Source organism: Kitasatospora sp. NPDC048298 (assembly GCF_043201465.1).
GTDB lineage: Bacteria > Actinomycetota > Actinomycetes > Streptomycetales > Streptomycetaceae > Kitasatospora.
In genome coordinates, this window is sequence record NZ_JBICYZ010000003.1 from 171,236 (window position 1) to 226,846 (window position 55,611).

Here is a 55,611-nt window from a genome sequence, read left to right on the forward strand (position 1 = left end):
GGGCGCGGTGAACGGGAAGAAGGAGGCGGTCCGATGATGCCGCTGTACGCGATCCTGCTGCTGGCGGCCGGAACGTACGCCTACCGGCTGGCCGGGCCGTTGCTCGCCGGCCGACTCGCCCTCTCGGAGCGACTGCGGCACCTGCTGGCGGTCGCGGCGGCGGTGCTGCTGGTGGCCCTGGTCGCGACCGGTGCGCTGACCCAGGGGCACGGCTTCGCGGGATGGGCCCGCCCGGCGGGCGTGCTGGTCGCGGGGGTGCTCGCGCTGCGCCGGGCGCCGTTCCCGGCGGTGGTCGTCGCGGGTGCGGCGACGACAGCGGTGCTGCGGCTGTGCGGGGTGGGGTGACGGCGGACGGATGACAGATGTCAGCTGACAGAGTTTGAAATCTGTCAGCTGACATCTGTCGGCTGTCATCTGTTCGCCGTCACCTGCCCGCCGCCGTCCGTCCGCCCTCATCCGTCCGCCCGTCACCGGCCACCGGTCACTGCTCCTCCCCGGCGCCCTCGGTCAGGCGCTCCGCCTGGACCTCCGGCCGCTTGCTGTCCCAGAGCAGCTCCCACACCTTGAACACGCAGTGGTAGTCGCGCATGCTCCCCTGTGAGATCAGCAGGTAGGTGTCCCCGTCGCGGAGCAGCGTCCGCCGCCGGCTGTTGAACGGGTGCTGCGGCGTGTAGGAGGGGACGAGCCGCTTCAGCTCCTCGACGGCCTCCTCCCGGCTGCCCTCGACCTCGGCCAGCACCTTGCTGCCCCAGGTCCGGTCGTGCCCGCTGCCGACCGTCTCCTCCACGACCAGCGCCCAACGTGCCATGTCCTGCCCCCGCTCCGTCCCGATAGGTCGTGCCCCGCCGGCCGTCACCCCGGCCGCCCGGCCCGTCAGCGCGTCAGCCCGTCACCGCGGCCCGGTCCGTCGGTGCCGCCCGGTCCGTCGGCGACTTGAAGAAGATGGTGGTCGGCCGGAGCGTACCCGTCGGGTCGGCCGCGAAGTCCGGCACCGAACCGACCCGGCTCCAACCGGCCGCCTCGTACAGCCGCTCGGCCGGGCTGCCGGTCTCGGTGTCCAGCACCAGCAGCCGGATGCCCAGCGCCACCGCCCGCGCCTCCAGGGCCGCCAGCAGCCGCCCGGCCAGCCGCTGCCCCCGGTCGGCCGGGTGCACCATCAGCTTGGCCACCTCGCCCCGGTGCCGGCCGTTCGCGGTGGTGGCCGGCCGCAGCTGCACCGTGCCGGCGAGCCGCCCGCCGACCCGGGTCCGCGCGGTCCACAGCACCAGGCGCCCGGCCGCGACGTCCGGGCCGAGCGCCCGCCACCACGCCGCGGCCTCCTCGGGCGCGAGCGGGGCGAGGAACCCGACCGAGGCGCCCGCGCGCACCGTCTCCACCAGCAGTGCGGCGAGTTCCTCGGCCGAGTCGTCCAGCTCCCCGGCCGTCAGCTCGCCGACCACGTACGCGTCGTCGGACATGTCGCCATCCTCACTCGTTCACGCCCGCCCACAGCCCGGCCGGGTGCGCGATACTCGCCGGTATTCCGCCGAGAGTACAAGGAGCTTCAATGACGAAGCCGACCCGGATCGACCCGTCCGACCTGCTCGCCGTCGGAGACCTGCTCTCCGACGAGGAGCGGCTGATCCGCGACACCGTCCGCCGGTTCACCGAGGAGCGCATCCGCCCGCACATCGGCGACTGGTTCGAGCGCGGGGTCTTCCCGGCCCGCGAACTCGCCCCCGAACTCGGCGCCCTGGGCGTGCTCGGCATGCACCTCGACGGTTACGGCTGCGCGGGCGCCGACGCGGTGGCGTACGGGGTGGCCTGCATGGAACTGGAGGCGGCCGACTCCGGGCTGCGCAGCTTCGTCTCCGTCCAGGGCTCGCTGGCCATGCGCTCCATCCACGCCTTCGGTTCCGAGGAGCAGAAGCAGCGCTGGCTGCCCGGCATGGCCGCCGGCGAACTCATCGGCTGCTTCGGCCTGACCGAACCGGACTTCGGCTCGGATCCGGCCAACATGCGCACCCGGGCGGTGCGCAAGGGCGGCGGGGGCGGCGACTGGGTGCTGTCCGGCAGCAAGATGTGGATCACCAACGGCGGCATCGCCGACGTCGCCGTGGTGTGGGCGCAGACCGAGGAGGGCGTGCGCGGCTTCCTGGTCGAGCGCGGCACCCGCGGCCTGACCGCCACCGACGTGCACGGCAAGCTCTCGCTGCGCGCCTCCGTCACCAGCGAGCTGGCCTTCGACGAGGTGGTGCTGCCCACCGACGCCGTGCTGCCCGGGGTGGTCGGCCTGCGCGGACCGCTCTCCTCCCTCAACGAGGCCCGCTACGGCATCCTCTGGGGCACCGTCGGCGCCGCCCGCGACTGCTACACCGCCGCCCTGGACTACGCCAAGACCCGGATCCAGTTCGACCGCCCGATCGCGGGCTTCCAGCTGACCCAGCAGAAGCTCGTCGAGATGATGCTGGAGGTCGAGAAGGCGTACCTGGTCGCCCTGCGGATCGGCCGGCTCAAGGAGCAGGGCGCGGCCCGCCCGCCGCACGTCAGCTTTGGCAAGCTCAACAACGTCCGTACCGCGCTGGAGATCGCCCGCAGCGCCCGGACCGTCCTCGGGGCCAACGGCATCACCACCGAGTACCCGGTGCTGCGGCACGCCAACAACCTGGAGTCGGTGCTCACCTACGAGGGCACCAGCGAGATCCACACCCTGGTCCTCGGCGAGGCCATCACCGGCGAGTCCGCCTACCGCTGACGGGCCCTGCTCCACCCCCGCCCTTTTCTCCCTGAACCTTCCCCCCCGCGGCCCCGCGCCGGCCCGGGAAAACCGGTGGCCGGGCCCGTCGCGGCCCGGCTACCGTCCCTGCCATGACCAGCCCGTTCGCCCCGACGCCGCCCCCGACCACCACCCTCTGGCGCCCCACCGGCCCCGAGGAGCTGGCCCTGGTCGAGGCCGCCGACTGGCGCGCCTGGCCGCCCCGCCTGCCCGAGCAGCCGATCTTCTACCCCGTCCTCAACGAGGACTACGCGATCCGCATCGCCCGGGACTGGAACGTCCCCGCCTCCGGCGTCGGCTACGTCACCCGCTTCAAGGTCGACACCGCCTTCCTCGCCCGCTACCCCGTGCAGCGGGCGGGCGGCCGGACGATCCTCGAACTCTGGGTGCCCGCCGAGGAGTTGGAGGAGTTCAACCGCCACATCGTCGGCCGCGTCGAGGTCGTCCACGAGTTCCGCCCGCAGCCGTGACGTCGCCCGCCGACGCCCCGGGCACGGGGGAGCGCGTCCTGCTCACCTCGGCCCAGCGGACCAGCACCACCGTCCCGCACGCCGAGGCCGCCGACGCCCTGCCCAGCGCCGCCGTTCTGGACGTCGGCCCGATTGCCGATCCGTACGACCCGGCGGACCACTGGGCCGTGGTCGAGGCGAACCTGCCCTGGCTCGCGCACTGCTACGCCGCGGACCCGGAGCGGGTCCTCGACGTGGTGCTGCGCGCCGCCCGACCGGCCGCCGAACTCGACGCGGCCGACCGCCGCTTCGTCCGGCCGTCGGCGACCGGCCGACGGGCAGCCGACCGCGAACCGGCCGGCTGACGGTAACCGACGCGAACCGACCGGCCGCGAGTGGACCAGCCGCGCGCCGACCGGCCGCGAGTGGACCGGCCGCGCGCCGACCCGCCGAGAGTGGAATGGCCGAGAGCGGAATGGCGACTTCCCGACACCTGGTGGCCACCCCGTGTTCGGTGGTGCGACGCCGACCGGTACGGCGGCCGGTGAAGCATGGCGCGGTCGGCGGCGCCCTCGGCGGGCGCGGCCGGGTCGCACGACCGAAAGGAACCGCCCATGTCCGCTGCCCAGTGGCCCCGCCCCCGCGTGCTCGTCGTCGGGATCGACGGAGTCCGCCACGACTACCTGGAGCAGGTGCCGATGCTGCGCCTGCGGGAGGTCGCCGAGGCCGGGTTCCTGGTGCCGGTCACCGTCGCGGACACCACGCCCACCATGTCCGGGCCGTGCTGGGCCACCATCGTGACCGGGGTCGAGCCCACCAAGCACGGGGTCTGGGGCAACCACCTGGGCGGCAACCGCCTCGACGTGTTCCCCGACTTCGCCACCCGCCTCGCCCGGGGCGACCGCCGCCGCACCTTCGTCGCGGCCGGCTGGGACCCGCTGATGATCAACGAGTCCGGCGGCCCGCTCTTCCGCGCCCCCGGCCGGCTCTCGTACATAGCTCCCGCCGAGGACACCCCCGAGGCCTGGGAGACGGTGGACGAGGAGGTCACCCGGGAGGCCGTCCACGTCCTCGGCACCGCCGACCCGGAGGCCTCCTTCGTCTACCTCGGCGCCGTCGACGAGACCGCCCACTTCCTGGGTTGCGGCGACGAGTACCGCGCGGCCATGCGCACCGCCGACGAGCGCCTCGGCCGCCTCCTCGACGCCGTCCGCGGCCGTGAGACCTACGCCGAGGAGCAGTGGACGGTCATCGTCGTCACCGACCACGGGCACGTGGACGCCGGCGGCCACGGCGGCCGTACGGCCGAGGAACGGACGGCCTGGGTGGCCTGCGCCGGGCACGACATCCCGGCCGGCCCGCCCACCGGCGAGATCCGCCACCCGGACGTCGCCGCGCAGGTGTACGCCTCGCTGCTGCGCCCGATCGACCCGCACTGGACCCTCGACGGCCGCCCGTTCCCGGTCGCCCGCCCGGTGCCGGCGTCGGTCTGAGACCCGGACGGCCGCGTCGGGCAGCCGCCGGTGCCCCGGGTGCAGCAGGTCGGGCTGCGGCGGCCCCGGGCTTCGGCGAGGCTCGATCGGGGCCCGGAACCCGAAGACCTCAGGGTCCCCGCCGACGGGCGTACGTCTGAAGGTGGAGACGCTACCCCGTGGGTCGGAGACAGGATCGCGACCTGGTGGTGACGATCCGACGGGTGCGGACGGGCCAGGATGGTTGCACCGGACGGCGGAGCACGCCGACCGGGCCGGCGGTGCCGCCTGAGCGGCCGTCGGCGGCGGAGACGAGCGGCAACAGCCGCACCGGTCACGACACGGAGAGGACAGTCGGGCATGAAGAGCATCGTGAGCAAGGTCGCGATGGGAGTCGCGGGCACCGGCATGGCCGTCGCCGTGGCGGCCGTGGCAATCGGCCCGCGGGTGTTCGACTGGTACGACGAACACCACCAGCAGCAGGGCTCGTACGAGACCGGCGTCCAGGCCAAGGCCGACCGCGGGTCGATGCCGAGCTGGCTCCCCGACAACGCCTCCGGGGTGAAGTACATGATGTCCACCAGGGGTGACGACCGCCTGCTGTTCGCCACCCTCCCGGAGGGCCGGCTGCCCGCCGGCTGCCACACCGGGCTGCCGGGCAAGAGCGCGCACCCGGTGCCGGAGGCGCTCAAGGCCGGCTGGTTCCCCGAGAACGTCGCAACCAAGGCCACCGGCACCTGCGGGCACTACAACGTGGCGCTGACCGGCAACCAGCTCTACGCGTGGCAGGACGGCGCGGCGATGCAGGCGGCGCTGCGCGCCGAGCACGTCGCCAGGCGCTGAGGCCGCCGAGCACGTCGCCAGGCGCCGAGGCCGGTGGCCGGGGCGGCGCGTCGCACCCCGGGGCACGGAGAACGCAACGGCCCGCCCGCACCTTCCGGTGCGGGCGGGCCGCCGTCGTGTGCGGGCCGCGGCGGTGGCGGACGATCCGCCCGGGACGCACGCCGACGGCCGAACAGTGCGCACCCCCGCTGTCGGAACCCGACCGGGCTGCGATAGGACGGAGCGCGAACGAACCCCACGTCACCCGTCCGTAAGGAGCACCATGCCCGGCCCGACCGTCGGCCCCACCGACGACACGTCGACCGCTGCCGCCACCACACCCACCCCCGCATCCGCCACCACACCCGCCACCGGCCAGGCCCGTCCCGGCTGGGCCGTGATCGCGGTCCTCGGCGGACTCACCGCGCTCGGCCCGCTCACCACCGACCTCTACCTGCCGGGCCTGCCCGCGATCGCCGACGACCTGGTCGCCCAGCCGGCCGCCGTCCAGCTCACCCTGACCTTCTCGATGCTCGGGGTCGCCGCCGGGCAGCTGCTCTTCGGGCCGCTCAGCGACCGCTTCGGGCGCCGCACTCCGCTGCTCGCGGGGCTCGTCCTCTACACCCTGTCGAGCCTGGTGTGCGTGTTCGCGCCGAACCTGTCGGTGCTGATCGCCGGCCGGTTCGTCCAGGGCGCGGCCGGCTCCGCCGGACTGGTGATCGGGCGCGCCGTGTCCCGGGACCGCTTCCAGGGCGTTGCCCTGCTGCGCTTCCTCGCCTCGATCGCCCTGATATCGGGGCTGGCGCCGATCCTCGCCCCGATCATCGGGGCGCAGCTGATGCGGTTCACCTCGTGGCGCGGCACCTTCGGCGTGCTCACGGCGCTCGGGCTGCTGCTCGCCCTGGTCTCGTTCGGCGTGCTGCGCGAGACGCTGCCGCCGGAGACCCGGGACCGCGGCGGGGTGGGCGCGGCCCTGCGGACGATGGGGGGGTTGCTGCGCAACCTGCCGTTCCTCGGGCTGGCGCTGACCAGCTCCCTCGCCTTCGGGGCGCTGTTCGGCTACATCAGCGGGTCGTCGACCGTGCTCCAGAACGTGTACCAGGTCTCGCCGCAGACCTACAGCCTGCTGTTCGGGCTGAACTCGTTCGCGATCGTGGTGATGACCCAGCTGAATGGGCGGGTGCTGGCGCCGCGATTCACGCAGCGGACGCTGATGCTGGGCAGCCTCGCGTCGGCGGTCGCCGCCGGGGTGGCGCTGGTGCTGCTGACGACGGTGTGGGACTTCGGACTGGCCGGCTTCTGTCCGCCGCTGTTCGTGATGATGGGCAGCCTGGGGGTGTTGCTGCCGAACACCGCCGCCCAGGCGCTCGGCCTGGTCGAGCCGAAGGTGGCGGGCACGGCGTCGGCGCTGCTCGGGACGGGCAACTTCCTGTGCGGCGCGGTGGTCGCACCGCTGAGCAGCCTCGGCGGTCGGCCGTCGGCGGTGCTGCTGGCGCTGGTGGTCCTGGTGTGCGGGGTACTGGCGACGGTGGCGTACCTGGCGCTGTGCCGCCCGGAGCGGATGCGAACGGCGGGCAGCTGACGGCGAGCCGAATACGGCGAACAGCGAACAGCGAACAGCGAACGGAAAACGGATGACAGCTGACAGATGTTGAAATCTGTCAGCTGTCATCCGTCGTTCGTCATCCGTCAGTCGTCAGTGGTCTCTCGCCACCCGAAGCGGACTCAGGCGATGGAGAAGTCGTCCCCGTACACGTTGCCCTGGCCGTACCAGCCGTGCAGGTACACGGTGACGGTGCCGTTGGCCCCGGTGGTGAAGGGGACGGACAGCTTGGTCCAGCCGGAGGAGTTGGCCCAGGCGCTGGCGGTGGCACCGCCGCTGACGCCGACGTAGGCGTAGTTGCCCTGCACCCAACCGCTCAGGGTGTAGCTGGTGTTGGGCTTCAGCGTGACGGTCTGCGAGCACTCGCCGGTCTGGGCGGCGGTGGCCGCGGCCTGGAGCGCCTTGGTGCCGGAGTGGACCGGGGTGGAGACCACGGCGCCGCCGCTCTGGCAGGTCCACGGGGCGAGGCTGCCGCTCTCCAGGTCGCCGTTGACCAGCCCGGTCGTCGGGCCGGTCCCGGTGACGGTCAGCGTGTAGGTCGCGCTGTGGCTGCCGGAGGCCCCGGTGGCCGTGACGGTCAGCGGGTAGGAGCCCGGGTTCGCGGCCGCGGTGGTGGAGATGTTGAGCGTGGCGCTGTTGCCGGCGGTGACGCTGCCCGGGGTGACGGTGGCGTTGATGCCGGCGGCCGGGACGGTGGTGATCGTGAGGTTGAGGTTCTGCGCCGAGCCAGCGGTGACCGCCGTCGCGATGGTGGCGGAGGTGGACGAGCCGGCCGCGACCGTACCGGAGGTCGGGTTCACCGCGACCGAGAAGTCGTTGCCGGGCTGGGTGCCGGTGACGTTCAGGGTGAAGGTGCTGGTGTGGCTTCCGGAGGCCGCCGCGCCGGTGACGGTGATCGGGTAACTCCCGGGCGCCACCGAGGAGGTGGTGCTGATGTTGAGCGTGGCACTGCTGCCGGCGGTGACGCTGCCGGGGGTGACGGTGGCGGTGACGCCGGCCGGGGCGCCGCTGACCGTGAGGTTGACGCTCTGCGCCGAGCCAGCCGTCACGGCCGTCGCGACGGTCGCCGAGGTGGACGAACCGGCCGCGACCGTGGCGGAGTTCGGGCTGACCGACACCGAGAAGTCGTTGTTCACCGTCGAGCCGCTGGTGAACGGCGCGAAGATGTGGGTGAAGTCCCAGGTGTTCTGGGAGATCCCGGAGCAGGAGTCACTGCCGGCCGTGCCCGGGCAGCCGCCGTTGTCGCGCTGGAGCGCCCAGAACGACAGCGTGTTGATGCCCTTGGAGACCGCCCAGTTGTACACGGTGGTGGCGTTGGCCACGGTGAAGGTCTCGGCCGGGCCGAAGTCGTCGACACCGATCATCTCGGTGATCCCGATCGAACCCCACAGCTGGGCCGGGGTCTTGGACGGGTAGAGCTTGGCGAGCTGGTTGTAGAGGCCCTGCGCGGAGGTCTGGGTGTCGGCCGCCATGTCGTGGGCGGCGTTGTCGTAGTAGTCGAAGGTCATCATGTTGACGACATCGATCCGCGCGTTGTTGCTGACCGCGTTCTTCAGCACCGCGAGCCCGCTGCTGGCCAGCCCGGAGGTGGTGGTGGGCAGCGTGTAGGAGAACTGGATGGTCCGGCCGTTGGCGGCGGCCCAGTCCTCCACGATCTTGATCGCCTTGTTGCGGCGGTCGATCCCAGCGGTGTTGGTCAGCGAGTTGTCCTCGATGTCGAGGTCGATCCGGCTGACGTCGTAGGTGGTGATCACGTTCTCGAAGGCGGCCGCGATCTGGTTGACGTCGGTGCAGCTGTCGGCCAGCTCGGTGCCGGTGTTGTCGGCGGTGTAGCCGCCGAAGGACGGGATCACGTCCCCGCCGTTGGCGCGGATGGTCGCGATGTCGGCGCCGAAGGTGGCGGAGGACACCGGCATCGAGGAGTCGCCGTTCCAGTACGGCGTGCAGGAGCCCTTGGTGGCGGTCTGGAGGAACGCCATGGTCAGGTGCTTGGCGCCGGACTGCGCGGCCAGCTGGGCCGGGCTCTGGCCGGTCCAGGCCTCGAAGTAAGGGGCGAAGACCCGGCTGGGGAGCGGGGTGGCGGCCTGGGCGGAGCTCGTCCCGGCGGCGACCAGGCCGGCCGAGGCGGCCAGCGTGGCGCAGGCCGTGAACACGGCCTGGACTGTTCGGCGAAGGCGCATGAATTCTCCAACAGACGTGGTGGGGCAGGACGTTGGGGAGGTGCGGCCGGTCCTGGAGGGGTCGGCCGTGTGGGGTCGGCCGTGATCCCGGGACCGGGTCGGACATCGGGAGTGCGTGCGTGAGTGCGGGAGTTCGGGCGTGCGAAGGCCCACCGACTCGCGCGGACGCGGGCGGCGTGCGGACGTGTGCGCCGTACGGAGCGGGGGTGGAGCGGAGCATGGCAGGGCAGTGCCTCAGCCGCCGGTGGTCACACCCCCACAGTGCATCCCGGTCGGATCGACATGCTTATGTTTGGACTAGACCACTGGTCTGTCAAGAGACCTAACAGTTCGTCAGCAGACGGTCCGCTCGGCGGAAGGGGGCGCTCTGGCGCCCGGGGCGGTGGGGATGCCGATGGCGGTGGGAGGCGCCGGAAACGAGAAAGCCGTGGCCGCGCACCCGACGAGGGGGCGCGGCCACGGCGGCCCGGCGCTCAGGACGCCGGGCGGTTCATGGTGTCGGGGATTCGCGGGCATGCGGACCCCCGGGTCGACGGGCGGGCGGGGCCGCCGTCCGGATCAGCGGCCCGGCGGGCAGAGCGTGGCGAGCAGCGCTTCGTTGATCTTCGCGGCGGTGTCCGGTCCGAAGCCCTGCGGGTGTGCGGCCGAGGTGAAGCGCTGGTTGGCCAGCTCGGTCAACTTCTGCTTGTCCTTGGGGAACTGGTAGATCGACTGGCACTGGTTGCGCGCCCGGTCCACGGCCTGGTCCGGCTTGCCGTCGACGATCGTCGGGTCGATCGCGTCCAGGGCGGAGACCAGCTTGGCCGTCAGGTCGGTGCCCGGCTTGGCGGGCAGTCCGGCGTCGGCGGGCGGCGCGGGCTTGGCCGGTGCGGGGGCTCCCGAGGTGCCGCCGTCGGGGGCGGGCGCGCCGGTGGCGCCGTCGGCCGTGGGGGCGGCCGAGTCGGGCGCGGGGGCCGCAGGCGTGGTTGCGGCGCCGGAGGGCGCGGCGGCCGAGGCGGCGGCGGTGGGGGAGCCGGCCGCGGAGGTGGCCTTGTCCGAGCCCGATCCTGAGCCCGATCCGGAGCTGGAGCAGGCAGCGAGGCTCACCGCGGCGAGTGCCGTGAGGGTGGCGGCGAGGAGACGAGTGCGCATGGCGCCCAGACTGTCATGTTCGCGGCGTAGAAGGGAAGGTCCCCCGATGGTCGGAGGGCGATCTCCGGAGCGACAGCGCGGCTGCCCCGGAGGAAGCTCCTCCGGGGCAGCCGAGGGCCGCGCCCGCCTACCGGTCGACCTGCCGACCGCCTGTCGCAGGCCGGACCCGCCGGCCCTGCCCGTCAGCCGTCAGCCGTCGGCCGTCAGCCGAGGCCGTTGGACTTCAGCCAGTCCTTGGCGACGGCCGACGGGTCCTCCTTGTCCACCGACACGCGCTTCATCAGCGCCGTCAGCCCGGCCGTGTCGAGCTTGGCCGACACGGCGTTGAGCGCCGCCGTCGCGGTCGCGTCCACGCCCGCCTTGTAGACCAGCGGGGTGACGTTCTGTGCGCCGAAGATGTTCTTCGGGTCGGCCAGCGGGACGAGCTTGTACTGGGCGATCTTCGGGTCCGTGGTGAACACGTTGCCGACCTGGATGCTGCCGTCCTTCAGCGCGTTCGCGGTGGTGTCGGCGGTGGGCTTCCACTCCTTGAAGGTCAGCCCGTAGACGTCCTTGAGCTGCTGCTCGCGGCGGGTCTTGAACTCCGGCGGCCCGCCTATGGTGAACTCGCCGCCCTTGGCGGCGAGGTCGGCGATGCTCTTGAGGTTGTCCTTGTCGGCCGTCTCCTGGGTGACGCTGAGCGAGTCCTTGTCCTCGGCCGGGGAGGAGTCGAGGATGCCCAGCGGGGCCGGCAGCGTCTTGGTGAGCGCCGCGTTCACGTCCTGGGTGGTGACGGCGGTGGACTTGGCGTCCAGGTAGGCGAGCAGCGAGCCGTTGTACTCCGGCAGGACGGTCAGGTTGCCGCTCTGCAGCTGCCCGTAGAGCACCTCGCGGCTGCCGATGTTGAACTTCTCCTGGACCTTGACGCCCTTGGCCTTGAGTGCCTGCGAGTAGATCGATCCGAGCAGGACGTTCTCCGGGAAGTTCGCCGAGCCGACGACGACGGTCGACCCGGAGCCGCCCGAGCCGCCCGCCGAGGCCGAGGCCGAGGCGCCCGCGCCCCCGTCGAGCGGGTTGCCGCCGGAGGAACCGCAGGCGGTGGCGCCGAGGGCGAGCGCGGCGAGGGCGCCGATGGCGGCGACGCGGCGGCTTCGGTTGATTGTCGACATGGTGACAGATGTCCTTCCGGAGTTGGAGAGGAGGGCGGACGGGGTCAGTTGGGCTGCTGCTGGACACGCACCCCGGGCGGGAGCGCGAACCGGGCGAGCAGCGCGAAGAACAGCTGGGCGGCGACCGCGAGCAGCACCACCAGCAGCGCGCCGCCCACGGTCACCGCGTACTGGCGGGTCGCCAGCCCGTCGATGACGTAGCGGCCGAGGCCGCCCAGGCCGACGTAGGCGGCCACCGTGGCGGTCGCGATGACCTGCACGGTCGCGGTGCGGAAGCCCGCCAGCAGGGTCGGCGCTGCCGAGGGCAGGCAGACCTGCCGCAGCACCTGGGGGTGGGTCAGCCCGATGCCGCGCGCGGCGTCCCGGACGTCCGGATCGGTGCCGCGCACCCCCTCGACGGCGGCCACCAGCAGCGGCGGTGCGGCGAGCGCGACCAGCGGGACCAGCACGGCGGTGTCGCCGACCCCGGCGAGCAGCACCGCCAGCGTCACCAGGCCGAGGGTGGGCAGGGCGCGGGCGGCGCCCGCGAGCGCGGTCACCGCGGTGACGCCGCGCCCGGTGTAGCCGATCAGCAGTCCGAGCGGGACGGCGAGCAGCGCCGCGAACAGCAGGGCCTCGCCGGAGAGCACCAGGTGCTCGGCGACCCGGTGCACGATCGAGTCCGGCCCGCTGAGGTGGTCCGGAGCGGTGAAGAAGTCGCTCAGCCAGTTCAGCCAGTTCACGAGCCGGCTCCCTTCTCCCGGACGGCCCACGGCGCGAGCAGCCGCCGGGCGGCCACCAGCAGCAGGTCGACGGCCAGGGCCAGGACGGCGATCAGCACGATGCCGGCCACGATCGGGGTCGGGAAGGTGCGCTGGAAGCCGTCGACGAACAGGTACCCGAGCCCGCCGCGACCGACCAGTGCGCCGACGCTCGCCAGCGAGATGCTGGACACCGCCGCGACCCGCAGTCCGGCGATCAGGTACGGCACGGAGGCCGGGAGCTCGACCGAGGTCAGCCGGTGCCACGGCCCGTACCCCATCGCGGTGGCGGCCTGCCGGACGTGGTCCGGGACGGCGCGCAGCCCGTCCACGGTGGTCGGCAGCAGCACGGCGAGGGCGTAGAAGGTGAGCGGGATCATCACGGTCGCCTGGGTGGCGAGGCCGGTGTACGGGATCAGCACCACGAACACGGCCAGCGAGGGCAGCGCGTAGACGATGTTGAACACGGCGGACAGCGGCTGGTACAGCCGGGGGTAGCGGGCGCAGGCCAGGCCGAGCGGGACGGCCAGCAGCAGGCCGATGAGCACGGGGACGAGGGCGATCACGGCGTGGTCGGCGAGCAGGTCGCCGAGGTAGCCGAGGTGGTCGCCGATCCAGTACCAGCGGACGATCGGTTCATCGTCCACCGTCGACTCCGTCCGCGCCTGCCGCGTCGTGCTGTCCGCCCGTGTCGTTCGGCCGGCTTCCGGCGCCGGCCGGGGACTTGTCGACGCGGACGCCCGGGCCGGCCTCAGACGAGTCGGGGCCGGAGCCGGAGCCGGAGCCAGAGCCGGAGCCGTCGGGCCGCAGCGCGGCGAGGACGGCGTCGCGGCTCGCCGTACCGGTGACCCGGCCGTCGGCGTCCAGCGCGACCGCGACCCCGGCGGGGGAGAGGACGGCGGCGTCCAGCGCGGTGCGCAGGGTGTCGGTGTCCGGGCGGAAGCCCGCCGTCGGGTGCAGTTCGGCGGTGACGGCGTCGCGGTCGATCCAGCCGATCGGGCGGCGTTCGTCGTCCAGCGTCAACTCCCAGCCGCCGTACCGGAGTCCTCCGTCCACGGGGCGGAGCTCGACGCTGTTCGCGGGGCGCAGGCCGAGGCCGCGCAGGCCCCGGTCGCGCCCGAGGAAGGCGGCCACGCCGTCGTCGGCGGGGGTGGTGAGCAGGGTGTGCGGGTCGGCCAGCTGGGCGATCCGGCCGTGCTCGCGGAGCACCACCACCTGGTCGCCGAGCCGGACGGCCTCCTCGATGTCGTGGGTGACGAACAGCACCGTCTTGTGCAGCTCGGACTGGAGCCGCAGCAGCTCCTCCTGGAGCCCGGCCCGCACCACCGGGTCGACCGCGCTGAACGGTTCGTCCATCAGCAGCACCGGTGGGTCGGCGGCCAGCGCGCGCGCCACACCGACGCGCTGCTGCTGGCCGCCGGACAGCTGGAACGGGTACCGCTTGGCGGTCTCCGGTGCGAGCCCGACCAGTTCGAGCAGTTCGGCGGCGCGGGCGCGGGCCTTCTTGCGGTCCCAGCCGAGCAGGTAGGGGACGGTGGCGATGTTGTCGATCACCTTGCGGTGCGGGAAGAGCCCGGCCTGCTGGATCACGTAGCCGATGCCACGGCGCAGCTTGGCGGGTTCCAGCTTCGCGACGTCCGTGTCGTCCAGCAGGACCCGGCCGGAGGTGGGCTCGACCATCCGGTTGACCATGCGCAGCAGGGTGGTCTTCCCGCAGCCGGAAGGCCCGACCAGGACGGTTATCCGACCGGTCGGGACCTCCAGGTCCAGGCCCTCGACGGCGACGGTGCCGTCGGGGTGGCGCTTTCCCGCGCCCTCGAATCTGATCACGTGGAGTTTCCTCGTCAGGGCGCCCCGGGGAGGTGGCGCCTGGGTCGTTCGGTCGTTCGGTCGGGTCGTTCGGTGACGGCAGTTTCTAGCGCCCAGGCGTACTTCCGCCCGCGTAGTTGCCCAGCTTTGGACCGGCGGAAACTCTGATCAGACTATGACCTGCATCATCTCCTGTCCTTGATTTACCGCCCCGGCACGCGGTGCGCCCGCGTGCTCAGCCGCCCTGACGGGTCGGCAGGCCGCTGGCCGCCCAGCCCACGAAACCACCGTCCAGGTCGGTCGCCCGATGGAGCCCCAGCTCGCGCAGGGAGGCGGCGGCCAGGCTGGAGGCGTAGCCCTCGGAGCAGACCACGATCACCTCGACGTCGTAGCCCGAGGCCTCGGGAATCCGGTGACTGCCCGTCGGGTCGAGCCGCCACTCCAGCACGTTGCGCTCGATGATCAGCGAGCCGGGGATCTCCCCCTCGGCCGCCCGCTGTGCCGCCGGACGGATGTCCACCAGCAGCGCGCCGTCCAGCTGGGCCTGGTACGCCTCTCGGGCGCGCGGCCGGTAGATGCCCTCCCGGGCCCGCTCCACCAGGTCGTCGATCGTGGTCACCACTGTTCGGGTCCTTCCTCGGAGGTGCGGACGAGCCCGCCGACCCGCAGGTCGTAATGCGCCATCGAGCTCAGCGGCGGCGAGTAGGCGTGCAGGGTGACGGCCGGGCCGGCGGCGGTGTTGCGCACGTCGTGCACGTACTCGGGGCCGAAGGCGCGGGCGGTGCCGGCCGGGATCCTCCGGATCAGCAGGCCCTGGTCCGGGCCGCCGAGGGACAGCTCCTCCAACTCGCCGAGGGCGACGGTGAACGCGCCGCGCGAGCCGCCGTGGTCGTGGAAACCGGTGGACTGGCCGGGCAACCAGCTGATCAGCCACACCTCGTGGTCCCCGTCGGCGGCCAGCCGCCGGTACCAGCGCTCCTCGGTGGAGAGGCGGACGTGGTGGATCCACTCCTCGGGCCGCTCGGCCAGCTCGCGGACGATGGTCCGCAGGGTGCCGGGGGTGAGCGGCGCGGGGGTGGACTCGGCGGGCGGCGTCGGTGGCGGCTCGGGGTTGGCGGCGGTGCTCGCGTTGCCCGCCTTGCGAGCCGTGCCTGCGTTGTCGGCGGGGCGCGCGGTGCCGGTGCCGCTGCCGGTGGCGGCGCGATGGGCGGTGGCGGTGGCGGTGGCGGCGCGATGGACGGTGCCGCTGCCGGGGGCGGCGCGATGGACGGTGGCGGTGGCGGTGGCGGTGGCGGTGGCGGTGGCGGTGGCGGAGTCGGGACCGGGGTCGGCGGCCGGTCGGGCGTCGGGGCTGATGCTCGGGCTCAGGCTCATGGGGGGCGTCCTCGGTTGCGGCGGGGAACGTCGGTGGGATGCGCCCGCCGTCCGGCGGCCGTGGACGGGCGCGGGCCGACGGAGCGGCCGGCCACGCACGGGTGCGCCGGGGCGGAGGCGGAAGTCAGGACTGCGGGTGCGATCGCGCGGCACGGGCCCTGGCAGACGTCACAGGGCGGGACCGGCGGGGAAGAGCAAGGTCAACAGGCACAGATGGAACTCGCCTGGCGTCGCAGATCGACGTGCAGGCGGCAGACCAGAGTGGTGCCGGATTCCATGCGCCGGATCCTTCCCGAGCGAACCGGACGAAGTCAAGCCGAGCCGACGGCCCGCCGCCGGTCACCGCCGGTGCCGGGCGGCCCCCTCGGCCACCCGCGGACCGTCCCTCGACCACGTGTCGACAACCCGTCGGCCGCTACCCCTCGGCCCGGCCGCGCGGCGCCGGTGGGGCAGTGGCCGACGGTGCCGGCACGGCGTCACCCGCCGGCTGCGCGGGCAGCGACCCGGTGGTGCTGCCCGGTGCGGGGTCGGCCAGGGCCCGCTCGACCAGCGGTGCGGCCTGTTCGCCCAAGTGGCGGCCGAGCGTCTGGTAGGCGTCGAACTGCTGGTGGTCGAACCACTGGTCGCTGGTGCGGTCGTTCGGGAAGGCCCGGTTCGCCATCGCGTAGGCGTGCAGCTCGTACGGCATGTCGGGAGTCAGCACCGCCTGGAGGACGATCAGTCGGCCGTGTCGGACGGCCCCGGGGCCCTCGCCCAGGTCGGGGTAGTGGATGTCCCCGGTGACCACCGCCCGGGCCGAGAGCCTGGCGGACAGCTGCGCCGCCAGCCCGCGCAGCGGCGGTCGGCGGCCCGCGCGGCCGTTCGCACCGGCGCCCGGGCCGCTGTCCGTACCGCTGTCCGGGCCACCGTCGGGGCCGTCGTTCGCGTCGTCGTGCGCGACGCCGCCCTCGGCGGGCCGCTCGGCGGCGCTGCCCGGGATCAGCAGCTCGGGCTCGTGCAGGGTGATGGCGACACCCAGTTCCTCGCGGGCCAGGGTGATCGCGGCGGCCAGGTTGGTGGCGTAGCCGGCGTCCCCGCTGGCGTCGATGCAGACCGCCGTGCGCACCCGGTGCCGCAGCAGCTCGACCAGCCCGAGGTTCTCGTAGTGGCCGCCGTCGGTGGTGAGCAGGAAGCGGTCGTCGGCCGGGAACCGCCCGATCAGCTCCCGCAGTTGGTACGGGAGGCGGCGGACGGCGGGCTGCGCGGAGCGGCGCCAGTCCGGCGGCCCGGACCAGTCCGGGCCGAGCACCGCGGGGTTGGGCAGCCAGGTGCCGAGACGGGCGTTGGTGACCGCGAACAGCCTTTGGTAGACCCGGGATTCCCGTCCCATCGCGGAGGAGAAGGCCGCGCCGGAGACGGCCATCGCCGACTGCACGGTGAGGTCCCTGGCGATGTGCGGCCGGGTGCGTCGCTCGAGCAGGTCGGTACGCGCGTACCCGACGTCCGGACCGCCCACGTAGTCGTACGAGAGCGAGAAGGAGACCGCCGGACGGCCCGGTGGCGTACGGGAGTTGCCCGACAGGTTGGCCGCCGCCGAGAAGATCACCTGCGGGAAGTCGGGGCGCCGGGCGCCGTAGTGGCTCAGCCAGGTCTGCTCCCGGAAGAAGTGGTACGGGCGGGCCAGCGAACGGCCGCCCTCGGTGACCCGTCGGACCGCGAACGCCGAGGCCAGCCGCAGTCGGTAGAACGGGTGCAGGCTCATCCAGGTCTGGTCGAGGTTCAGCCCGACCGCGACGAGCAGCAGCGGCAGCAGCACCTGGACGGCGGCCGGCCAGGCGTACCCGGTGGCGACCGCCCAGCCGAGGGCCAGCAGCGCACCCGCCGTCAGCGCCAGGAGGGCGGACCACACCACGAGGGTCTGGGGGAGGCTGGCGGCGCGGACGCCGCGGGGCCGGACCGCGCCGCTGCCCGCCGCGCCGGCCTCGCCCGGTGCGCCGGCACCCCGGCCGGGCACCCGGCGGTCGCGCCAGAGTATGCCGAGCAGCAGTGCCAGGTAGCTGAGCGCCAAGGTCAGGCCGAGCCCCGCGCCGGTCAGCTGCGGCCCCGCGGCCAGGGCCTGCTGGAGCCGCACCGCGCCCCAGGCCAGCCCCGGCACCGCCAGCACCCCGACGGCCAGCAGGGCGGCCAGCCCGAGCAGGCCGAGGTTGACCCGGCGCAGCGCGCGTGGCAGCAGCGCCTGCCAGCCGAGCGACGGGAAGGCCAGCAGCCAGAGCAGCCAGCACCCGGCCGCCGACGCCAGTAGGGCGCCGAGGGCCGCGAGCGCCGGCGCCCGGAACTCCAACGGCCCTGCGACGGCCCCGGCGTGGCGCAGCCCGGCCGCCGCCAGCCGGCCCATGTCGGTGAGCGGCACGGCCCGGTAGAAGCGGCTGAGTCCGAGGCCGAGCGTCAGGACGGCGGCCAGCAGCAGGGTGAGGGCGGACAGCAGGCCGCGCAGCAGTGTCCCGAGGGCGACCAGCCATTCCCCGGCGCCGTCGGCGACGTACTTGCCGTGCCGGCGGAGGTGGTCCTCCTCGGGGGAGCCGGGCTCCAGCACGGTGTCGGCCGTCAGGCCCGAGACGGAGCGCACCGGGCTGCCGGGGGCCGAGTCGCTGAGTGCGAGCTGGAGCGCGCCGACGGTGTAGCCGCCGCCCGAGACGGAGACCAGGTAGCGGGCCCGTTTCAGCCAGGGCCGCAGCGACTGGAGCGCGCCGAGCGTGACGCAGGCGGAGCGGATGCCGCCGCCGGAGGCGCAGAAGCCGAGCTCGGCGGGCTCGCGGCCGGGCGGCACCCGGGCGGCGTCGCGCCAGTGGGCGTGCCGGACGGGTGCTTCCCGGGCGTCGGGTGTGGCGCAGGCGCCCGGCGCGGCGTGGGCGGGTGGCGGGGCGGCGTGCCGGGTGGCGATCGGCCAGGGCGGGATCAGTGCCGGCCGGTCGGGGGAGTCGGCGCCGAAGGCCTTCGCGTCCACGTGCGACGGCCGGAGCCCGCGCACCGCCCGGGTGGCCGTCACCAGCAACAGCCCCGCGGCGGCCGCCCCGGCGGGCAGGAGCAGCAGCCACTTGACGGTGGCGAGCGCGGTGGCGGCGGCGAAGGGGGCGTCGGAGCCGCCCGCGCCCGGGTGGAGGCCGTCGAGCCCCGCGCGCAGCAGCGCGTCCTCGCCGAGGTCGCAGCAGGCCGCGAGCAGCCCGGCGCCGCCGACCGCGAACGCCCGCGGCCGCCGGCGCGCCGGCCCGAGCACGTACCCGCCCAGCAGCGCCGCGGCGGCCAGCGTCAGCCCGTAGCCGCCGATCAGCCAGCCGTCGGCGCGCAGGGCGGCCAGGTGGTCCGCGACCCGCCCGCCGACCACCGCCTCGGCTGCCGCGCGGGAACCGGCCAACTGGAGGGCGACGTCCCGTACGGGCGGTGCCTGGCGGTGGAAGAGCAGCCCGCCGAGGACGAGCGGCAGCAGCGCGCCGAGGGCGAGCAGCAGGCCCGCCCAGGCGGGCAGGGCGGGCGGCCGTGCCGTGGGGGCGCCCGCTGCCGTGGGCGCCGTGCCCGTCGGTTCCGCCGATCTCGCGGTGTCCGCCGCGGAATTCCTCACCACCACACCCCCGCTTCGTCGGCCCGATCCCCCGTGACCGGGCCGTTAACTCGTAGGAGACCACGGCGAACTGACGGTTTGTAGTGATCCACGACGATGTCCACGCGGGTCTTACCCCACCATCGCCGATTGCGCACCAGGAGTGCCTGGTTTCACTCGAACGAGTAAGAGGGCAACTCCCGGGGTAGATCAGCTTTTCATCCCACCCGGGACCGTCCGCGTGTCCGCGCAACAAGATCGCCCCAGACGCGTTTCAGCCGACGTATTGTCAGGCCACCGAGGCCGGGCCTACCGTCTACAGATCGCTTTCTACGCACGTAGACCCAGTGGTTCCCCGAGCGGAACCGCGGGTCGGACCAGCCCCGTCAACCCTCAGACCGCAGGCCCGACCGCACGGCCGGGCCGCGGAGTTGCGGAGGTACCCATGTCGCAGATCGTCCGTGCCGCGCTCGTCCAGACCCGCTGGACCGGTGATCAGGAGAGCATGATCGCACTCCACGAGCGGTACGCCCGCGAGGCCGCCGCCCAGGGCGCGAAGATCATCGGCTTCCAGGAGGTCTTCAACTCCCCGTACTTCTGTCAGGTCCAGGAGGCCGAGCACTACCGCTGGGCCGAGGCCGTTCCCGACGGCCCGACCGTGCGCCGGATGCGGGACCTCGCGCGCGAACTCGGGCTGGTGATGGTCGTCCCGGTCTACGAGGAGGAGCAGACCGGCGTCTACTACAACACCGCCGCCGTCATCGACGCCGACGGCAGCTACCTCGGCAAGTACCGCAAGCACCACATCCCGCAGGTCAAGGGCTTCTGGGAGAAGTACTACTTCAAGCCCGGCAACCTCGGCTGGCCGGTGTTCGACACCGCCGTCGGCAAGGTCGGGGTGTACATCTGCTACGACCGCCACTTCCCCGAGGGCTGGCGCGCCCTGGGCCTGGCCGGCGCGCAGATCGTCTACAACCCCTCCGCCACCAGCCGCGGCCTGTCCGGCTACCTCTGGCAGCTCGAACAGCCCGCCGCCGCCGTCGCCAACGAGTACTTCGTCGCCGCGATCAACCGCGTCGGCACCGAGGAGTACGGCGACAACGACTTCTACGGCACCTCCTACTTCGTGGACCCGCGCGGTCAGTTCGTCGGCGACGTCGCCTCCGACAAGGAGGAGGAACTCGTCGTCCGCGACCTCGACCTCGGCCTGATCGAACAGGTCCGCCAGCAGTGGGCGTTCTACCGCGACCGCCGCCCGGACGCCTACGGGCCGCTCGCCGAGGCGTGAGGAGCAGCGCGATGACCACCAGCGACGCGCGGACCGCCCGCGGCCCGCACCAGCGCACCGTCGTCCGCGGCGGCCTCGTCATCACCGCCACCGAGGAACTCCACGCCGACGTCCTGATCGAGGGCGAGCGCATCGCCGCCCTCGCCGCCACCGGAAGCTCCGCCGCCGAGGCCTGGACCGCCGACACCGTCATCGACGCCACCGGCCACTACGTCATCCCGGGCGGCGTCGACGCCCACACCCACATGGAACTGCCGTTCGGCGGCACCGCGGCCTCCGACACCTTCGAGACCGGTACCCGGGCCGCCGCCTGGGGCGGCACCACCACCATCGTGGACTTCGCCGTCCAGCCGGTCGGCGGCTCGCTGCGCGAGGGCCTGGACACCTGGCACGCCAAGGCCGAGGGCAACTGCGCGATCGACTACGCCTTCCACACCATCGTCTCCGACGTCAACGACCCGGTGCTGAAGGAGATGGACGCCCTCGTGGACTCCGGCGAGTCCACCTCCTTCAAGCTGTTCATGGCCTACCCCGGCGTGTTCTACAGCGACGACGGCCGCATCCTGCGCGCCATGCAGCGCGGCGCCGCCAACGGCGGGCTGATCATGATGCACGCGGAGAACGGCATCGCCATCGACGTCCTGGTCGAACAGGCACTCGCCGCCGGGAGGACCGCCCCCCGCCACCACGGCGAGGTCCGCCGCGAACTGCTGGAGGCCGAGGCCACCCACCGGGCGATCAGGCTCGCCCAGGTGGCCGGCAGCCCGCTCTACGTGGTGCACGTCTCCGCCGCCGCCGCGCTCGCCGAACTCGCCCGGGCCCGGGACGAAGGCCTCAACGTCTTCGGCGAGACCTGCCCCCAGTACCTCTTCCTCTCCACCGACAACCTCGCCGAGGAGGGGGCCGACGGCTTCGAGGGCGCCAAGTACGTGTGCAGCACGCCGCTCAGGCCGCGCGAGCACCAGGACGCGCTCTGGCGCGGACTGCGCACCAACGACCTCCAGGTGGTCTCCACCGACCACTGCCCGTTCTGCTTCGTCGGACAGAAGGAGCTGGGGCGGGGCGACTTCTCGAAGATCCCCAACGGCCTGCCGGGCGTCGAGAACCGGATGGACCTGCTCCACCAGGCCGTGCTGGACGGGCACATCAGCCGGCGTCGCTGGGTCGAGATCGCCTGCACCACCCCGGCCCGGATGTTCGGCCTGCACCCGCGCAAGGGCACCATCGCCCCGGGCGCCGACGCCGACCTGGTGGTCTACGACCCCACCGCGGTGCAGACCGTCTCCGCCGCGACCCACCACATGAACGTGGACTACTCGGCCTACGAGGGCCGCCGACTCACCGGCCGGGCAAGGACGGTGATGTCGCGCGGCACCGTCGTGCTGGACGACGGCCACTGGCTCGGCCGGGCCGGCCACGGCACCTTCCTGCGCCGGGACACCTGCCAGTACCTGCTCTGACAGCCCCTCCGCTTCCCGCCCCTCTCGTCCCTCTCGTCCCTCCCGTCCTGAACGTCCGCCCGCCTCTCCCGCTCTGAACGTCCACCCGCCGCCGCCCGTGCGCTCGTAGCTCCGACCCGACCGGCGACCGGGCGGCGGCGGTCGAAACCCTTACCTGGAGCCCCTCATGGACATCGGCCTCGTCCTTCAGACCGACCCGCCCGCCCGGCTGCTCATCGACCGGATGATCCGCGCCGAGCGGGCCGGTTTCAGCCACGGCTGGACCTTCGACTCCTGCGTGCTGTGGCAGGAGCCCTTCGTCATCCACAGCCGGATCCTCGCGGAGACCGAGCGGATGGTCGTGGGCCCGATGGTCACCAACCCCTCCACCCGCACCTGGGAGGTGACCGCCTCCATGTTCGCCACGCTCAACGACATGTACGGAAACCGGACCGTCTGCGGCATCGGCCGCGGCGACTCCGCCATGCGGGTCGCCGGGCGACGCCCCGCCACCCTCGCCCGGCTCTCCGAAGCCATGCACGCCATCAAGGAGTTGGCCGAGGGGCGCACCGCCGAGGTGGACGGCACCGAGATGCACCTGCCGTGGGTCGGTGCCGGTGCCTCCCTGCCGATCTGGATGGGGGCGTACGGGCCGAAGGCTCTGAATCTGACTGGACGTCAGGCGGACGGGTTCATCCTGCAGTTGGCCGACCCCTACCTCACCGAGTTCATGGTGAAGGCGGTACGGGCCGCCGCCGTCGAGGCCGGCCGGGACCCGGACTCGATCACCGTCTGCGTAGCCGCCCCCGCCTACGTCACCGCGGACGACTCGCCCGAGGCGCTCGCTCACGCCCGGGAGCAGTGCCGCTGGTTCGGCGGCATGGTCGGCAACCACGTGGCCGACCTGGTCAGCCACTACGGCGAGCACTCCGACCTGGTGCCGGAGGCGCTCACCGACTACATCAAGGGCCGACAAGGCTACGACTACAGCCACCACGGGCGGGCCGGGAACCCCGACACGGCCTTCGTCCCCGACGAGATCGTGGACCGCTTCTGCCTGATCGGCCCGGTGGAGGCGCAGCGGGCCCGGCTGGCGGAGCTCCGCTCGCTCGGCGTCGACCAGTTCGCCGTCTACGCCATGCACGACGCCATCGAGGCGACCATCGACGCGTACGAGACGGACGTCATCCCGCACCTGTGACGCCCTGTTCGTGATGTTCTGCCTGTGATGTTCCGCGTGATGCCCCTCCGGCTGCGGTGCCGACCCGCTGCGGCGCCGACCCGCTGCGGTGTCGACCTGCTGTGGTGCCGACCCCGAACCGGCTGGTGAACCTGCCCGCGAATCCGCCTGTGACCTCCACCTGAGCCCAGCCGCGGACTCGCCCGCGGCGGACGGGAGTTGCCCATGCCCGACACCGCGACCAGTGGTGGAAGACAGTGGCACCACCCCGACGGCCGGGTCGAACTCGACCCGGCCGCCGGGGAACTGCCCCCCAACGGCTTCACCAGCGACGACCTGCGGCCGGTCCCGGTGGCGCGGCGCACCTGGACCACGTACAACTTCCTCGCGCTCTGGGTCGGCATGGCCCACAACATCCCGTCCTGGACGCTGGCTTCGGGCCTCGTCACGCTCGGCATGGACTGGAAGCAGGCGGTGCTGACCATCGCGCTCGCCAACGTCCTCGTGCTCATACCGATGCTGCTCACCGGCCACGCCGGAACGAAGTACGGCATCCCGTTCCCGGTGTTCGCCCGCGCCGCCTTCGGGCTGCGCGGCGCCAACCTGCCCGCCCTGCTGCGGGCGGCGGTGGCCTGTGCCTGGTTCGGCATCCAGACCTGGATCGGCGGCGAGGGCGTCTTCCTGCTGGCGGGCAAGCTGTTCGGTGAATCCTGGCGCACGACCGGTGAGTTCGGCGGCTACCCGTGGACGCAGTGGCTCTCGTTCCTGCTGTTCTGGTTGATCGAGATGGCCGTCATCGCGCGGGGGATGGAGGCGCTGCGGCGGTTCGAGAACTGGGCGGCGCCGTTCGTCATCGTCGGCGCGCTCGCGCTGCTGGCGTGGATCACCGTCAAGGCGGGCGGGCTCGGGCCGCTGCTGGACCAGCCGTCCAGGCTGGGGTGGGGCGGCGGTTTCTGGAAGGTCTTCTTCCCGGCTCTGATGGGCATGATCGGGTTCTGGTCCACCCTCTCGCTGAACATTCCCGACTTCACCCGCTTCGGCGGCAGTCAGCGGGCCCAGATCCGCGGGCAGGCACTCGGCCTGCCGACCACGATGACGCTGTTCGCCTTCCTGTCCGTGCTGGTCACCTCGGGCTCCGAGGCGGTCTACGGGGTGCCGGTGTGGGACCCGATCCAGCTGGCCGCCAAGATGGAGAACCCGATCGGCATCCTGTTCGCGCTGCTGACCGTGCTGGTCGCGACGCTGTCGGTGAACATCGCCGCCAACGTCGTCTCGCCCGCCTACGACCTGGCCAACCTGCTGCCTCGCCTCGTCACCTTCCGGACCGGGGCGCTGATCACGGGAGTGGTCGGGATCGCGATCTTCCCGTGGCGGCTGATCTCCGACCCCCACGTGTACATCTTCACCTGGCTGGGCGTGGTCGGCGGCCTGCTCGGCACGGTCGGCGGAGTGCTGATCGCCGACTACTGGGCGCTTCGCCGCACCCGCCTCCGGCTCGCCGAGCTGTACCGGCCGGGCGGGGCCTACTGGTACGCGGCCGGCTGGAACTGGCGGGCCGTCGCGGCGCTGCTGGTGGGCGGGGTGCTGGCCGTCGGCGGCTCGTACTCCGCCCTCGACGCCGACGGCGCGGAGCAGGGCCCCTTTCCGGCCGACGGTCTGATCCCCGTCCTCAAGCCGCTCGCCGACTACGGCTGGGCCGTCGGGCTGACGGCGGCGGCCGTGGTGTACCTGGGGCTGACCGGGGTGTTCGGGAGAGGGGCGTCTCGAGGGAGTGGAGTGGGGGCGCTGAGGGATGACGGATGACGGAAAGCGGATGACGGGTGGCGGCTGACAGATGACGGGTGGCTGCGGACAGCTGACAGATTTTGAAATCTGTCAGCTGTCCGCTGTTCGCCGTCCGTTGTCGGCTGCCACTCGTCACCCGGTCGTTGTCGCCACCCGTTCGACGGCGGTCAGGACCTTGGCCGCGCCGTCCTCGGCGGCCAGGGCGGCAGTGACGGCTTGGGCGCGGGCGCGGTAGCGGGAGTCGTCGAGGGCGAGGCGCAGGGAGGTGGCGAGGCGGGCGGGGGTGAGGGCGCGCAGGGGGACGGGGCTGGGGGAGACCCCGAGCCGGGCCAGCCGGGCGGACCAGAACGGCGCGTCGAGTTGGGCTGGCACGGGCACGGTGGGCGTCCCGGAGCGGAGGGCGGCGGCCGTGGTGCCGGCGCCCGCGTGGTGGACCACGGCGGCGGTGCGCGGGAAGAGCCAGTCGTGCGGGGTGTCGCCGATGGTCAGGGCGGAGTCCGAGTCCTCGGCGGCCAGCTCGCTCCAGCCCGACTGGAGGAGGAGGCGCACCCGGGCGGACCGGGCGGCGGCGAGGAAGTCGAGCAGTCGGGCCGGCCACCAGTAGCCCGCGACGTCCAGCCGGGGGTGCCAGTCGGCGGGTCGGGGCACCATCAGCGGCGAGAAGCCGTGCAGGACGGGGTGGTCGCGACGGGCCCGGGCGACGCCGAGCGGCGGCAGGCCGAGTCGCCTGCGCAGTCCGCGGACGGCCGGGGCGAACAGCTGGTCGGTCGTGGCCTGGACGGTGTGCCCCGCCAGCAGGTTGCCGGACCGGCCGAGCGATCGGGTGCCGGTGACGGTGGGCGCGAACTCATGGGTGGGAGCGAGGGGTTGGAGGTGCAGCCCGATGCTGGGGATGCCGGCCGCCTCGGCGGCCACCTGGCCGAGCGCGCCGGTGGTGCTGGTGGTCAGCAGGAGGTCGGCGCCGAGGGCGGCGGCGTCGGCGATGCCGTCGCTGAGGGCGGGCATGAACCTCCTGCCGAGCCGCAGGAGCCGCAGGACGGCCCCCGGTCCGCTGCCGGCCCGCAGCAGGCGACGGCCCGCGGCGGAGGCGAGTTCGGCGCGCGGGTCGACGGGCAGGGGACGGAACTCCAGCCCGGCGGCCCGCACCGACTCGGCGAAGGTGCCGTGCGTGGCGAGGCCACCTGATGCCCGGCGGCCCGCAGGAGGACGTCGAGCCCGGTGAAGGTCGCCACGTCGCCCCGGGAGCCGGCGGTGGCGATCAGGACGCGCATGGCCGCAGTATTTCGGCGCGGGCGGCCCGCCGGAAGGGTGCCGCGCGCGGGCGGTTCGGCTCCAGCACGGCGCGGCACGGTACGGCCAGGTGCGGCGTTGCATGGCACGGCCGGGTGCGGCGTGGCCCGGCTGGTCGGCTGCTTCGACCGCGGCTCCGCAGGTGTCGGAACCGGGCGACGGGCGGTGGCGTCCTTGCTGGCAGAGCGGACGGGACGGGGCTCGTCGCGCCTCGGACGGGAGGAGAACGCGGATGAGCATCGTCGCGTGGATCGTGCTGGGCCTGCTGGCGGGTGGGCTGGCCAAGCTGCTGCTGCCGGGGAAGGACCCGGGTGGCCTGATCGTGACCACCCTGATCGGCATCGCCGGGTCCTTCGTCGGCGGCTGGATCGCGTCGCACTTCCTGCACCGCTCGGTCACCGCGCACTTCTTCGACGCGGCGACCTGGGTGTCGGCGATCGGCGGCGCGCTGGTGCTGCTGATCGCCTACCGGCTGCTGTTCGGCAACTCACGTCGCTGACGGCGTAGTTCGGCCTCGACCCCGGCACACGGGTGGCCGGTTCGTGCCGGTCCTTCCGTACGCTGGAACGGCACGGGGCCCTCGTACGTCCTTCCGGTCGGACCCAGGGGGCTCGGCGGGGTCGTCACACCGATGACGCAAGGGGCGGCGGATGAGCTGGATGGCGTGGATCGTGCTGGGCCTGGTGTCGGGGACCGTGGCCAGGATGGCGATGTCGAGGGGTGAGCGCGGCCTGATCGGCAGCACCCTGATCGGCATCACCGGCTCCTACATCGGCACCTGGATCGTCTCGCACTGGATGCACGGGACGGTGAGACTGAGCATCCTCGACGTCACGACCTGGGTGTCGGCGATCGGTGGCGCGATGGTCCTGCTCCTCGCCTACCGGGTGTTCCGCTTCGTCTCCCGGCGCTGACCGCCGGGCACCGAAGCGGGGCCCGGCTTTCCAGGTGTTCCGGTCAGCGGGTGTTCCGGTCACCGGCCGCCGCACCCGGTGACCGGTCGGTGGTCAGGGACACCTCGCCGACCCAGCCCGGGAGTTGCTCGCGCGCGGTGAGCCACTCGGGCGGCACGCCCGCGAGCCCGGTCCTGGCGGCGGTCACGCCGGCGGCGATGGCGCAGGTGGTGTCCTTGTCGCCCCAGCCCTCCAGGGTGTGCCAGACGGTCTCGGGCAGCGAGTCCAGGTGCCCGGCCGCGGACCAGAGGGCGAACGGCACGGTGTCCGGGGCGGAGATCAGCGTCCCCGAGCCGAGCACGTTGGCGGCGTGCCGGACACTGGTGTGCTCGGGCAGCCGGGCGGCGATCCGCAGCCCGGAGCGGACGTCGGTGTCCGGCAGCCGTCCGGCGACCTCGGTCAGCAACTCGGCCCGGGCGGGCGGGTCTTCGCCCCGGCTCCGGACCGCCAGCGCCGCGGCGAGTGCGACCGCCACCGCACCGGCGACCGCCTCCGGGTGGAAGTGGGTGGTGAGCGCCTGCCGTTCGGCCTGCTGGGCCACCAGGTCGAGGTCCTCGGCGAACCAGGCCCCCAGCGGTGCGACCCGCATCGCGGCGCCGTTCCCGTAGGAGCCCTGGCCCTCGAACTGGCCCGCGGTGATGGTGCGCCAGTCCCCGCCGGCGCCGATCCCGCGCAGCACCCGGTGCATCGAAGGGCCGTACTTGCGCCCGTACGCGCGGGCGTACTCGGCGGCGAACTCCCGGGCGAGCGCGTCCGGTCGGACCTCGCCCCCGTCGAGCAGGTGGCGGACCAGCACGAGCGCCATGGCGGTGTCGTCGGTCCAGTGCCAGGGCGCCGGCCTGACCAGCCGGGCGGCCAGCGCGGCGGGCGCCTCGTCCAGTGGCACCGAGAACCACCGGTCGCCGAAGGCGTCGCCGAGGGCGAGTCCCTCCAGGCTGTCCAGGACCGGGCGGGCCGCACGCATGTCATCCTCCAGGTGAGATCAACCGTGTGCGGCAGTCTGACCGACGGACGGGGCGCCGGCCAGCGGTTTTCCCCCGCTCGCCGGCGCCCCAATCACCGACGTACCGTCACTTCGCCTTCAGGCCACCGAGAACGAGCCGCCAGACGGCTTCGAACCGGTCGTCGATCCCCGGGGTGGACCAGGTGGCCGCATAGGCCGGGTCGTGGAACGGGCCGGTGGCGTCGAAGACGGCGCGGGCGGTGTTCCGGATGTGGGCGAGCTTGAACTCCTTGCCCTCCGTGCCCTCCTGGACGATCTGCGCGATCTGGTCGACCAGGGTGTCGATGTGGGCGTCCACCAGGCCGCTGTTCTCCTCGACCAGCACCATGTAGGTGGCGAACAGCTCCGGGTCGTCCAGCGCCTTCTTCCGCTTGGCCGCGAACAGCGTCTTCAGCCAGCGGTGCAGCCGCGCGGCGGCGGGGCCGCCCTCGTTGGAGATGGCCGCCAGGTCGAAGTGCGCCTGGTCCAGCCAGCGCTGGGTGACGGCCTCGCGCAGCGCGGCCTTGCTGGGGAAGTGGCGGTAGACGCTGCTGTGGCTGACGCCGAGGTTGCGGGCGACGTCCACGACGGTGGCCTTGGCCGGGCCGAAGCGCCGCAGGACGTCCTCCGCTGCGATCAGGATCTGCTCGGCGGTGAGTGTGGTGTCCGTGGTCACGGGGAGGTCCGTCCTTGGGATCGTGCGGTCGGGTGTGGCGGTCGGGGTGCTCGGGGTGTGGGGCTGGGTGGTGCGGTCAGCGTTCGCTGTCCAGGTGGGCCATCTGCGCGGCGCCGTACCGGTCGCCGGCGGCGGAGCCGGCGGGTACGGCGGCCTCGATGGCGGCGAGGTCGGCCTCGGTCAGCGTGACGTCGAGTGCGCCGAGGGCCTCGGTCAGGCGGTCCCGGCGGCGGGCGCCGACCAGCGGGACGACGTCCTGCCCGCGCGAGGCCACCCAGGCGATGGCGACCTGGGCGACGGTCGCGCCCCGGGCGGCGGCGATCTCGCGCAGGGCCTCGACCAGCGCCAGGTTGTGGGCCAGGTTCTCGCCCTGGAAGCGCGGGCTGTGGCTGCGGAAGTCGGTGCCGCTGAGGGCGCGTTCCCGGTCCCAGTGGCCGCCGAGCAGGCCGCGGGAGAGCACGCCGTACGCGGTGACGCCGATGCCGAGCTCGCGGGCGGTGGGGAGGACGGCGGCCTCGATCGAGCGGGACAGCAGTGAGTACTCGATCTGGAGGTCGCTGATCGGGTGGATGGCGGCGGCCCGGCGCAGGGTGTCGGCACCGACCTCGGAGAGCCCGATGTGACGGACGTGGCCGGCCTGCACCAGGTCGGCGATGGCGCCGACGGTCTCCTCGATCGGGATGCTCGGGTCCAGCCGGGCCGGGCGGTAGACGTCGACGTGGTCGGTGCGCAGGCGGCGCAGGGTGTAGGCGAGCGCGGTCTTGGTGGCGGCGGGGCTGGCGTCGTACCCGAGCCACTGGCCGTCGGGCGTGCGCTGGGCGCCGAACTTCACGCTGATCTGCACGCTCTCGCGGTCGCGGCCGCGCAGTGCCTCGTGGATCAGCAGCTCGTTGTGGCCCATGCCGTAGAAGTCGCCGGTGTCGAGGAGGGTGATCCCGGCGTCGAGGGCGGCGTGGATGGTGGCGATGCTCTCGGCCTCGTCGGCCGGGCCGTACAGGTCGGACATGCCCATGCACCCGAGGCCGAGGGCCGAGGTGACCGGCCCGGTGGTGCCGAGGGGGCGCTGGGCGGGGCGGGTGTGAGAGGACACGGGGGCTCCAGGGGGCGGCTGCGGTGCCGGGGAGGCGGGGGCAGGGTGACCCGGGTGCCACTATGGCACGACAGCGAACAGATTTCAAAATCTGTTCGCTGTCGTCTGTTATCTGAAAGTTGAAATCTGTCGATTGTCATTTGTTCGGAATCGGGCGACGCCCAACCTCCTCGCCGCCCACCGGGTTCTTCGGCCTCGCCGTGTCCCGGTCCGTCGCGCCCGGGCCCGTCGCGTCCGTCGCCGGTGCCCAGGTCTCGCGCCCGCCCGGCGACCGCAGCAGGTGGGCGCGGGCCGGCGGCACGTTGCGCCACACCGTGCGCCGGCCCAGGCCGTGCTCCGCCTCGAACCGGCGCAGCAGCCGCACCACCGCCCGGTGGCGGGCGCCCTGGCGGGGGCCCGAGGTCAGGGTGCGCGCCGTCGTCGTGCCGAGGTACCCGAAGTACGTCAGCTCTCCTCCGGGCACCAGCAGCCGAAGGTAGAGGTCGAGGATGTCCCGCACCCGAGCGGGCTCGAAGTTGGTGAACGGCAGTCCGGACACGATCACGTCGTACCGCTGCGAACCCTCCTCCGGCCGCGCCCCGTCCGGCGCCGACGGCCGGCACTCCGGCAGCTCCTCGACCCGGCAGCCCGACAGCCGCAGCCCGACCCCGGGGTGCCGGGCGGCCAGGACCGGATCCTCCCGCAACCGGTCGGCGAACCTCGGGTTGGCCTCGACGACGTGCAACCGGTCGCCCGGACGCAGCACTTGGGCCAGCCGGCGGGTGACCACGCCCGTACCGGCACCCACCTCCAGCACCGAGATCGGACGGTTCGGGCGGCTGGTGGCCGGTACCACCAGCGCGTTCACCAGCTCGGGGCCGCTCGGGGCCAGCGCGCCGGTGTCGTGGAAGGTGCGCAGGGCCTCGGCGAGGAACAGCAGGTGGTCCCCGCCGACGGGCGAACTGTGGCGGAGGGAAGGGGAGTCGGGGCGGTGGCGGAGCCGGTCTTCGGTCATGCCGTCGACGCTAGGCAGGGCGCAGCCGCCGCGAATCGGCCGGTCAGCGGCGCCGACCCCCGACGAAAGTCGAGGGTGCGGGTAGCCGGAAGACAGAGGCGCTGCGCGGCGCAGCGCCCCTAGCATCGAGCCCGAAGTGCCGAACGCCGGCCCCACGGAAGGCATTCGGAGCGCGAAGCGAGGAAAGGAGGAAGGGCATGCGCAGGAGTGTGCTCGGCTGGTACGAGCCGGACCACCGGGCCGGGATCGACACGTTGCTGCTGATCGGCGTGCTCGGTCTGGCCATCGAGGAGGCCCTGGTCCAGTGGACGCACTCCGACGATCCGCTGCGCCTGCCGCGCACGGCCGTGGCCGCGCTCGCCTCGCTCTCGCTCTTCCTCGCCCGCCGCCACCCGGTGGCCTCGGCCGTGCTGCCGGTGCTCGTCGGCGGGCTGTTCAACCGGGCCTTCCCCGGGCTGTTCAGCGTCTTCCACCTCGCCTACCTCGGCCGGACGGGCCCCGCGATGGCGGGTGGCGCGGTCATCGCGGTGGCCGGCGCGACGCGCGCGGATTCGCTGCTCGGCTGGGTCGGTGCCACCGGGTCCCAACTCCTGGTCCAGGCCGCCATCCTGGCGGTCGGCCTGTGGCTGCACGGCAGGCGAGTGCTGATCCGCACCCTGCACGAACAGGTCGACGCGCTGCGCCGCGAGCGCGAGCTGCGCGCCGAACAGGCCCGGGCCGCCGAACGCGCCCGGATCGCGCGGGAGATGCACGACGTGCTGGCCCACCGGCTCAGCCTCCTGGTGCTGCACGCCGGGGTGCTGCGCGATCAGGCCAGAGCCGGCACCGTCGCCGCCGACCTCGACCGGCTCACCCACCGCCTCGAACTGCTGCGCACCACCGCCGCCCGTTCGCTCGACGACCTGCGCGACGTCCTGGGCGCGCTGCGGGCCGACCACCCACCTGCCCCGTCCGCCACGGGAGTCGAGCCGTCCGTGCCCGCCGGGGGCGGGCGTGTCCCGGCGCCCGCCCTGCGCGACCTCACCGAGCTCGTCGGCGAGGCGACCCAGGCCGGCCAGCGGGTCGAACTCGCCCTCTCCGGAGACCCGGAGACCGTCCCGACCACCCACCGGCTGGCTGTGCACAGGCTGGTCCAGGAGGCGTTGACCAACGCCCGCAAGTACGCCCACGCCGCACCCGTCACCGTCCGGGTCGGCTACGGGGCTCCGGCGACGACGGTCGAGGTCCGCAACGGCCCGGGCGAGGCGCCGCCGGACGAGCCCCGCACCGGTGGCGGGTACGGACTGGTGGGGCTGTCCGAGCGGGTCGGCGCACTCGGCGGCCATCTCGACGCCGGCCCGGACGGAGGCGGCGGCTTCCGGCTCTCTGCCCGGTTACCCGCGCCGGACCGCCCGCCGCGGACGGCGCCCGACCCGGGGCCCACCCGTGGCGACGGTCCGGCTTCACCACCGGGGGCCGCGCGGCCCCACCCGGGGCGCGCGTCACCGCGCTCGGAGCAGTCCGAGGGATCAGGGCAATCAGAGCGGTCGGAACGGTCAGAACGGTCAGAGCAGGACGCGAAGCCTCAGCCGAAGGACATCGCATGATCCGAACGATGGTGGTGGACGACGACGCGCTGGTCCGCCTCGGCCTGGTCGACCTGCTGGCCCAGGACCCGGCACTCACCGTGGTCGCCGAGGCCGCCGACGGGCTGCAGGCCGTCGAACTCGCCGGCAGCCGGCGGATCGACGTCGCGCTGATGGACATCCGGATGCCCAGGCTCGACGGGATCGCCGCCACCCGGCGGCTGCGCGAACTCCCGGACGGCCCGCGGGTCATCGCCCTCACCACCTTCGACCTGGATGAGTACGTGTACCAGGCGCTTGCGGCCGGGGCGGACGGGTTCCTGCTGAAGGACACCCCGCCGGCGGAGATCGCCCGGGCCGTGCACGTCGTCGCCGGCGGCCAGGGGATGCTGCACCCGGCGGCCGCACGACGGCTGATCGACCGCTACCACCGGGTCGGGGCGCCCCGGTCGGTGACGGCCCGCAGTCGGGTCGCCGGGCTCACCCCGCGGGAGACCGAGGTACTGCGCGAACTCGCCGACGGGCTCTCCAATGCGGAGATCGCCGGCGTGCTCGGGATGCGTGAGAGCACCGTCAAGGCGCACGTCAGCCGGATCCTGACCGGGCTCGGAGTCGGCAACCGGGTCCAGGCGGCCTTGCTCGCGCGCGACGCCGGGCTGGTGGGCGACGGTGGCTGAGCGAGTCGCCGTCCCAAGGGCGCGCCGTCCAGCCGTCCCGCCCTGCTCGGCCGCCGTCCCGCCGTGCCCGGCTGCCGACCTGTCGTGCCCGGGGTAGCAACCGAGGCACGTCGAGGCTCGATGGGGCACATCGGGGCACGGCATCGTCCGGTGTTCACGCGTGCGTTCCCCGGACGTTCCTCCGGAGTCAGAGCGGGACTCGAAGCGGGCTTCCCTGAGCCGTCGCGTGCCCCCGGTTCGTACCGCGTGCTGAGCCGATGTCACCCATCCGGCGTGGAAATGCCGTGCCTTGGCCGTTTGCGCTGCCGAACTCGGGCGGCGGGTCCATGGTGGAGATGGGCGCGATCCGGCGACCGCGCCCGCGCGCCGATCCAGGCCCGCGCGCCGAGCGCCCGCGCCGATCGCGGACGGGCGGCCTCCGAAGCGGGGCCCGGTACCGGCACGCTGGGAGCAGGGCCACCTCGCAGGAAACCGAACGGTTCTTCTAGGCTCACATCTCGGCTTCCCTGCGGCGGTCCGGCCACTGCGCCCGCTGTCAGGAGGCCGCCGTCCACGGGGGCCCCGGGCGGACCGGGGTCCCCGGATCGAGCGAGGAGGACGCATCATGCCAAGCACGCCGCCCTGCCGTACCACCGTACTTGGGCCAGTCGGGCCGCTCCGGTGGGCCGCCCACCATCCCGTTCGGTCGGTGCAGTCCGGCCGGGCCTGGTGCCCGGGCGGAAGCGGTCGGCCGGTACGGCCGCTGTATACCGGCGGCGGCCGCGGAGGCGAGCGTTGAGTTCCCAGACCATCGGGTCGCACGCCGTGCCGAGCGCCGCCGGGGAACCCGCCCCGTCACCTGTCACCGTCCCGGCCGCCACCGACGGCGAGGCCCGCGCCACCGCCACCACCGCCACCACTGCCACCATCACCGCCACCGGTGCTGCTGCTGCCGCCTGCACGGCAACTGCCGCTCCGGCTCCGGCCACCACGGTGCCGGCCGCCTCGGGCCAGGCCGCCGCCGCGTCCGCTACCGCGAAGACGGCCGCCGCCAAGGCGGCAGTCGCCAAGACCACGGCCGCCACGTCGGCCCTCACGAATACCGCCCTCATGAAATCCGCCCTCACCAAAGCCGGCGTCGCGAAGACCGCGGTGGCGAAGAGCGCTGCCGCGAAGCCCACGGCAGGACCGGCAGCCACCGCCACCCCGGGGACCGCAACCGCCACCACGGTGTTGCCCGGTGTGCCGCAGACACTCAGCACGCGTGCCCGTAGCCTCGCCGGCGCCGTCCGGCGCCGCTGCGCCGACCTGGCGCGGATCGAGTCCCCCAGCGGTGACGCCCCGAGACTCGACGCCCTGGCCGAGGAGTTGGCGGCCGGGTTCCGTGCCACCGGTGCCACCGCCCGCCGCGAACCCGGACCGGCGGGCGACCACCTGGTACTGGAGTGGGAGGGCCGGGACGAGTCCCTGCCGCACCTGCTGATCGTCGGGCACCACGACACCGTCTGGCCGGTCGGCACCCTCGCGGACTGGCCGGTGACCGAGCAGGACGGCCGGCTCACCGGCCCCGGCGTGGTCGACATGAAGGGTGGACTCGCCATCCTCGAGGGCGCGTTGGCGCTGCTCGCGGACCTGGGCGAGCGCCCGCACCGCACCGTCCGCCTGGTCGTGGTCTCCGACGAGGAGGTGGGCAGTCCGGACGGGCGGCGCCTGGTCGAGCGCCAGCTGCGCGACGCCGCCGCGGTCCTGGGGCTCGAACCGTCGCACCCCGACGGCCGGCTGAAGACCGCGCGGCGCGGCAGCACCCGGGTGCGGCTCACCGTGACCGGCCGCGAGGCGCACGCCGGCAACGACGCCAACGACGGGGTGTCCGCGGTCGACGAACTGGTGGACCAGCTCGTGCTGGTGCGCGACCTCGCCGGCCAACCCGGTACCGAGCTCAATACCGGGCGGATCAGCGGTGGTACGCGCGCCAATGTCGTCGCGGGCCGGGCCGAGGCCGAGCTGGGGCTGCGCTTCGCCACCGCAGAGGCGCAGCGCCGCACGCTCGACGACCTCGCCCGGCTCACCGCGCTGCGCCCGGGCGCCCGGGTCCGTACGGAGGTGCTGTCCAGTCGTCCGGCGTGGCCCGAACGGACGGGCAACCCGCTGTTGCGGCACGTGCGTTCGCTCGCCGCCGTGCTCGGGCAGCAGCTGGACGGCGCCCCGGCGGGTGGGGCAGGGGATGCCAATCTGCCCGGCTCGCGCGGGCTGCCGACCCTGGACGGCTTCGGTGCGGTGGGCGCCGGAGCGCACGCCCGGCACGAGCACATCCGGCTCGACCAGATCGCCCCCCGGGTCGCCCTGCTGGCGGCACTCCTTGCCGTACCGCTGCCGCGACTGCGCGACCGCGCGGAGGGATGAGCCGCCGGTGAGCTGCTGACGGCCGACCGCTGACGGTCGACGACGGGCAGACAGTCGACAGCGGACAGGGAACAGCGACCAACTCACAGCGACCAACTCACAGCGAACACCGGGCGGCGAACAGGAAACAGCGAACAGCAAACAGTGAAGAGCCGACGGATAACAGCTGACAGATTCTGAAATCTGTCAGCTGTTATCCGTTCCGCACCTTGCCATCCCTCCGTCCTGCCGCGCAGAATGGTACCGACCGAACGGTCAGTCGGTTGGTCGGCGCCCAGATGCCCGACCGACCGGGCAGGACACGAGAGGGGACCGTGGTGACAGCAGAGGTGGCCGAGGCGGTCCCCGCGCAAACGCCGGAGGACCGGTTCGAGGCGGTCGTCGCCGCCGAGCAGCGGATCGAGCCCAGGGACTGGATGCCCGACGCCTACCGGGCCACCCTGATCCGCCAGATCGCCCAGCACGCCCACTCCGAGATCATCGGCATGCAGCCCGAGGGCAACTGGCTGACCCGGGCCCCGTCCCTGCGCCGCAAGGCGATCCTGCTCGCCAAGGCCCAGGACGAGGCCGGTCACGGCCTCTACCTCTACGCCGCCGCCGAGACCCTCGGCGTCGACCGCGCCGAGCTCACCGAGAAGCTGATCTCCGGTCGCCAGAAGTACTCCTCGATCTTCAACTACCCGACCCTCACCTTCGCCGACGTCGGCGTGATCGGCTGGCTGGTGGACGGCGCCGCGATCTGCAACCAGGTCCCGCTCTGCCGCTGCAGCTACGGCCCGTACGCCCGCGCGATGGTGCGGATCTGCAAGGAGGAGTCCTTCCACCAGCGCCAGGGCTACGAGCTGCTGATGACGCTGATGCGCGGCACCGAGGCCCAGCGCCGGATGGTCCAGGACGCGGTGGACCGCTGGTGGTGGCCGTCGCTGATGATGTTCGGCCCCTCGGACGCCGACTCGCCGAACAGCGCCCGCTCGATGGCCTGGCGGATCAAGCGGCACGGCAACGACGAGCTGCGCCGGCGCTTCGTCGACATGACCGTCCCGCAGGCCGAGCACCTGGGCGTCACCCTCCCGGACCCCGAGCTGCGCTGGAACGAGGAGCGCGGCGGCTGGGACTTCGGCGAGCCGGACTGGTCCGAGCTGACCAGGGTCATCCACGGCCAGGGCCCCTGCAACGCCCAGCGGGTCGAGCGCCGCCGCGCCGCCCACGAGGACGGTGCCTGGGTGCGCGAGGCAGCCGTCGCCTACGCGGCCAAGCGCGCCGCCGAAGCCGCCGCAGTCCCCGCGGCCCCCGAGACCACCGCAGCCCCCGAGGCCGCTGAAGCCACCGAAGCCACCGAACAGGAGAACGGAAAGTGACCGACCCCCAGGTTGGCTCCCCGGCCGGGTCCAAGGCCGGCTGGCCGCTGTACGAGGTGTTCGTGCGCCCCCGGCGCGGGCTGAACCACGTCCACGTCGGCTCGCTGCACGCCTCCGACGACCGGATGGCCCTGCTCGCCGCGCGCGACCTGTACACCCGCCGTAACGAGGGTGTGAGCCTCTGGGTGGTCCGCTCGGACGCGATCACCGCCTCCACCCCGGACGAGCGCGACCCGTTCTTCGAGCCCAGCGGCGACAAGGTCTACCGCCACCCGACCTTCTACGACATCCCCGAGGATGTCCCGCACATCTGACGGGGGAGCCACCGTGCACAACGACACCACCACCGGCGCCGACCAGGACGACCACGTCTACCTCAGCCTCGCCGACGCCGCCCCTGGCCCCGAGGGCGAGGGCCGCTGGGCGTACGGGACGGGCTTCGCCGACCCGCTGCTCGGCGTGGACACGGCGCTGCCCGCAGGCGTGGACGGCGCGGACCTCGCCGCCTACTGCCAGATGCTGGGCGACGACGCCCTGGTCCTCGCCCAGCGGCTGATCGAGTGGTGCACCCGGGCGCCCGAGCTGGAGGAGGAGGTCGCGCTCGCCAACCTGGGCCTCGACCTGCTCGGCCAGGCCCGCCTGCTGCTCACCCGGGCCGGTCAGGCGGACGGCACCGGCCGCACCGAGGACGACCTGGCGTACTGGCGCGAGGAGCACGAGTACCGCAACGTCCGCCTGGTGGAGACGCCGAACGGCGACTTCGCGTACTCGATCGCCCGGCTGCTGCTGTTCGCCACCGCGCGCGGCGCCCTGTACGAGGCGCTGAGCACGCACCCCGACCCGGTACTGGCCGCGGTCGCGACCCGGGGCGTCAAGGAGCTGGCCTACCACCGGGAGTACGCCACCGCCTGGACGCTGCGCCTGGGCGATGGCACGCCGTACTCCGCCGAGCGGATGCAGGCCGGTCTGGACGCGGTCTGGCCACTGCTGGAGGAGCTGTTCACGGCACACCCGGTGGAGCAGCGCGCGGGCGTCGACCCTGCGACGCTGCGTGAACCGGTGCTGCGCTCGCTCGCCGCCGTCCTCGCCGAGGCCGGGCTGACCGTACCGGACGTGCCGCCGCTGGCCACCGTCCTGGGCCGGGCCGGCCGGGACGGCGTGCACACCGAGGCGCTCGGCCCGCTGCTCGCCGAGTTCCAGGTGGTGGCCCGGGCCCACCCGGGGGCGACATGGTGACGGCCGACACCGCGACGGGCGCGGCGGACCCGACGGGTGCCGTGACCCCACCGGGTAACGCGGACCCGACGGGCGCCGCGAACCCGACGGGCAGGACGACCCGGGACCTGGCCTGGGCGGTCGCCGCGGCCGTCCCGGACCCGGAGCTGCCCATGCTGACCCTGGCCGACCTGGGTGTCCTGGCCGAGGTCGAGGTGGACGGCGGCAGCGGCAGTGCCGACGGCACGGTGACCGCCTGGCTGACCCCGACCTACTCGGGTTGCCCCGCCGTCGCCGAGATGGCCGCCGACGTGGACCGCCGGCTGCGCGCGGCCGGGTACCCGGACGTCCGGGTGCGGTTGCGGCTGGACCCGCCGTGGTCCACCGACCTGATCACCGCCGAGGGCCGCCGCAAGCTCGCCGAGGCGGGCATCGCCCCACCGCGCCCCACCGCCGCCGTCGCCACGGCCGGTCCGGTGGCGCTCACCCTCGGCCCGACCCGCGCCGGAACCGCGACCCCGCCCCCCGTGCCGTGCCCGCACTGCGGTGGCACCGCGACGGAGGAGCTGTCCCGCTTCGGTTCCACCGCCTGCAAGGCGCTCTGGCGCTGCCGGGCCTGCCGCGAGCCGTTCGAACGCGTCAAGGAGATCTGAATGCCCGCCGCTTCCCCCGCCGCCGCGTCCGCCAATACCGCCGGTTCGGCCGCCGCCTCCGCCGGCCCGGCCTCCACCCCCGCCAGACCGGCCTCCGCCACTGCGGCTTCCGCCTCCGCCACCAGCGTGGACACCGGGGCGGACACCGGGGCGACCGGCATCCGCCCCGCCCGCCGCCCGACCTTCCACCGGCTGCGGATCGACCGGGTCGAGCGGCTGTGCGAGGACGCCGTCGCGGTGACCTTCGCGGTGCCGGACGGACTGGCGCAGGAGTACGCCTTCCGCCCCGGGCAGACCCTGACCCTGCGCAAGCTGGCGGACGGCACCGACGAGCGCCGCTCGTACTCGATCTGCGCCCCGGTCGGCGGGCCGCTGCGGATCGCCGTCCGGGAGGTGCCCGGCGGGCTGTTCTCGCGCTGGCTGGTGCGCGAGGCGAAGCCGGGCGAGGAGGTCGAGGTGCTGACGCCGTCCGGCCTCTTCACCCCCGAACTCGGCGTCCCGGCCGACCACGTGCTGCTCGCGGCCGGCTCCGGCATCACCCCGATGCTGTCGATCGCCGCCTCCGTGCTGGCCGCCGACCGCGACTCCACCGTCACCCTGCTCTACGGCAACCGGCGCAGCGACACCGTGATGTTCGCGGACGAGCTGGCCGACCTGAAGGACCGCTACCTCGGCCGCTTCCAGCTGGTCCACGTACTCTCCCGGGAGACCAGGGACGCCGAACTGCTCAGCGGCCGGCTGGACCCGGAGCGGGTTCGCGCGCTGCTGGCGGCGCTGGTGGACGTCGGCAGCGTCGGGCACTGGTGGCTGTGCGGCCCGTTCGGCATGGTCGCGGGCGCCAAGGAACTGCTCGCGGAGCTGGACGTGCCGGGCGAGCGGGTGCACCAGGAGCTGTTCCACGCCGAGGACGAGCCGCTCCCGGAACGCGACGAGGACTGGGACCGGACGGACGCCTCGTCCGGTGGCGCCTCGGGTCCGCAGAGCGAGGTCACCGTCGTCCTCGACGGCCGCGGCAGCACGCTCTGCCTCCCGCGCGACCGCTCGATCCTGGACGGCGCCCAGCGCTCCCGCCCCGACCTGCCGTTCGCCTGCAAGGGCGGGGTCTGCGGCACCTGCCGCGCCCTGGTCACCGAGGGCGAGGTGGAGATGCGCCGCAACTTCGCGCTGGAGGAGAAGGAACTGGCCGCCGGCTACGTCCTCACCTGCCAGGCCCGCCCGCTCACCGACCGGGTGACCGTCGACTACGACCGCTGAGCCTCAGACGGCGGCGGGCTCCGTCACCGCGCCACCGAGCGCCGGAGCACCGAGGGCCGGGTTCCCGAGGAGCCTGACCAGGTCGTTGACCGCCGCGCGCCCGGCCCGGTTGGCGCCGACGGTGCTGGCGGAAGGACCGAAGCCGACCAGGTGGATGCGGGGGTCGGCGGTGGCGCGGGTACCGGTGAGCGCGATGCCGCCGCCGGGGGAGCGCAGCCCGAGCGGGGCGAGGTGCCCGATCTCGGGCCGGAAACCGGTTGCCCAGACGATCGCGTCCACCGCCAGCTCCTCGTCGCCCCAGGCGACCCCGTGCTCGGTCAGGCGGTCGAACATCGGCCGGCGGTGCAGCGCGCCCAGCTCCTCGGCGCGCCGGTAGGCGACGGACGGGCCGAGCCCGGTCACGCTCACCACGCTGCGCACCGGCAGGCCCTGCCGGACCCGCTCCTCCACCTTGGCGACCACCGCGCGCCCGTACTCGGGAGTGAACGGTCCGTCGTGGTAGACGGGTTCGGAGCGGGTGACCCAGACCGTCTCGCCGACCGCGGCCACCTCCGACAGCACCTGGATCGCCGAGGCCCCGCCGCCCACCACCAGCACGCGCTTGCCCGTGAACTTTTTGGGGCCGCGGTACTCGGCGTAGTGCAGCTGACGGCCCGCGAAGTGGCCGGGGTAGTGCGGGAGGAAGGGGCGGGTCCAGGTGCCGGTGGCGTTGATCAGCGCACGGGTGGACCAGGTGCCGTGGTCGGTCTCGACCAGCAGCCGGGAGTCCGGGCGCTCGGACTCCGCCCGTACGGCACGCACCACGACCGGGCGTACGACCGGGAGCGCGTGCCGGGCCTCGTACGCCGCGAAGTACTCCGGCACCACCTCGCGGGCGGGGGCCTCGGGGTCCGGCGGCGGGAGTTCGGCGTCCGGGAGGTCGTGGACGCCGTGCACGGTGGCCATCCGCAGGGACGGCGAGCGGTGCGCCCAGGCACCGCCCGGTACGGGGTTGGCGTCGAGGACGACGAAGCCGCCGTCGACGCCCGTCCGGTACGGGGCGAAGCCGCGACGGCGCAGGTGGTGGGCGGCGGACAGGCCCGCCTGCCCGGCGCCCACCACCAGGACGTCCACGCGTTGCGGAACACCGTTAGTTGCACCGTAAACAGTCACGCCCGTGAAACATCGGGGGACCGGCGGGTGTTCCCGCGAATCGGGCCGAAGGCCGTCCGAACCGGGCCGGAGGGGCGTCAGGAGACCGGGGAGATCACCGCGGCGGTGCCGTAGGCGCAGACCTCGGTGCCGACATCGGCTGCCTCGGTGACGTCGAAACGCATCATCAGGACGGCGTTGCCGCCACGCGCCTTGGTCTGCTCGACCAGCCGCTGCATCGCCTCGTTGCGGCTCTCGACCAGGGTCTTCGTCAGACCGCGCAGCTCACCGCCGATCAGCGACTTCAGACCGGCACCGATCTGGCTACCGAGGTGGCGGCTGCGGACGGTCAGCCCGAAGACCTCGCCGATCACGTGGTCGACCCGGAAACCGGGGATGTCGTTGGTGGTCACGACCAGGACGTCCGCGTTCGGGCCCTGCCCGCCGCCGTACTCGTTGATGTCAGCCATGGGACGCATCCTGCCAGTTCGTGCGTCCGAGTGACCGAGGCGGGGCCGGGCGGTGGCCGAGAAGGCTTCCGGAAGCTGGTCCGGACCCGTGATCGGGCGCCCGAAAGGCCGTACCGTTAGCCCCATGGGCGAGCGAAGCGATCATCCACAGGGGCCGGGCGCGGCGGAGGACTCCGGCGCGCAGGAGATCGAGGCGACGGTGGTGCTGGGCCTTCGGATCACCGACTGGCCGGCCCTGCGCGCGGCCGCGGTCAGGGCCGTCGAGGAGCTGGACTTCGAGGGCATCGACCCGGCCGGCCAGCGCCGCGAACTGCTGCGCGAGGTGGCCGAGGACGCCAACGCGGCGCTCGGTGCGCTGCTGCACCCGGACCGGCTGGTGGCCGCCATCCCCGGGGTCGAGGCGCTCGGCGGCACGCTGGAGATCAGCGTCACGGAGGACTTCACCCCCGACTTCGCGGACCTGTTCCCGCTGGAGGGCGACGAGGAGGACGGCGGCGCGGGCGCGGACTGGACGCTCACCCCGCGCACCGCCTGCCTGCTCCACGCCCAGCTGATCGGTCTGGCCGACGCCGCGTACGACGACTTCGACGAGCACGGGGACGAGGCGGTCTCCGACGGCGACGACACGGACTGGACGGTCTTCTCCCGGCTGCCCGAGCGCACCTGGCGGATGCACCGGGGCTGGCGCCGCGCGATGGCCCGGGCCTTCGACGACCTCGCCGACGACCTCGCGCTCGGCGAGTGGCCGCTGCCGCGCTGCCTGGCCGAGGATATAGCGCTGCGGATGGCGCTGGTGGACGCCCGGGCCCTGCTCGGCGCGCAGCCCGAGTCGGTGGCGGACATGATGGGCGACCTCCCGGCCGACCTGTACGACTACGACTGGGACGGCTGCCACGACGAGCTGTTCGGCGTCTACGGGCCGGACGACGGCGATCCGGAGCTCGCGGCGGAGCAGCGCACGGAGCTGCTGCTGGCGGCCACCCACCCGGAGGGCTGGTTCCTGATGTACGAGGACGCGGAGGAGCGGGACCCGCAGCGCGGCTACCGGCGCTGACCGGGCGTCGCGGTGGCGGTGCGGTGGTGCGGCGGTTCGGACGGCGAGTGCCGGGGGGCTCGCCGTCGAGGCGAACCGTCGAGGTGAACGGGGCGGGCCGAGTCGGTCGGGGCGGGGCTGGCATCCTGGACGGGTGACTTCTCCTTCCGACGCCCCGACTTCCGCCGCTCCGGCCCCGGCTCCTTCGTCTCCGGTTTCCCCGTCCCTGCCCACGGCCCCCGCCCCGGCGGCGGAGCCCGGCGACACCCCGTCGCGCGAGGAACGCGACGAGCGGCCGCAGTACGTGCTGCCGCTGGTCGTCCGGGTGGAGCGGGCGACTCCGCCGGGCCGGACGGACGCGCTGGAGACCTCGGCGCGGGCGGTGCTCACCCTGCTCGCCGACCCCCGGGTGACCGAGGCGGACGGCGAGTGGGCGGAGCGGGTCGCCGCCTGGGAGGACGCCCGGATCCGCAAGGTGGTCCGGCGGGCCCGGGGCGGTGAGTGGCGTCGGGCGGGTGAGCTGCCTGGCCTCACGGTGCGGGGGCGGGAGGCCGAGGTGCGGGTGTTCCCGCCGATCCCGCTGGACGGCTGGCCGAAGGAACTCGCCAAGCTCCAGGTGTCCGGGACGGACCTGGAGGAGACGGCCGAGGTCCGGGCGCCCGAGCCGGGGCTGCCGGTGCTGTGGCTCAACCCCGAGCTGGAGATGAGCGCGGGCAAGACGATGGCGCAGACCGGGCACGCCGCCCAGCTCGCGTGGTGGCGGCTCGACGAGGCACAGCGCAAGGAGTGGGCCGAGGCCGGGTTCGCGCTCGCGGTCCGGACGGCCGCGGCGGAGGCGTGGGAGGACCTCGTGCGCAGCGGGCTGCCGGTGGTCCAGGACGCGGGCTTCACCGAGATCGCTCCGGGCAGCTGCACGGTGATCGCGGACCACCCGGCACTGCGGTGACGGAGTGGCGGGGTGGCGTCGGCCGAGGGCTGACGGCGAGCAGATGGCAGCGAACAGATAACAGATAACGGATGACAGCTGACAGATTTCGAAATCTGTCAGCTGTCATCCGTTCGCCGTTCCTCGTCGGTCGTCAGCTCCGCTCGTAGCGCTGCATCGCCCGCAGCCCGCCGTAGACCGCCAGGGCCGTCCAGAGCGCCATGATCAGCAGTCCGGTCCAGTGGCCGTAGTGGACGCCCGGCTCGGGTTGGGTGCGGGTCGCGTACAGGCCGGCCCGGTCGGGCAGGAACTGGCCCAGCTCGCGGACGCCGGGGATGGCGGCCAACCAGGTGGTGCCCAGGAACACCATCGGGGTCAGCAGGCCGAGTGCGGCGCTGAAGTTGCCCAGCATCGCGGTCAGCCCGAGGCAGAGCAGCACCATCATCGGGTGGTACAGCACCCCGGCGAGGAAACTGCGGGTCAGGCCCGGGGTGGAGAGGTCCAGGCCGACGGTGGTGCCGACGGCCAGGAACGAGCCCGCCGTCGACGCCAGCCCGAGCAGCAGGCCCAGCCCGGCGCCGAGCGCGAGCTTGGCGCCGTACAGCCGACCGCGCCGGGGGACGGCGGTGAGTGAGGTGCCGATCATGCGGGTGTTGAACTCCTGCCCGATCAGCAGGATCCCGAGGCAGGCCACCGCGACGTGGCCGAACAGCAGCCCGTAGAAGATCCCGCCGGCCGGGTCCTCACCGGGCGTGTGGTCCTTCGCCCCGTAGGCGGCGTTGACGGCCGCCGTGACCCCGACGGTCAGCGCGAGCGCGACCAGTGGGGCCGCCCACTGCGAGGGCAGGGTGGTGAACTTGACCCGTTCGGCGTGTACGGCGTCGGCCATCGTGCTCATTGTCGCTCCCAACTCCGGTATCCCATGTCCGATCTCCCATGTCCCTTTCGCTCGGGGTCACTTGGCGCGTCGCAGTGCCCGCAGCCCGCCGTACGCCGCCAGGGCTGTCCAGAGCGCCATGATCAGCAGTCCGGTCCAGTGACCGTAGGCGACCGCCGGGTCGTCGGCGTACCGCAGGGCGTACTGGCCGGCCCGGTCGGGCAGGAACTGAACCACCTTCCGCACCCCGGGCACACCGCTGAGCAGCGGTGAGAGCAGGAAGAGGGACGGGACAAGCAGTCCCATGGCGGCGGTGAGATTGCCCAGCAGGGCGGCCGTCCCGAGGCAGAGCACCACCAGCAGCGTCTGGTAGAGCATCCCGGCCACGGCGGTGCGGACGAAGGCGGGCCCGTGCCATTCGGCGGGAACGGTCGCCGCGTACCCGGCGAAGGCGCCCGCCGTCCCGACGGCGCCGACCGCGAGTCCGACGAGTGCGCCGAGCGCGAGCTTGGCGCCGTACAAACGGCCCCGCCTCGGTACGGCGGTGAACGACACGTCGATCATGCGGGTGTTGAACTCCTGGCCGATCAGCAGGATGCCGAAGCAGGTCAGTGCCGCCTGGCCGAAGTTGAGGCCGTAGAAGATGCCGACGCCGGGGTCGTCGGTGAGGTTGTGGTCCTTGTCGCCGAGGGCCGCGCCGACGGCGGTGGTGACGCCCGCCGTGAGCACCAGGGCGAGCAGGGGGGTGATCCAGAGCGACCGGAGGGTGGCGAGCTTGATCCACTCGGCGCGCAGGGCGTTGGTGGCAGGAGCCCTGGTGGCAGAAGTCCCGGCAGGGGTGGGCGCGTTCACGCGGCAGCCTCCGCGCGGTACTCGACGCTGTCGGCGGTCATCCGCATGAACGCCTCCTCCAGGGAGTCCTGTTGTACGGCGATCTCGTACAGCACCACGCCGCCGGCGGCGGCGAGCGCGGCGATCCGCTCGGGTTCGGCGCCGCTCACCTCCCAGGCGCCGTCGCCGACTTCGGTGGCGTCGAGGCCGTGGCCGGGGTCGTCGAGCAGGGCGGCGAGCTTGGTCGGGTCGACGGCGCGGACCCTGGTCCGGGTCCGGCCGTGGCGGTCGATGAACTCCGAGGTGGCGGCGTCGGCGAGCAGTCGGCCGCGCCCGATCACCACCAAGTGGTCGGCCGTGAGCGCCATTTCGGTCATCAGGTGGGAGGAGACCAGCACCGCCCGGCCCTCGGTGGCCAAGCCGCGCAGCAGGGTGCGGATCCAGCGGATGCCCTCCGGGTCCAGGCCGTTCACGGGCTCGTCCAGCAGCAGTACCGGCGGGTCGCCGAGCAGCGCGGCGGCGACCCCCAGGCGCTGGCGCATGCCGAGCGAGAAGCCCCGGATCCGCCGCCCGGCGGCGTCCGCCAGGCCGACCCGGCCGAGCACCTCGTCGACCCGGCGGGCCGGCAGGCCGTTGCTCGCGGCGAGCCAGCGCAGGTGGCCGTGCGCGGTCCGGCCGCCGTGCAGCGCCTGGGCGTCCAGCAGCGCCCCGACCGTCCGCAGCGGGTCGGGGAGTTCGACGTACGGCCGGCCGCCGACCAGGGCGTGTCCGGCGGTCGGCCGGTCGAGGCCGAGGACCAGGCGCATGGTGGTGCTCTTGCCGGCGCCGTTCGGGCCGAGGAAGCCGGTCACCACACCGGGCCGGACCTCGAAGGTCAGGTCGTCGACGACGCGCCGGCCGTCGTACTCCTTGGTGAGGCCCTGGATCTCGATCACGGCCCGCTCCCCTCGTCTCGTCTCGCCTTGTCGTCGGTCTCCGCCGGGGCTCGCTGTGGTCGGCACCGGGCGGTGGCTCCATTCGACCGGAGCGGGCCGGTGCGGCGGATCCCGCCGGGGCGGGGAGCCGCCTCCCTCCCGAGAGGGAGCCGGCCGGAGACCGGCGCGGGAACCGGGAGCCCGGGGCGGCCTGACAGGATGGCCCGATGTCCAAGATCGCAGCGCTGAAGAGCGCGGTGTCCGGGAGCACTGCGCCGGGAAGCGCGGTGCCGAGGCTCGTCGCGCCCCTGGTGGCCGGCGCCACGTACGCACGACTGCTGCACCTGCTGGTCGGGTGGATCTTCGCGGGCGTCGTGCTGATGGTCTATCCGGGGACGTACCACAAGGACGTCGGCGAGATCCTGATGGCGAGCATCTCGACGGACGTCGTGCTGCTCGCGCTCGCCGCGCTCATCCCGGCGGCGCGCCGGGCCGAGGGGGTGCAGGCCCGGCTGCTGCTGGTGCCCGACCGCGAGGAGGACATCGCCACCGAGCCCTCCCGCTCCTGGGCCGACCGGCGGCGCACGGCCGGCTGGCTGATCGGGCGGGTCGCGCTCGGTTCGGCGGTCGGGTTCCCGGTGGTCTTCGGGATCGCCGGGGCCTTCGAGCGGCTGACCGGTCCGGACGCCCTCTGGTACCTCCCGTTCACGCCGTTGGCGGCACTCGGCCTCGGCTGGTTCCTGGTGTACGCAGGACGCCTCCAACTCGCCATGGCAGTCAGGCTGTTGGGCCCGTCACCGGCGGAGCGCCTGGCCGAGGCGGAACTGCGCGCCGAACGGCTGCTGGAGCGCAACCGGCTGGCCCGGGAGCTGCACGACTCGATCGGCCACGCCCTGACGGTGACGGTCCTTCAGGCGGGAGCGGCGCGCGAGGTCGGGGATCCGGCCTTCGTCGCCAAGGCGCTCGAAGTCATCGAGGAGACCGGCCGACAGGCCATGGAGGACCTCGAGCGCACCCTCGTGCTGCTGCGCGAGACCCCGGCCGGAGCGAACGGCGCGGCCACCGAACAGCCCGGGATCGACCAGCTGCCCGCGCTGTTCGACACCGCCCGGGCGGCCGGCAGCCCGGTGAAGGCGCGGATCGAGGTGCCTTCCGGCACCCTACCCGGAGTGCTTTCCCGCGAGTCGTACCGGATCGTCCAGGAGGGAGTCACCAACGCGCTCAAGTACGCTCCCGGCGAGCCGATCGACATCCGGATCGCCGTACGGGACGGCCAGTTGGAGCTGCGATGCGCCAACCGGCCACCCGGAAGCGGCCGTTCACCGGCCGGGGCGGATCGGCCGACGGCCTACGGTGCGGGCAGGGGCGCAACGCGCAAGGGTGGCAAGGGACTGCGCGGCATCCGCGAGCGTGCCACCCTGCTCGGCGGAGAGGCGACGGCGGGACCGGCGCGGGGAGTGGCACCGGGACCAGGGCCGGGGACGGTGCAGGGGGCGGGGCCAGGGGCGGCCGAGGCGCAGGAGGGGAACGGGGGATGGGTGCTGACCGTCCGGCTGCCCCTACGCTTGGGCTCGTGACGAACGATCTTGTGACCCGGGGTGCGGCCGGAGGAGCCGCCGGGATGACGGACATCCTGCTCGCCGACGACGAGGAACTGGTCCGGGCCGGCCTGCGGGCCGTCCTGGAGGCGCAGGGGGACCTGCGGGTGGTCGGCGAGGCGTCCGACGGTGCCGAAGCGGTCGCCCTCGCCCGCGCGCTGCGCCCGCACGTGGTGCTGATGGACGTCCGGATGCCGGTGCTGGACGGCCTGGCAGCCACCCGCGAACTGCTGCGCCCCGGCGCACCGGGGGAGCGTCCTCCGAGGATCCTGGTCGTGACCACCTTCGAGAACGACGACTACGTCTACCAGGCGCTGCGCGCGGGCGCGGACGGCTTTCTGCTCAAGCGCACCCGCCCGGCCGAGATCGCCCAGGCGGTGCGGCTGGTGGCGGCGGGCGAGTCGCTGCTGTTCCCGGCCGCGATCCGCCGGTTGGCGGCCGGGCACGGCAACCCGACCGCCCGGGCGGCCATGGAGCGGGCGGCGCTGACCGAGCGCGAGGCGGAGGTGCTGCGGCTGGTCGCGCGCGGCCTCAGCAACGGGGAGATCGCCGAGCAGCTGTTCCTCGGCGTACAGACGGTGAAGACGCACGTCAGCAGCGTGCTGGCGAAGCTGGGCGCGCGGGACCGCACCCAGGCGGTGATCGCGGCGTACGAGTCGGGGTTCGTCGAACCGGCGGAGTGACGCTGCCGGAACGATCCCGTCGGAGCGGCCCGCCGGCTCGATCCCGTCGGGGCGGCCCGCCGGCTCGATCCCGCCGAAGCGGCCCGTCGAAGCGGTCCCGTCGGAGCGGCCCTGCCGGAGCCGTTCCGGCGGTGGGCTGTCAGGCCGGGTAGGCGTGGGTCTGGGTCGCCTTGACCGAGGCCCAGACCGCGACGCCGGGCGCCAGCTCCAGCTCCGCGACGGCGGCCGGGGTGAGGTCGGCGGCCAGCGGCAGGTCGCCGGCGAGTTCGGCGCGGACCTGGTCGCCGTGCAGGTCCAGCCCGGTGACCTCGGCCTTCCACAGGTTGCGGGCGCTGGCCTGCGGGCGCTCCCGGTACAGCGTCACGGCGGAGGGCGGGAAGGCCACGAAGGCCGGGCCGTCCAGCTCCTCGGCGGTGGCCAGGACCGTGCCGTCCGGGAGCGTGACCCGGGTGCCGTCGGCCCGGCCCTGGTACAGGTTCAGGCCGACCAGCCGGGCGATGTAGTCGGTGCGCGGACGCCGGGCGACCTCCGCCGGGCTGCCGGACTGCACCTCCCGCCCGTCCTCGATCACCACGAGCCGGTCGGCCAGCACCATGGCGTCCAGCGGGTCGTGCGTCACCAGCACCGCCACCGCCTCGAACTCGGCCAGGTGGCGCCGCAGCTGGGACCGTACGTCGAGCCGGGTGCGGGCGTCCAGGGCGGCCAGCGGCTCGTCCAGCAGGAGCAGCCGGGGGCGTACGGCGAGGGCGCGGGCGAGCGCCACCCGCTGGGCCTGGCCGCCGGAGAGCCGGCCGGGGCGGACCGAGGCGTGGTCGGCCAGGCCCATCCGCTCCAGCCAGGCCGCCGCCTCGGCCCGCGCCTCGCGCTTGGGGCGGCCCTGGCAGCGCGGGCCGAAGGCGACGTTGTCGAGCGCGCTGAGGTGCGGGAACAACAGGTAGTCCTGGAAGACCACGCCGACCGGCCGCTCCTCGGCGGGGGTGTGCGCGCGTTGCGCCGGGTCCTCCAGGACGTGACCGTCCAGGCGCAGGTGGCCGCCGGTGAGCGGGAGCAGTCCGGCGAGGGCGCGCAGGGTGGTGGACTTGCCGGCGCCGTTGGGGCCGAGCAGTGCCACCACCTCGCCGGGGGCGGCGGTGAGGTCGAGGTCGAGGGTGAACCCGGGGCGCTCGACCCTCAGACGGGCGTCCAGGGCGGGGCCGGGGCGGCTGGCGGTGCTCATCGGTGCGGCGTCCAGGTGTCCGGAGTGTCCAGGGCGTTGGAAGTGTCCAGGGCGTTCGAAGTGTTCCGGTGTGGTCGCTGTCTCCGGTGCGGGCGGTGTCTCCGGTGTCTCCGGTCTGGGCGGGGTCACGGCGTCGACAGCCAGCGGTCGCGCAGGCCGACCAGGACGGCCACGGAGACCACCAGCAGCACCAGGGACAGCGCGATCGCCGCCTGGGGGTCGGACTCCATGGCCAGGTAGACGGCCAGCGGCATGGTCTGGGTGCGGCCCGGGAAGTTGCCCGCGAAGGTGATCGTCGCGCCGAACTCGCCGAGCGCCCGGGCCCAGGCGAGGACGGCCCCGGCGGCGATCCCCGGGGCGATCAGCGGCAGGGTGACCCGCCGGAACGCGGTCAGTCGGGAGGCGCCCAGGGTCGCGGCGGCCTCCTCGTAGCGGGGATCGGCGGCCCGCAGCGCGCCCTCGACGCTGATCACCAGGAACGGCATCGCCACGAACGCCTCGGCGATCACGACCCCGGTGGTGGTGAACGGCAGGGTGATGCCGAAGGCCGAGTCCAGCCAGGAGCCGACGATGCCGCGCCGCCCGAGCACCAGCAGCAGTGCCACGCCCCCGACCACCGGCGGCAGCACCAGCGGCAGGGTGACCAGCGCCCGGATCACCCGCCGGCCGGGCAACTCGGTGCGGGCGAGCAGCCAGGCCAGCGGGACGCCGAGGACCAGCGACACCGCGGTGGCCGCGGTCGCGCTGATCAACGACAGGCGCAGCGCCTCCCAGACCGCGGCGCTGGTGAGCTGCTCGGACAGGCTGCTCCAGGGCGCCCGGATCAGCAGGCCGACCAGCGGCAGGGTCAGGAAGGCCAGTCCGAGCAGAGCCGGGAGCAGCAGTGCGACCGGGACGCGCTGCGTGCGCGGGCGGCGGCTGTGGGGGCGGCTTCGCGGACGGCTTCGGGGGCGGCGGCCTCGCGGGTGGCCGCCCGGCAGGGCCTGGGCGGGTCCTGCCGGGCCGCCGCCGACGGTGCGGGCCTGCTGGTTCCGGCCCCGGCGGTTGTTCGCCCCGGAGTCGGCGGTGCGGTCGTTCACGGGGCCTGGAAGCCCGCCGCGGTCAGCACCTGCCTGGCCTCGGGCGACTGGACGTACGCGACGAAGGCGGCGGCGCCGTTCTTGTTCGGCGCCTTGGCGAGCGCGGCGATCGGGTAGTCGTTCACGGCCTTGTCGGCCTCGGGGAAGTCCACGCCGTCGATCTTCGCAGCATCGGCCTGCACGTCGGTCCGGTACACCAGGGACGCGTCGACCTCGCCGAGTTCGACCTTGGTGAGCGCGCCCTTGACGTCCTGCTCCAGGGTGACCGGGGTGAGGTCGACACCGGCGGCCTTGAGCGCGGTCTGGGCGGCGGCGCCGCACGGCACCTCCTTCGCGCACAGGGCGACCTTCACGCCGGAGGCGGTGAGGTCCTTGAGGCCCGCGACGTGCTTGGGGTTGCCCTTGGGGACGGCGATGGTGAGGGTGTTCCTCACGAAGGTCGTGGGCTGTCCGCTCGCACCGCCCGCGTCGCTCACGGTCTTCATGGTGGCGGGGCTGGCGGCGGCGAACACGTCAGCCGGGGCACCGGAGTTGATGCTGGTGGCGAGGCTGGAGCTGCCGCCGAAGCTGAAGGTGACCTTGCTGCCCGGGTTGGCGGCCTCGAACTTCCGGCCGAGCTCGGTGAAGGTCTCCTTGAGCGAGGCGGCGGCGAAGACCGTGACGGTGCCGGAGGCCTTCGGGACGCCGCCGCCCGCGCCGCCCGCGTCCGCGGCGGAGTTCGGGGAGGTGCTCGACGAGGCCGTGGAACCGGAGGACGTGCCGCCGCCGCTGCCGCAGGCGGTGACCCCGAGGCCGAGGGCGAGGGCCGCGGCGGTGGCGACGGCGAGTCTGCGGGTGGTCGGCGTGCGGGTGCTCATCGGTGCTTCCCCTCCAGGGTGCGCGCCGGAAGGGGCGCGGAGTCCTGATCGCAGGTGCGGCCATTACGGCGATCATAGTGCCGCAGATGCGAGCGATGAACCCCCTGTCGGTTCGCACGGCGGAGGTCGCCGGCGGCGGGTGGTGGCCGGTGACAGCCGGGTGGCGGCCCTCGGACTGCCGTGGAACGGCGCGTCCGGGATCGTGCGTGCCCGGCGTGCGTGCTCGGCGTGCGTGCGCCGGAAGGGGCGCGCGGAAATTGTGTCGCGCCGTGGACGGCCGGGCGGTCACAGTGGTCGTCGTCCGTACACGCGGCCGGGGTCGGTCGGAGGCGCCGCCGCGGCCGAACCAAGGGGAGGAGTCCGTCCGTGTCCACGCTGCACGTCACCGCCGAGAAGCTGGTCATCCTGGAGCACCCGAACGCCGATGCCCTGGAGCTCGCCCAGGTCGGCCTCTACCGCGCGGTGGTCGCGAAGGGTGCGTACCGGACCGGGGACCACGCCGTCTACATCCCCGAACAGGCCGTCCTCCCCGAGGGGTTGATCGACGAGCTGGGGCTGACCGGCAAGCTGGCCGGCACCCGGGCGAACCGGGTGAAGGCGGTACGGCTGCGCGGCGAGCTGTCCCAGGGCATCGTCTGCCGGCCCGCCGCGCTGGCCGGCTCCGACCTGGCCGCCGCGGCCGAGCGCGGCGAGGACTTCGCCGAGCTGCTCGGGATCGTCAAGTGGCAGCCGCCGGTGCCGACGTCGATGAGCGGCGACGTGGTCAGCGCGCCGGACCTGCTGCCCTGGGTGGACATCGAGAACCTCAAGCGCTACCCCGACGCCTTCGCGCCGGGCGAGCCCGTGGTGCTGACCGAGAAGCTGCACGGCAGTTGCTGCCTGGTCACGTACTTCGCCGCCACCGGCGAGGTGCAGGTGTCCTCCAAGGGCATCGGCGCGCAGGGGCTGGCGCTGGCCGAGGACGAGCGCAACCTGTACTGGCGGGCGGTGCGGGCGTACGGCATCCCGGAGGTGGCGGCGCGGCTGGCCGAGCGCCTCGGGGCCGAGCGGGTCGGCATCTTCGGCGAGGTCTTCGGCGAGGGGGTGCAGGACCTGGGCTACGGCGCCTCGGCGCGCACCGAGCGCCCCGGCTACGCGGCCTTCGACGTGTCGGCCCTGATCGACGGACAGCTGAACTGGCTGTCGGCGGTCGAACTCCTGCCCGGGGAGCTGCCGTTGGCTCCGGAGCTGTGGCGCGGGCCGTTCGACCCGGAAACCGTGCTCGGGTTCGCCCGGGGCAAGGAGACCGTTTCCGGACGTCAACTGCACCTGCGCGAGGGCGTGGTGGTGCGGCCGGTCACCGAGCGGTGGAGCCCGGTGCTCGGCGGGCGGGCGATCGCCAAAGTGGTCAGTGACGCTTACCTGACCCGCAAGGGGGGCACCGAATACGAGTGAGACGGGTCCGGATCCGACCGGGCGGATCAGCCCGGTCGGGCGGGTCCGGGCGCGGCTCCTCTCGGTGCTGACTGCCCGTCGGGAGAGACGGCGGGCGCATCCCTGTACAGAAGGAGTGCCGATGGCCACCGACGTCATCCCCGTGCGCGCCCCCGGGCTCGTGCCCGCCCCCACCTCCGCGATACCCGTACCGTCCGGGAACCGTCTGGTCGGATCGCTGTTCGACCTCACCCGTCGCCCGCTGCGCAGCTACCTCGCGGCCCACCGCGAACACGGCGACGTGGTGCGCTTCCAGGCCGGGCCGCCCGGGCTGCGGGCCGACTTCTACGGGGTGTTCTCGCCGGAGGGCGTCCGCCAGGTGCTGGCCGGCGACGCGGCCAACTTCCGCAAGGAGAGCTCCTTCTACGACGAGCTGCGCACCAGCGTCGGCAACGGGCTGCTGACCAGCCAGGACGCCGACTACCAGCGTCAACGGCGCATGATACAACCGCTGTTCACACGGCGCCGGGTGGACGGCTACGCGGACGCGCTGGCGCAGGAGGCGCAGTCGCTCGTCGAGCGCTGGCGGGCGGCGCCCGACGGGGTGGTGGACGCGGCGGAGGAGACGTCCCGGTTCGCGCTGCGGGCGGTCGCGCGCATCCTCTTCGGCGCCGACGTGGAGGAGGCGATCGCGGTGGTGCACCACAGCTTCCCGGTGCTCGGCGAGTACGTGAAGGAGCGCGGCTACGCCCCGGTCCGCCTTCCGCGCACCTGGCCGACCCCGGCCAACCGGCGCGGCACCGAGGCCCAGCGGGCGCTGTACGGGGTCTGCGACCGGATCATCGCCGAACGGGCCGCGCGCGGCGACGACGAGGACGCGGACGACCTGCTCACCCTGCTCGGGCGGGCCCGCGACGACGACGGCGCGCGGCTCGACCCGGCCGAACTCCGCGACCAGGTCCTGGTGTTCCTGCTCGCCGGGCACGAGACCACGGCCACCGCGCTGGCCTTCGCGCTGCACCTGCTGGCGATCCACCCCGAACAGCGGCGGCTCGCCCGGGAGGAGGCGCGGACCGTCCTGGCCAGGCGGGCGCCGACGGCGGCGGACCTGGACGCGCTGCCGTACATCACCCGGGTGTTGAAGGAGGCGATGCGCCTCTACCCGTCGGCGGCCCTGGGCGGGCGGCGGGCGGTCGAGGAGACCGTCATCGACGGGTACGTGATCCCGGCGGGGGCGCAGGTGGTCGTCGCGCCGCTGGTCACCCACCGGCACCCGGAGCACTGGGAGGAGCCGGAGCGGTTCGACCCGGACCGCTTCCTGCCGGAGGCGGAGCGGGCGCGGCACCGGTACGCCTGGTTCCCGTTCGGCGGTGGGCCGCGGGCCTGCATCGGTCAGCACTTCTCGATGCTGGAGGCCGTGCTGGCCCTGGGGGTGCTGCTGCGGGACTTCGAGCTGGAGGCGGTGGACCGGCGGGTGGCGCTGGCGCAGGGGATCACGCTGCGGGCGGCGAGCCCGATGCGGATCCGGGTGACGCCGGGCGGCTGACGGGCGCCTGACGGGCGGCTTGCGGTTGGCGGGCGACAGCTGACAGGTGACAGTCGACGGGGGTCAGCGGACAGATGACAGATTTCAAACTCTGTCATCTGTCCGCTGTCGGTTGTCCGCTGTCGTCCGTACGTCGTCCCCGTGCGCTCGTCGACCGTCCGCTGGGTACAGGACCGTTCCATTCGAACACACCACCCGTGTGTCACGGGCAGCTTTTCAGATCTTTGTCTGACCGATTCCGGCCTCTCGGTAGCGTCCCACGCACCCCGGACCGGAAGCGCACATGCGGCTGGCATATGCCATTCGCGTGCAGTCCGCCCGGCCAGGGGAGCCCGGGCGCACCGCGTACCGCCCCCGGGCCCGACCGGTCGACCGGAGGTCCCATGGGCACCCTCAACAATCTCAGCCTCGGCTGGCTGACCCCCGCCCTCTCGTACCTGATGGCCTGCGCCGGCGCCGCCCTCGGGCTGCGCTGCACGCTGCGCGGCCTCACCGCGAGTGGCCCGGCCCGGCGGAACTGGCTGGTCACGGCCGCCGCCGCGATCGGCTCCGGCATCTGGACCATGCACTTCGTCGCCATGTTCGGCTTCACCGTCGACGGCACCGAGCTGCGCTACAACGTGCCGCTGACCCTCCTCAGCCTCGTGGTCGCGGTGCTGGTCACCGGCCTCGGCCTGACCGTGGTCTGCTACGGCCGGCACCGCGGCCTCTCCCTGCTCTCCGGCGGCGTCACCACCGGCCTCGGCGTCGCCGCGATGCACTACCTGGGCATGGCCGCCCTCCGGATGCACGGCGGACTGCACTACGACCCCGGAACGGTCGCGCTCTCCGTACTGGTCGCCGTCGGTGCCGCCACCGCCGCGCTCTGGTCCGCCGTCACCATCCGCAACGTGTACGCGGCCGCGGCCGCCGCGATGGCCATGGGCCTCGCCGTCAGCTGCATGCACTACACCGGCATGGCCGCCGTCCACGTCCGGCTGGAGCCGACCCGCACGGAACTCGGCGGAGTCAGCCCGATGGAGTTCGTCTTCCCGCTCGCCGTCGGCCTCGGCTCCTTCCTCTTCCTCGCCTCCGCCTTCGTGGCGCTCTCGCCGACCGCCCAGGAGCGGGCCGGCTACCGGGCGGCCGGCGAGCCGTCCATCGGCGAGTACCCCGGCGAGCCCCCGCACCCCGGGCCAGCCCCGCACGGGCCGGCCCCGG

54 protein-coding genes (2 of these 54 only partly in view) are annotated in these 55,611 nt (G+C 73.7%); 29 read left to right on the plus strand and 25 right to left on the minus strand.

The features are described from left to right. Positions 1–37 carry the final stretch of an AzlC family ABC transporter permease gene (locus ACGF0D_RS03665; RefSeq protein ID WP_392913837.1) on the plus strand. The gene continues 701 nt to the left of window position 1, outside the view, so 37 of the gene's 738 nt are visible here — the last part of the coding sequence; the start codon falls outside the window, past its left edge; its stop codon occupies positions 35–37. Next, complete coding sequence (locus tag ACGF0D_RS03670; RefSeq protein ID WP_392872766.1) at positions 37–345, plus strand: AzlD domain-containing protein; 309 nt, start codon at positions 37–39, stop codon at positions 343–345. Before ACGF0D_RS03665 ends, ACGF0D_RS03670 begins: the two co-directional genes overlap by 1 nt. Before the next feature lie 136 nt (positions 346–481). Here ACGF0D_RS03670 and ACGF0D_RS03675 read toward each other — a convergent pair whose 3' ends face one another. Continuing rightward, positions 482–808, minus strand: coding sequence for a hypothetical protein (locus ACGF0D_RS03675; RefSeq protein WP_392913838.1), 327 nt, complete (start codon positions 806–808; stop codon positions 482–484). Between the two features lie 73 nt (positions 809–881). Next, entirely contained in the window at positions 882–1,457 is a 576-nt protein-coding gene (locus tag ACGF0D_RS03680; protein ID WP_392913839.1) for a GNAT family N-acetyltransferase, read from the minus strand. 89 nt (positions 1,458–1,546) lie between these two features. On the opposite strand from ACGF0D_RS03680, the gene ACGF0D_RS03685 reads away from it, so the two are divergent. The 6 genes from ACGF0D_RS03685 (at position 1,547) to ACGF0D_RS03710 (ending at position 7,080) form a co-directional block, all read left to right on the plus strand. Beyond that, positions 1,547–2,734, plus strand: a complete 1,188-nt coding sequence (locus ACGF0D_RS03685) for an acyl-CoA dehydrogenase family protein (protein ID WP_392913840.1) — start codon at positions 1,547–1,549, stop codon at positions 2,732–2,734. A 113-nt stretch (positions 2,735–2,847) separates the two neighbouring features. Further along, entirely contained in the window at positions 2,848–3,225 is a 378-nt protein-coding gene (locus ACGF0D_RS03690) for an ADP-ribosylation/crystallin J1 (RefSeq protein WP_392872013.1), read from the plus strand. Next, entirely contained in the window at positions 3,222–3,569 is a 348-nt protein-coding gene (locus ACGF0D_RS03695) for a hypothetical protein (RefSeq protein WP_392913841.1), read from the plus strand. Before ACGF0D_RS03690 ends, ACGF0D_RS03695 begins: the two co-directional genes overlap by 4 nt. A gap of 249 nt (positions 3,570–3,818) precedes the next feature. After that, complete coding sequence (locus tag ACGF0D_RS03700) at positions 3,819–4,697, plus strand: alkaline phosphatase family protein (protein ID WP_392913842.1); 879 nt, start codon at positions 3,819–3,821, stop codon at positions 4,695–4,697. 339 nt (positions 4,698–5,036) lie between these two features. Then, entirely contained in the window at positions 5,037–5,519 is a 483-nt protein-coding gene (locus tag ACGF0D_RS03705) for a hypothetical protein (protein WP_392872004.1), read from the plus strand. 262 nt (positions 5,520–5,781) lie between these two features. Continuing rightward, positions 5,782–7,080, plus strand: a complete 1,299-nt coding sequence (locus ACGF0D_RS03710) for a multidrug effflux MFS transporter (protein WP_392913843.1) — start codon at positions 5,782–5,784, stop codon at positions 7,078–7,080. Positions 7,081–7,223: 143 nt separating this feature from the next. Here ACGF0D_RS03710 and ACGF0D_RS03715 read toward each other — a convergent pair whose 3' ends face one another. From ACGF0D_RS03715 to ACGF0D_RS03760, 10 genes are all read right to left on the minus strand, one after another. Further along, on the minus strand, positions 7,224–9,281 hold the full coding sequence (locus ACGF0D_RS03715) for a glycosyl hydrolase family 18 protein (protein ID WP_392913844.1): 2,058 nt from the start codon (positions 9,279–9,281) through the stop codon (positions 7,224–7,226). A 558-nt stretch (positions 9,282–9,839) separates the two neighbouring features. Further along, the gene (locus tag ACGF0D_RS03720; protein WP_392871995.1) at positions 9,840–10,412 is read right to left on the minus strand and encodes a hypothetical protein; all 573 of its coding nucleotides are present in this window, start codon (positions 10,410–10,412) and stop codon (positions 9,840–9,842) included. Positions 10,413–10,615: 203 nt separating this feature from the next. Then, complete coding sequence (locus ACGF0D_RS03725; RefSeq protein WP_392913845.1) at positions 10,616–11,560, minus strand: ABC transporter substrate-binding protein; 945 nt, start codon at positions 11,558–11,560, stop codon at positions 10,616–10,618. 44 nt (positions 11,561–11,604) lie between these two features. Next, positions 11,605–12,282, minus strand: a complete 678-nt coding sequence (locus tag ACGF0D_RS03730) for an ABC transporter permease (protein ID WP_392913846.1) — start codon at positions 12,280–12,282, stop codon at positions 11,605–11,607. After that, positions 12,279–12,947, minus strand: a complete 669-nt coding sequence (locus tag ACGF0D_RS03735; RefSeq protein WP_392871987.1) for an ABC transporter permease — start codon at positions 12,945–12,947, stop codon at positions 12,279–12,281. Before ACGF0D_RS03735 ends, ACGF0D_RS03730 begins: the two co-directional genes overlap by 4 nt. Next, positions 12,937–14,130 carry an ABC transporter ATP-binding protein gene (locus ACGF0D_RS03740; protein WP_392913847.1) on the minus strand — a complete coding sequence of 398 codons (1,194 nt, stop codon included), beginning with the start codon at positions 14,128–14,130 and terminating at the stop codon, positions 12,937–12,939. Before ACGF0D_RS03740 ends, ACGF0D_RS03735 begins: the two co-directional genes overlap by 11 nt. 214 nt (positions 14,131–14,344) lie before the next feature. After that, a complete protein-coding gene (locus tag ACGF0D_RS03745) occupies positions 14,345–14,731 on the minus strand; it encodes a rhodanese-like domain-containing protein (RefSeq protein ID WP_392871981.1) in 387 nt (128 codons plus the stop codon). Beyond that, a complete protein-coding gene (locus tag ACGF0D_RS03750; RefSeq protein ID WP_392913848.1) occupies positions 14,725–15,483 on the minus strand; it encodes a cysteine dioxygenase in 759 nt (252 codons plus the stop codon). The genes ACGF0D_RS03745 and ACGF0D_RS03750 overlap by 7 nt, the downstream gene beginning before the upstream one ends. A 200-nt stretch (positions 15,484–15,683) precedes the next feature. Next, the gene (locus ACGF0D_RS03755; protein WP_350736542.1) at positions 15,684–15,761 is read right to left on the minus strand and encodes a putative leader peptide; all 78 of its coding nucleotides are present in this window, start codon (positions 15,759–15,761) and stop codon (positions 15,684–15,686) included. A 137-nt stretch (positions 15,762–15,898) separates the two neighbouring features. Then, entirely contained in the window at positions 15,899–19,078 is a 3,180-nt protein-coding gene (locus ACGF0D_RS03760; protein WP_392913849.1) for a hypothetical protein, read from the minus strand. 424 nt (positions 19,079–19,502) lie between these two features. Between ACGF0D_RS03760 and ACGF0D_RS03765 the strand changes: the two genes are divergently transcribed. From ACGF0D_RS03765 to ACGF0D_RS03780, 4 genes are all read left to right on the plus strand, one after another. Beyond that, complete coding sequence (locus ACGF0D_RS03765; RefSeq protein WP_392871972.1) at positions 19,503–20,345, plus strand: nitrilase-related carbon-nitrogen hydrolase; 843 nt, start codon at positions 19,503–19,505, stop codon at positions 20,343–20,345. Between the two features lie 11 nt (positions 20,346–20,356). After that, on the plus strand, positions 20,357–21,805 hold the full coding sequence (gene hydA, locus ACGF0D_RS03770) for a dihydropyrimidinase (RefSeq protein WP_392913850.1): 1,449 nt from the start codon (positions 20,357–20,359) through the stop codon (positions 21,803–21,805). A gap of 166 nt (positions 21,806–21,971) precedes the next feature. Further along, complete coding sequence (locus ACGF0D_RS03775; RefSeq protein ID WP_392913851.1) at positions 21,972–22,985, plus strand: TIGR03842 family LLM class F420-dependent oxidoreductase; 1,014 nt, start codon at positions 21,972–21,974, stop codon at positions 22,983–22,985. A gap of 204 nt (positions 22,986–23,189) precedes the next feature. Beyond that, positions 23,190–24,767 (plus strand): NCS1 family nucleobase:cation symporter-1, encoded by a 1,578-nt coding sequence (locus ACGF0D_RS03780; protein ID WP_392913852.1) that lies wholly within the window; start codon positions 23,190–23,192, stop codon positions 24,765–24,767. Positions 24,768–24,881: 114 nt separating this feature from the next. Here ACGF0D_RS03780 and ACGF0D_RS03785 read toward each other — a convergent pair whose 3' ends face one another. After that, complete coding sequence (locus tag ACGF0D_RS03785) at positions 24,882–25,895, minus strand: glycosyltransferase (RefSeq protein ID WP_392913853.1); 1,014 nt, start codon at positions 25,893–25,895, stop codon at positions 24,882–24,884. A 376-nt stretch (positions 25,896–26,271) separates the two neighbouring features. On the opposite strand from ACGF0D_RS03785, the gene ACGF0D_RS03790 reads away from it, so the two are divergent. Both ACGF0D_RS03790 and ACGF0D_RS03795 read left to right on the plus strand, forming a co-directional pair. Then, positions 26,272–26,538: a GlsB/YeaQ/YmgE family stress response membrane protein gene (locus tag ACGF0D_RS03790; protein WP_392871957.1), complete on the plus strand. Its 267-nt coding sequence runs from the start codon at positions 26,272–26,274 to the stop codon at positions 26,536–26,538. 151 nt (positions 26,539–26,689) lie between these two features. After that, positions 26,690–26,953, plus strand: a complete 264-nt coding sequence (locus tag ACGF0D_RS03795; protein WP_392871954.1) for a GlsB/YeaQ/YmgE family stress response membrane protein — start codon at positions 26,690–26,692, stop codon at positions 26,951–26,953. A 43-nt stretch (positions 26,954–26,996) separates the two neighbouring features. Here the strand turns inward: ACGF0D_RS03795 and ACGF0D_RS03800 are convergent, their stop codons facing one another. The 4 genes from ACGF0D_RS03800 to ACGF0D_RS03815 all read right to left on the minus strand — a co-directional run bounded on the left by ACGF0D_RS03800 (position 26,997) and on the right by ACGF0D_RS03815 (position 30,734). Beyond that, entirely contained in the window at positions 26,997–27,956 is a 960-nt protein-coding gene (locus ACGF0D_RS03800) for an ADP-ribosylglycohydrolase family protein (RefSeq protein ID WP_392913854.1), read from the minus strand. A gap of 106 nt (positions 27,957–28,062) precedes the next feature. Beyond that, complete coding sequence (locus ACGF0D_RS03805) at positions 28,063–28,650, minus strand: TetR family transcriptional regulator (protein ID WP_392871948.1); 588 nt, start codon at positions 28,648–28,650, stop codon at positions 28,063–28,065. Positions 28,651–28,726: 76 nt separating this feature from the next. After that, positions 28,727–29,662 carry an aldo/keto reductase gene (locus tag ACGF0D_RS03810; protein ID WP_392913934.1) on the minus strand — a complete coding sequence of 312 codons (936 nt, stop codon included), beginning with the start codon at positions 29,660–29,662 and terminating at the stop codon, positions 28,727–28,729. 214 nt (positions 29,663–29,876) lie between these two features. Further along, positions 29,877–30,734 carry a class I SAM-dependent methyltransferase gene (locus tag ACGF0D_RS03815; protein WP_392913855.1) on the minus strand — a complete coding sequence of 286 codons (858 nt, stop codon included), beginning with the start codon at positions 30,732–30,734 and terminating at the stop codon, positions 29,877–29,879. 197 nt (positions 30,735–30,931) lie between these two features. Between ACGF0D_RS03815 and ACGF0D_RS03820 the strand changes: the two genes are divergently transcribed. The 8 genes from ACGF0D_RS03820 (at position 30,932) to paaE (ending at position 39,838) form a co-directional block, all read left to right on the plus strand. Continuing rightward, the gene (locus tag ACGF0D_RS03820) at positions 30,932–32,320 is read left to right on the plus strand and encodes a histidine kinase (protein ID WP_392913856.1); all 1,389 of its coding nucleotides are present in this window, start codon (positions 30,932–30,934) and stop codon (positions 32,318–32,320) included. Beyond that, the gene (locus ACGF0D_RS03825; protein WP_392871939.1) at positions 32,317–32,976 is read left to right on the plus strand and encodes a response regulator; all 660 of its coding nucleotides are present in this window, start codon (positions 32,317–32,319) and stop codon (positions 32,974–32,976) included. The genes ACGF0D_RS03820 and ACGF0D_RS03825 overlap by 4 nt, the downstream gene beginning before the upstream one ends. A 774-nt stretch (positions 32,977–33,750) precedes the next feature. Next, complete coding sequence (locus ACGF0D_RS03830; protein ID WP_392913857.1) at positions 33,751–35,358, plus strand: M20 family metallopeptidase; 1,608 nt, start codon at positions 33,751–33,753, stop codon at positions 35,356–35,358. Between the two features lie 278 nt (positions 35,359–35,636). Further along, on the plus strand, positions 35,637–36,716 hold the full coding sequence (gene paaA / locus ACGF0D_RS03835) for a 1,2-phenylacetyl-CoA epoxidase subunit PaaA (protein ID WP_392871933.1): 1,080 nt from the start codon (positions 35,637–35,639) through the stop codon (positions 36,714–36,716). Then, complete coding sequence (paaB, locus tag ACGF0D_RS03840; protein ID WP_387757691.1) at positions 36,713–37,030, plus strand: 1,2-phenylacetyl-CoA epoxidase subunit PaaB; 318 nt, start codon at positions 36,713–36,715, stop codon at positions 37,028–37,030. The genes paaA and paaB overlap by 4 nt, the downstream gene beginning before the upstream one ends. Positions 37,031–37,043: 13 nt before the next feature. Next, positions 37,044–37,952 (plus strand): 1,2-phenylacetyl-CoA epoxidase subunit PaaC, encoded by a 909-nt coding sequence (gene paaC / locus ACGF0D_RS03845; RefSeq protein ID WP_392913858.1) that lies wholly within the window; start codon positions 37,044–37,046, stop codon positions 37,950–37,952. Next, positions 37,946–38,584: a 1,2-phenylacetyl-CoA epoxidase subunit PaaD gene (paaD, locus tag ACGF0D_RS03850; protein ID WP_392913859.1), complete on the plus strand. Its 639-nt coding sequence runs from the start codon at positions 37,946–37,948 to the stop codon at positions 38,582–38,584. The genes paaC and paaD overlap by 7 nt, the downstream gene beginning before the upstream one ends. Continuing rightward, the gene (paaE, locus tag ACGF0D_RS03855) at positions 38,585–39,838 is read left to right on the plus strand and encodes a 1,2-phenylacetyl-CoA epoxidase subunit PaaE (protein ID WP_392913860.1); all 1,254 of its coding nucleotides are present in this window, start codon (positions 38,585–38,587) and stop codon (positions 39,836–39,838) included. A gap of 3 nt (positions 39,839–39,841) precedes the next feature. Here paaE and ACGF0D_RS03860 read toward each other — a convergent pair whose 3' ends face one another. Beyond that, on the minus strand, positions 39,842–40,951 hold the full coding sequence (locus ACGF0D_RS03860) for a flavin-containing monooxygenase (RefSeq protein WP_392913861.1): 1,110 nt from the start codon (positions 40,949–40,951) through the stop codon (positions 39,842–39,844). Between the two features lie 116 nt (positions 40,952–41,067). After that, complete coding sequence (locus tag ACGF0D_RS03865) at positions 41,068–41,439, minus strand: YbjQ family protein (protein ID WP_392871918.1); 372 nt, start codon at positions 41,437–41,439, stop codon at positions 41,068–41,070. Positions 41,440–41,563: 124 nt separating this feature from the next. On the opposite strand from ACGF0D_RS03865, the gene ACGF0D_RS03870 reads away from it, so the two are divergent. Next, the gene (locus ACGF0D_RS03870; protein ID WP_392913862.1) at positions 41,564–42,493 is read left to right on the plus strand and encodes a hypothetical protein; all 930 of its coding nucleotides are present in this window, start codon (positions 41,564–41,566) and stop codon (positions 42,491–42,493) included. Positions 42,494–42,626: 133 nt separating this feature from the next. Then, positions 42,627–43,418, plus strand: coding sequence for a peptidyl-tRNA hydrolase (locus tag ACGF0D_RS03875; RefSeq protein ID WP_392913863.1), 792 nt, complete (start codon positions 42,627–42,629; stop codon positions 43,416–43,418). A gap of 133 nt (positions 43,419–43,551) precedes the next feature. On the opposite strand, the gene ACGF0D_RS03880 is transcribed toward ACGF0D_RS03875, so the two are convergent. From ACGF0D_RS03880 to ACGF0D_RS03890, 3 genes are all read right to left on the minus strand, one after another. Then, on the minus strand, positions 43,552–44,286 hold the full coding sequence (locus ACGF0D_RS03880; RefSeq protein WP_392913864.1) for a hypothetical protein: 735 nt from the start codon (positions 44,284–44,286) through the stop codon (positions 43,552–43,554). Between the two features lie 66 nt (positions 44,287–44,352). Further along, positions 44,353–45,126 (minus strand): ABC transporter permease, encoded by a 774-nt coding sequence (locus ACGF0D_RS03885; RefSeq protein ID WP_392913865.1) that lies wholly within the window; start codon positions 45,124–45,126, stop codon positions 44,353–44,355. Beyond that, a complete protein-coding gene (locus ACGF0D_RS03890; protein WP_392913866.1) occupies positions 45,123–46,040 on the minus strand; it encodes an ATP-binding cassette domain-containing protein in 918 nt (305 codons plus the stop codon). The genes ACGF0D_RS03885 and ACGF0D_RS03890 overlap by 4 nt, the downstream gene beginning before the upstream one ends. A 206-nt stretch (positions 46,041–46,246) precedes the next feature. Between ACGF0D_RS03890 and ACGF0D_RS03895 the strand changes: the two genes are divergently transcribed. Then, the gene (locus ACGF0D_RS03895; protein WP_392913867.1) at positions 46,247–47,596 is read left to right on the plus strand and encodes a sensor histidine kinase; all 1,350 of its coding nucleotides are present in this window, start codon (positions 46,247–46,249) and stop codon (positions 47,594–47,596) included. A gap of 44 nt (positions 47,597–47,640) precedes the next feature. Next, complete coding sequence (locus tag ACGF0D_RS03900; protein ID WP_392913935.1) at positions 47,641–48,300, plus strand: response regulator; 660 nt, start codon at positions 47,641–47,643, stop codon at positions 48,298–48,300. 139 nt (positions 48,301–48,439) lie between these two features. Here ACGF0D_RS03900 and ACGF0D_RS03905 read toward each other — a convergent pair whose 3' ends face one another. The 3 genes from ACGF0D_RS03905 to modA all read right to left on the minus strand — a co-directional run bounded on the left by ACGF0D_RS03905 (position 48,440) and on the right by modA (position 51,452). Further along, the gene (locus ACGF0D_RS03905; protein WP_392913868.1) at positions 48,440–49,516 is read right to left on the minus strand and encodes an ABC transporter ATP-binding protein; all 1,077 of its coding nucleotides are present in this window, start codon (positions 49,514–49,516) and stop codon (positions 48,440–48,442) included. A 125-nt stretch (positions 49,517–49,641) separates the two neighbouring features. Then, complete coding sequence (locus tag ACGF0D_RS03910) at positions 49,642–50,496, minus strand: ABC transporter permease (RefSeq protein WP_392913936.1); 855 nt, start codon at positions 50,494–50,496, stop codon at positions 49,642–49,644. A gap of 95 nt (positions 50,497–50,591) precedes the next feature. After that, the gene (modA, locus tag ACGF0D_RS03915) at positions 50,592–51,452 is read right to left on the minus strand and encodes a molybdate ABC transporter substrate-binding protein (RefSeq protein ID WP_392913869.1); all 861 of its coding nucleotides are present in this window, start codon (positions 51,450–51,452) and stop codon (positions 50,592–50,594) included. A 366-nt stretch (positions 51,453–51,818) separates the two neighbouring features. On the opposite strand from modA, the gene ACGF0D_RS03920 reads away from it, so the two are divergent. The 3 genes from ACGF0D_RS03920 to ACGF0D_RS03930 form a co-directional block, all read left to right on the plus strand. Next, positions 51,819–52,886: an RNA ligase (ATP) gene (locus ACGF0D_RS03920; RefSeq protein ID WP_392913870.1), complete on the plus strand. Its 1,068-nt coding sequence runs from the start codon at positions 51,819–51,821 to the stop codon at positions 52,884–52,886. Positions 52,887–53,007: 121 nt separating this feature from the next. Beyond that, positions 53,008–54,411, plus strand: coding sequence for a cytochrome P450 (locus tag ACGF0D_RS03925; RefSeq protein ID WP_392913871.1), 1,404 nt, complete (start codon positions 53,008–53,010; stop codon positions 54,409–54,411). 383 nt (positions 54,412–54,794) lie between these two features. Next, on the plus strand, positions 54,795–55,611 hold the 5' portion of the coding sequence (locus tag ACGF0D_RS03930; RefSeq protein WP_392913872.1) for an MHYT domain-containing protein. Its footprint extends 32 nt past the window's final position; only the first 817 of its 849 coding nucleotides appear in the window; it begins with the start codon at positions 54,795–54,797; its stop codon lies beyond the right edge, outside the window.

Excerpts from the sequence above, each read along its gene's own strand:
- paaE (WP_392913860.1), top strand. The coding sequence starts at position 38,585 with ATGCCCGCCGCTTCCCCCGCCGCCGCGTCCGCCAATACCGCCGGTTCG.
- ACGF0D_RS03685 (WP_392913840.1), top strand. The coding sequence starts at position 1,547 with ATGACGAAGCCGACCCGGATCGACCCGTCCGACCTGCTCGCCGTCGGA.
- ACGF0D_RS03925 (WP_392913871.1), top strand. The coding sequence starts at position 53,008 with ATGGCCACCGACGTCATCCCCGTGCGCGCCCCCGGGCTCGTGCCCGCC.
- ACGF0D_RS03870 (WP_392913862.1), top strand. The coding sequence starts at position 41,564 with ATGGGCGAGCGAAGCGATCATCCACAGGGGCCGGGCGCGGCGGAGGAC.
- ACGF0D_RS03810 (WP_392913934.1), bottom strand. The coding sequence starts at position 29,662 with ATGGGCATGTCCGACCTGTACGGCCCGGCCGACGAGGCCGAGAGCATC.
- ACGF0D_RS03820 (WP_392913856.1), top strand. The coding sequence starts at position 30,932 with ATGCGCAGGAGTGTGCTCGGCTGGTACGAGCCGGACCACCGGGCCGGG.
- ACGF0D_RS03750 (WP_392913848.1), bottom strand. The coding sequence starts at position 15,483 with ATGAGCCTGAGCCCGAGCATCAGCCCCGACGCCCGACCGGCCGCCGAC.
- ACGF0D_RS03720 (WP_392871995.1), bottom strand. The coding sequence starts at position 10,412 with ATGCGCACTCGTCTCCTCGCCGCCACCCTCACGGCACTCGCCGCGGTG.
- ACGF0D_RS03895 (WP_392913867.1), top strand. The coding sequence starts at position 46,247 with ATGTCCAAGATCGCAGCGCTGAAGAGCGCGGTGTCCGGGAGCACTGCG.
- ACGF0D_RS03705 (WP_392872004.1), top strand. The coding sequence starts at position 5,037 with ATGAAGAGCATCGTGAGCAAGGTCGCGATGGGAGTCGCGGGCACCGGC.
- ACGF0D_RS03795 (WP_392871954.1), top strand. The coding sequence starts at position 26,690 with ATGAGCTGGATGGCGTGGATCGTGCTGGGCCTGGTGTCGGGGACCGTG.
- ACGF0D_RS03675 (WP_392913838.1), bottom strand. The coding sequence starts at position 808 with ATGGCACGTTGGGCGCTGGTCGTGGAGGAGACGGTCGGCAGCGGGCAC.
- ACGF0D_RS03690 (WP_392872013.1), top strand. The coding sequence starts at position 2,848 with ATGACCAGCCCGTTCGCCCCGACGCCGCCCCCGACCACCACCCTCTGG.
- ACGF0D_RS03790 (WP_392871957.1), top strand. The coding sequence starts at position 26,272 with ATGAGCATCGTCGCGTGGATCGTGCTGGGCCTGCTGGCGGGTGGGCTG.
- ACGF0D_RS03800 (WP_392913854.1), bottom strand. The coding sequence starts at position 27,956 with ATGCGTGCGGCCCGCCCGGTCCTGGACAGCCTGGAGGGACTCGCCCTC.
- ACGF0D_RS03900 (WP_392913935.1), top strand. The coding sequence starts at position 47,641 with ATGACGGACATCCTGCTCGCCGACGACGAGGAACTGGTCCGGGCCGGC.
- ACGF0D_RS03865 (WP_392871918.1), bottom strand. The coding sequence starts at position 41,439 with ATGGCTGACATCAACGAGTACGGCGGCGGGCAGGGCCCGAACGCGGAC.
- ACGF0D_RS03700 (WP_392913842.1), top strand. The coding sequence starts at position 3,819 with ATGTCCGCTGCCCAGTGGCCCCGCCCCCGCGTGCTCGTCGTCGGGATC.
- ACGF0D_RS03680 (WP_392913839.1), bottom strand. The coding sequence starts at position 1,457 with ATGTCCGACGACGCGTACGTGGTCGGCGAGCTGACGGCCGGGGAGCTG.
- paaD (WP_392913859.1), top strand. The coding sequence starts at position 37,946 with ATGGTGACGGCCGACACCGCGACGGGCGCGGCGGACCCGACGGGTGCC.
- ACGF0D_RS03815 (WP_392913855.1), bottom strand. The coding sequence starts at position 30,734 with ATGACCGAAGACCGGCTCCGCCACCGCCCCGACTCCCCTTCCCTCCGC.
- paaA (WP_392871933.1), top strand. The coding sequence starts at position 35,637 with ATGCCCGACCGACCGGGCAGGACACGAGAGGGGACCGTGGTGACAGCA.
- ACGF0D_RS03715 (WP_392913844.1), bottom strand. The coding sequence starts at position 9,281 with ATGCGCCTTCGCCGAACAGTCCAGGCCGTGTTCACGGCCTGCGCCACG.
- ACGF0D_RS03780 (WP_392913852.1), top strand. The coding sequence starts at position 23,190 with ATGCCCGACACCGCGACCAGTGGTGGAAGACAGTGGCACCACCCCGAC.
- ACGF0D_RS03775 (WP_392913851.1), top strand. The coding sequence starts at position 21,972 with ATGGACATCGGCCTCGTCCTTCAGACCGACCCGCCCGCCCGGCTGCTC.
- ACGF0D_RS03880 (WP_392913864.1), bottom strand. The coding sequence starts at position 44,286 with ATGGCCGACGCCGTACACGCCGAACGGGTCAAGTTCACCACCCTGCCC.
- modA (WP_392913869.1), bottom strand. The coding sequence starts at position 51,452 with ATGAGCACCCGCACGCCGACCACCCGCAGACTCGCCGTCGCCACCGCC.
- ACGF0D_RS03765 (WP_392871972.1), top strand. The coding sequence starts at position 19,503 with ATGTCGCAGATCGTCCGTGCCGCGCTCGTCCAGACCCGCTGGACCGGT.
- ACGF0D_RS03725 (WP_392913845.1), bottom strand. The coding sequence starts at position 11,560 with ATGTCGACAATCAACCGAAGCCGCCGCGTCGCCGCCATCGGCGCCCTC.
- ACGF0D_RS03755 (WP_350736542.1), bottom strand. The coding sequence starts at position 15,761 with ATGGAATCCGGCACCACTCTGGTCTGCCGCCTGCACGTCGATCTGCGA.
- ACGF0D_RS03710 (WP_392913843.1), top strand. The coding sequence starts at position 5,782 with ATGCCCGGCCCGACCGTCGGCCCCACCGACGACACGTCGACCGCTGCC.
- ACGF0D_RS03825 (WP_392871939.1), top strand. The coding sequence starts at position 32,317 with ATGATCCGAACGATGGTGGTGGACGACGACGCGCTGGTCCGCCTCGGC.
- hydA (WP_392913850.1), top strand. The coding sequence starts at position 20,357 with ATGACCACCAGCGACGCGCGGACCGCCCGCGGCCCGCACCAGCGCACC.
- ACGF0D_RS03670 (WP_392872766.1), top strand. The coding sequence starts at position 37 with ATGCCGCTGTACGCGATCCTGCTGCTGGCGGCCGGAACGTACGCCTAC.
- ACGF0D_RS03905 (WP_392913868.1), bottom strand. The coding sequence starts at position 49,516 with ATGAGCACCGCCAGCCGCCCCGGCCCCGCCCTGGACGCCCGTCTGAGG.